Annotated in this window: 47 protein-coding genes (1 of these 47 running past the window's edge); 33 read left to right on the forward strand and 14 right to left on the reverse strand. The window is 40.3% G+C overall.

Annotated elements, in window-relative coordinates; all coding sequences use genetic code 11:
* Window positions 1–130, reverse strand: partial view of an NUDIX hydrolase gene (locus J4N25_RS11910; RefSeq protein ID WP_207422422.1) — the beginning only. It extends 578 nt beyond the left edge of the window; 130 of the gene's 708 nt are visible here — the first part of the coding sequence; it begins with the start codon at window positions 128–130; its stop codon lies beyond the left edge, outside the window.
* 361 nt (window positions 131–491) lie between these two features.
* On the opposite strand from J4N25_RS11910, the gene J4N25_RS11915 reads away from it, so the two are divergent.
* On the forward strand, window positions 492–1109 hold the full coding sequence (locus tag J4N25_RS11915) for an RNA polymerase sigma factor (protein WP_207422423.1): 618 nt from the start codon (window positions 492–494) through the stop codon (window positions 1107–1109).
* A 2-nt stretch (window positions 1110–1111) separates the two neighbouring features.
* Here the strand turns inward: J4N25_RS11915 and J4N25_RS11920 are convergent, their stop codons facing one another.
* Complete coding sequence (locus J4N25_RS11920; RefSeq protein ID WP_207422424.1) at window positions 1112–2833, reverse strand: APC family permease; 1722 nt, start codon at window positions 2831–2833, stop codon at window positions 1112–1114.
* 78 nt (window positions 2834–2911) lie between these two features.
* Here J4N25_RS11920 and J4N25_RS11925 point away from each other — a divergent pair, with 78 nt between their 5' ends.
* Together J4N25_RS11925 and J4N25_RS11930 are read left to right on the forward strand one after the other, a co-directional pair.
* Window positions 2912–3637 (forward strand): phosphatase PAP2 family protein, encoded by a 726-nt coding sequence (locus J4N25_RS11925; protein WP_207422425.1) that lies wholly within the window; start codon window positions 2912–2914, stop codon window positions 3635–3637.
* Window positions 3624–5210, forward strand: a complete 1587-nt coding sequence (locus tag J4N25_RS11930; protein WP_207422426.1) for an ArnT family glycosyltransferase — start codon at window positions 3624–3626, stop codon at window positions 5208–5210. The genes J4N25_RS11925 and J4N25_RS11930 overlap by 14 nt, the downstream gene beginning before the upstream one ends.
* On the opposite strand, the gene J4N25_RS11935 is transcribed toward J4N25_RS11930, so the two are convergent.
* From J4N25_RS11935 to yihA, 6 genes are all read right to left on the reverse strand, one after another.
* A complete protein-coding gene (locus J4N25_RS11935) occupies window positions 5176–5841 on the reverse strand; it encodes a hypothetical protein (RefSeq protein ID WP_207422427.1) in 666 nt (221 codons plus the stop codon). The genes J4N25_RS11930 and J4N25_RS11935 overlap by 35 nt on opposite strands.
* Before the next feature lie 212 nt (window positions 5842–6053).
* Window positions 6054–7760 carry a M3 family oligoendopeptidase gene (locus tag J4N25_RS11940; protein WP_207422428.1) on the reverse strand — a complete coding sequence of 569 codons (1707 nt, stop codon included), beginning with the start codon at window positions 7758–7760 and terminating at the stop codon, window positions 6054–6056.
* Window positions 7761–7814: 54 nt separating this feature from the next.
* Entirely contained in the window at window positions 7815–8750 is a 936-nt protein-coding gene (locus J4N25_RS11945) for an NAD-dependent epimerase/dehydratase family protein (protein WP_207422429.1), read from the reverse strand.
* 81 nt (window positions 8751–8831) lie between these two features.
* Window positions 8832–9464 carry a Crp/Fnr family transcriptional regulator gene (locus tag J4N25_RS11950; RefSeq protein WP_207422430.1) on the reverse strand — a complete coding sequence of 211 codons (633 nt, stop codon included), beginning with the start codon at window positions 9462–9464 and terminating at the stop codon, window positions 8832–8834.
* Between the two features lie 36 nt (window positions 9465–9500).
* The gene (locus J4N25_RS11955; protein WP_207422431.1) at window positions 9501–10355 is read right to left on the reverse strand and encodes a UbiA-like polyprenyltransferase; all 855 of its coding nucleotides are present in this window, start codon (window positions 10353–10355) and stop codon (window positions 9501–9503) included.
* Window positions 10356–10367: 12 nt separating this feature from the next.
* Window positions 10368–10976 carry a ribosome biogenesis GTP-binding protein YihA/YsxC gene (yihA, locus tag J4N25_RS11960; protein ID WP_207422432.1) on the reverse strand — a complete coding sequence of 203 codons (609 nt, stop codon included), beginning with the start codon at window positions 10974–10976 and terminating at the stop codon, window positions 10368–10370.
* 111 nt (window positions 10977–11087) lie between these two features.
* On the opposite strand from yihA, the gene ubiE reads away from it, so the two are divergent.
* From ubiE to J4N25_RS12060, 20 genes are all read left to right on the forward strand, one after another.
* Window positions 11088–11819, forward strand: a complete 732-nt coding sequence (gene ubiE, locus J4N25_RS11965; RefSeq protein WP_207422433.1) for a bifunctional demethylmenaquinone methyltransferase/2-methoxy-6-polyprenyl-1,4-benzoquinol methylase UbiE — start codon at window positions 11088–11090, stop codon at window positions 11817–11819.
* On the forward strand, window positions 11816–12562 hold the full coding sequence (porT, locus tag J4N25_RS11970) for a type IX secretion/gliding motility protein PorT/SprT (RefSeq protein WP_207422434.1): 747 nt from the start codon (window positions 11816–11818) through the stop codon (window positions 12560–12562). The genes ubiE and porT overlap by 4 nt, the downstream gene beginning before the upstream one ends.
* A gap of 69 nt (window positions 12563–12631) precedes the next feature.
* Entirely contained in the window at window positions 12632–13396 is a 765-nt protein-coding gene (locus J4N25_RS11975) for an SDR family oxidoreductase (protein WP_207422435.1), read from the forward strand.
* A gap of 88 nt (window positions 13397–13484) precedes the next feature.
* Window positions 13485–13931, forward strand: coding sequence for a GatB/YqeY domain-containing protein (locus tag J4N25_RS11980; protein ID WP_207422436.1), 447 nt, complete (start codon window positions 13485–13487; stop codon window positions 13929–13931).
* Between the two features lie 94 nt (window positions 13932–14025).
* Window positions 14026–14790, forward strand: a complete 765-nt coding sequence (locus J4N25_RS11985) for an alpha/beta fold hydrolase (protein WP_207422437.1) — start codon at window positions 14026–14028, stop codon at window positions 14788–14790.
* 4 nt (window positions 14791–14794) lie between these two features.
* The gene (locus J4N25_RS11990) at window positions 14795–15457 is read left to right on the forward strand and encodes a CBS domain-containing protein (protein ID WP_207422438.1); all 663 of its coding nucleotides are present in this window, start codon (window positions 14795–14797) and stop codon (window positions 15455–15457) included.
* A gap of 48 nt (window positions 15458–15505) precedes the next feature.
* Entirely contained in the window at window positions 15506–16387 is an 882-nt protein-coding gene (locus tag J4N25_RS11995; protein WP_207422439.1) for an NAD kinase, read from the forward strand.
* A gap of 81 nt (window positions 16388–16468) precedes the next feature.
* Window positions 16469–17269 carry a type IX secretion system protein PorG gene (gene porG / locus J4N25_RS12000; RefSeq protein ID WP_369410854.1) on the forward strand — a complete coding sequence of 267 codons (801 nt, stop codon included), beginning with the start codon at window positions 16469–16471 and terminating at the stop codon, window positions 17267–17269.
* A gap of 115 nt (window positions 17270–17384) precedes the next feature.
* Window positions 17385–18125, forward strand: coding sequence for an undecaprenyl pyrophosphate synthase (gene uppS / locus J4N25_RS12005; RefSeq protein WP_207422441.1), 741 nt, complete (start codon window positions 17385–17387; stop codon window positions 18123–18125).
* A 61-nt stretch (window positions 18126–18186) separates the two neighbouring features.
* On the forward strand, window positions 18187–20739 hold the full coding sequence (gene bamA, locus J4N25_RS12010) for an outer membrane protein assembly factor BamA (RefSeq protein ID WP_207422442.1): 2553 nt from the start codon (window positions 18187–18189) through the stop codon (window positions 20737–20739).
* An 83-nt stretch (window positions 20740–20822) separates the two neighbouring features.
* Complete coding sequence (locus J4N25_RS12015) at window positions 20823–21353, forward strand: OmpH/Skp family outer membrane protein (RefSeq protein ID WP_207422443.1); 531 nt, start codon at window positions 20823–20825, stop codon at window positions 21351–21353.
* Window positions 21354–21389: 36 nt separating this feature from the next.
* A complete protein-coding gene (locus tag J4N25_RS12020) occupies window positions 21390–21950 on the forward strand; it encodes an OmpH/Skp family outer membrane protein (protein WP_207422444.1) in 561 nt (186 codons plus the stop codon).
* A 152-nt stretch (window positions 21951–22102) separates the two neighbouring features.
* Window positions 22103–23173 carry an NADH-quinone oxidoreductase subunit NuoH gene (gene nuoH, locus J4N25_RS12025; RefSeq protein WP_207422445.1) on the forward strand — a complete coding sequence of 357 codons (1071 nt, stop codon included), beginning with the start codon at window positions 22103–22105 and terminating at the stop codon, window positions 23171–23173.
* 22 nt (window positions 23174–23195) lie between these two features.
* Window positions 23196–23783 (forward strand): 4Fe-4S binding protein, encoded by a 588-nt coding sequence (locus tag J4N25_RS12030; RefSeq protein WP_207422446.1) that lies wholly within the window; start codon window positions 23196–23198, stop codon window positions 23781–23783.
* A 7-nt stretch (window positions 23784–23790) separates the two neighbouring features.
* On the forward strand, window positions 23791–24333 hold the full coding sequence (locus J4N25_RS12035) for an NADH-quinone oxidoreductase subunit J family protein (RefSeq protein ID WP_207422447.1): 543 nt from the start codon (window positions 23791–23793) through the stop codon (window positions 24331–24333).
* Complete coding sequence (gene nuoK, locus J4N25_RS12040) at window positions 24330–24635, forward strand: NADH-quinone oxidoreductase subunit NuoK (protein WP_207422448.1); 306 nt, start codon at window positions 24330–24332, stop codon at window positions 24633–24635. Before J4N25_RS12035 ends, nuoK begins: the two co-directional genes overlap by 4 nt.
* Before the next feature lies 1 nt (window position 24636).
* Window positions 24637–26694, forward strand: a complete 2058-nt coding sequence (gene nuoL / locus J4N25_RS12045; protein ID WP_207422449.1) for an NADH-quinone oxidoreductase subunit L — start codon at window positions 24637–24639, stop codon at window positions 26692–26694.
* Window positions 26691–28289: a complex I subunit 4 family protein gene (locus tag J4N25_RS12050; RefSeq protein ID WP_207422450.1), complete on the forward strand. Its 1599-nt coding sequence runs from the start codon at window positions 26691–26693 to the stop codon at window positions 28287–28289. The genes nuoL and J4N25_RS12050 overlap by 4 nt, the downstream gene beginning before the upstream one ends.
* Complete coding sequence (locus J4N25_RS12055; RefSeq protein ID WP_207422451.1) at window positions 28290–29786, forward strand: NADH-quinone oxidoreductase subunit N; 1497 nt, start codon at window positions 28290–28292, stop codon at window positions 29784–29786.
* Between the two features lie 74 nt (window positions 29787–29860).
* Window positions 29861–31756: an amidophosphoribosyltransferase gene (locus tag J4N25_RS12060; protein WP_207422452.1), complete on the forward strand. Its 1896-nt coding sequence runs from the start codon at window positions 29861–29863 to the stop codon at window positions 31754–31756.
* A 122-nt stretch (window positions 31757–31878) separates the two neighbouring features.
* Here the strand turns inward: J4N25_RS12060 and J4N25_RS12065 are convergent, their stop codons facing one another.
* On the reverse strand, window positions 31879–32493 hold the full coding sequence (locus J4N25_RS12065; protein ID WP_207422453.1) for a LysE family translocator: 615 nt from the start codon (window positions 32491–32493) through the stop codon (window positions 31879–31881).
* A 198-nt stretch (window positions 32494–32691) separates the two neighbouring features.
* Between J4N25_RS12065 and J4N25_RS12070 the strand changes: the two genes are divergently transcribed.
* The gene (locus J4N25_RS12070) at window positions 32692–33987 is read left to right on the forward strand and encodes a sugar MFS transporter (RefSeq protein WP_207422454.1); all 1296 of its coding nucleotides are present in this window, start codon (window positions 32692–32694) and stop codon (window positions 33985–33987) included.
* A gap of 54 nt (window positions 33988–34041) precedes the next feature.
* Window positions 34042–34476, forward strand: a complete 435-nt coding sequence (locus J4N25_RS12075; RefSeq protein WP_207422483.1) for a deoxycytidylate deaminase — start codon at window positions 34042–34044, stop codon at window positions 34474–34476.
* Here the strand turns inward: J4N25_RS12075 and J4N25_RS12080 are convergent.
* Window positions 34473–35291 carry an SDR family NAD(P)-dependent oxidoreductase gene (locus J4N25_RS12080; RefSeq protein WP_207422455.1) on the reverse strand — a complete coding sequence of 273 codons (819 nt, stop codon included), beginning with the start codon at window positions 35289–35291 and terminating at the stop codon, window positions 34473–34475. The genes J4N25_RS12075 and J4N25_RS12080 overlap by 4 nt on opposite strands.
* A gap of 75 nt (window positions 35292–35366) precedes the next feature.
* On the opposite strand from J4N25_RS12080, the gene J4N25_RS12085 reads away from it, so the two are divergent.
* On the forward strand, window positions 35367–35561 hold the full coding sequence (locus J4N25_RS12085; RefSeq protein WP_207422456.1) for a hypothetical protein: 195 nt from the start codon (window positions 35367–35369) through the stop codon (window positions 35559–35561).
* 91 nt (window positions 35562–35652) lie between these two features.
* Here the strand turns inward: J4N25_RS12085 and J4N25_RS12090 are convergent, their stop codons facing one another.
* Window positions 35653–36138 (reverse strand): CinA family protein, encoded by a 486-nt coding sequence (locus J4N25_RS12090; protein WP_207422457.1) that lies wholly within the window; start codon window positions 36136–36138, stop codon window positions 35653–35655.
* A gap of 61 nt (window positions 36139–36199) precedes the next feature.
* Window positions 36200–36451, reverse strand: a complete 252-nt coding sequence (locus tag J4N25_RS12095) for a hypothetical protein (RefSeq protein WP_207422458.1) — start codon at window positions 36449–36451, stop codon at window positions 36200–36202.
* A 71-nt stretch (window positions 36452–36522) separates the two neighbouring features.
* On the opposite strand from J4N25_RS12095, the gene J4N25_RS12100 reads away from it, so the two are divergent.
* From J4N25_RS12100 to J4N25_RS12115, 4 genes are all read left to right on the forward strand, one after another.
* Entirely contained in the window at window positions 36523–37905 is a 1383-nt protein-coding gene (locus J4N25_RS12100) for a M16 family metallopeptidase (protein WP_207422459.1), read from the forward strand.
* 23 nt (window positions 37906–37928) lie between these two features.
* Entirely contained in the window at window positions 37929–39227 is a 1299-nt protein-coding gene (locus J4N25_RS12105; RefSeq protein ID WP_207422460.1) for a M16 family metallopeptidase, read from the forward strand.
* Between the two features lie 205 nt (window positions 39228–39432).
* Window positions 39433–40365: a 1-phosphofructokinase family hexose kinase gene (locus J4N25_RS12110; RefSeq protein ID WP_207422461.1), complete on the forward strand. Its 933-nt coding sequence runs from the start codon at window positions 39433–39435 to the stop codon at window positions 40363–40365.
* Between the two features lie 59 nt (window positions 40366–40424).
* A complete protein-coding gene (locus tag J4N25_RS12115; protein WP_207422462.1) occupies window positions 40425–41042 on the forward strand; it encodes a hypothetical protein in 618 nt (205 codons plus the stop codon).
* A 51-nt stretch (window positions 41043–41093) separates the two neighbouring features.
* Here the strand turns inward: J4N25_RS12115 and J4N25_RS12120 are convergent, their stop codons facing one another.
* Entirely contained in the window at window positions 41094–41630 is a 537-nt protein-coding gene (locus tag J4N25_RS12120) for a pyridoxamine 5'-phosphate oxidase family protein (protein ID WP_207422463.1), read from the reverse strand.
* 110 nt (window positions 41631–41740) lie between these two features.
* Window positions 41741–43717 carry an ATP-binding protein gene (locus J4N25_RS12125; RefSeq protein WP_207422464.1) on the reverse strand — a complete coding sequence of 659 codons (1977 nt, stop codon included), beginning with the start codon at window positions 43715–43717 and terminating at the stop codon, window positions 41741–41743.
* Window positions 43718–43853: 136 nt separating this feature from the next.
* Here J4N25_RS12125 and J4N25_RS12130 point away from each other — a divergent pair, with 136 nt between their 5' ends.
* From J4N25_RS12130 to J4N25_RS12140, 3 genes are all read left to right on the forward strand, one after another.
* A complete protein-coding gene (locus J4N25_RS12130; protein WP_207422465.1) occupies window positions 43854–44216 on the forward strand; it encodes a DUF4180 domain-containing protein in 363 nt (120 codons plus the stop codon).
* A 33-nt stretch (window positions 44217–44249) separates the two neighbouring features.
* Window positions 44250–45476, forward strand: coding sequence for a TCR/Tet family MFS transporter (locus J4N25_RS12135; RefSeq protein WP_207422466.1), 1227 nt, complete (start codon window positions 44250–44252; stop codon window positions 45474–45476).
* 691 nt (window positions 45477–46167) lie between these two features.
* Entirely contained in the window at window positions 46168–46368 is a 201-nt protein-coding gene (locus J4N25_RS12140) for a hypothetical protein (RefSeq protein ID WP_207422467.1), read from the forward strand.
* Window positions 46369–46778: the final 410 nt, after the last annotated feature.

The raw sequence follows: 46778 nt of genomic DNA on the forward strand, positions 1-46778 counted from the left end.
AACTCCACTTATTTTTTTCAGGTTCAAATCCCCTTTGAATAAGCAGGAGCTTTAATAATTCGCCATCAAAACCGAATATAATGCAGTCGACAGCAACGAGAATACGAGTTTGTTTTGAATACCTGGTCATCGCAATTGTGGTACAATTATATAGATATTAAATGTATATAAAGCACCAATTAAGCTTTTTATCTTTTCTGCCTACTAGTTTGTTTAATGATTCTACAAATGAGAAGATGGAAAATTAAGTGTTCTATTGACGCTTATAAAAATCTTCCTTACATTGTGCTATCAATAGCCAATTAGAGGAGGTTATTCATAGACCTTCACTTATATTAGTTAATAAAGAATTTACGATTTCTAAATCTGTTTTTATTTCGTTATAATTGAGTAGCCAATTATTCAAACGTTTCTCAATCAATATCGTATAAAGTACCGCAGAGGTTCGAAAAATAGACAGCAATATTTTTATTGCTAAATATGTGAGTGAAATGAGGAGCAAACCAATTGTAAAGGAGCCAGTAAATGAGGATGTCAAAGATGAGGCTTTGTTGTGGAAAGATTTTAAACAAGGAGATAAGGATGCCTATGCTAGTCTTTATTCAAAGTATTCCTCTTTACTATTTCGTTATGGATGTAAAATTTCTCCTGATAGAGAGGTAGTTAAAGATTGCATGCATGATCTGTTTACCGAGTTGTGGAAAAATAAAGCCACTCTTGGTTCTCCAGCATCAGTTAAAAACTATTTGGTAAAATCTTTGCGAAATAAACTTGTCAGGGAAATTGCCAAGCAGGCTAAATTTGTAAGTGAAGATGGATTACCCGACACCAATCTGGGTATTGTATCCTCTCATGAACTACAGCTTATTTACAGTCAAGCGAAGTCTGAGCAGGAGCGACAGCTTATTTCGGCTATGCGAAAGCTCACCAATCGGCAAAAAGAGATTATTTTCCTATTGTATTATAATAACCTCAGTCCTGCAGAAGTTGCTTCTATAATGTCCATTTCGGTCAGAACTATTTACAACACAACATTTTCCGCAATACAGCTTCTTAAAGGCGAATTAACAGCGATTGTTATTTTAGCCATCTGTAAGGATCTACTCTAAATTTAATCTTTAGATGCATTGAGTTTGCTGTTTCTGAAGCTATAACTAAAATACACTACCAATCCAATGGCCAGCCATATCAGGAACCTCACCCAATTCGTGTAACCCAATTCCGTCATCAAATAAAAGCAGCTTAGAAGTCCCGCTACCGGGATCAGCGACAATTCTTTTGTGAATGATAGGAAAGCTAGCGTAATTGCAGTGATAAGGAATAATATGTATGGTAGTTTTTCCCGGAACTCTTCCCAATTACCATAGCTATTGAACATTTCGAGTAGCGGCTTATGAAAAACTGCTAATCCGGCAATAAGAACACCAGGAACTACATATTTTGAATTGATATAGGGAATCCTGAAGCGCCCTGGTTGTACCTCCTTATCCTCTTCCAGCAGTAATACTCCTCCACATACTAGAACAAAGGCAAATAGTGTTCCTATGCTCGTAAGGTCGGTTACCTCTGTAAGGTTCATGAACAGCGCTGGAATTGCTACCACCAAACCAGTTATTATAGTTGAGAAATAGGGGGTTTTGTATTTAGGGTGAATCTTTGAAAATGCTTTAGGTAACAACCCGTCTCTGCTCATTGCCATCCAGATCCTTGGCTGTCCCATTTGAAAAATTAGGAGCACACTGGCTGTGGCGATAACAGCACTTACCGAGATAATGTAGCTGATCTTATTTAAACCAATGCGTTCAAATACGAAAGCAAGGGGGTCTCCTACTTGTAATTCTTTGTAGTTTACCATTCCCGTTAATACCAATGCTATCAGTATGTAAAGCACGGTACAAATAATCAGGGAGTAGATCATGCCTTTAGGAAGATCCTTCTGCGGGTTTTTGCATTCTTCCGCTGTAGTAGAGATCGCATCAAAACCGATGTAGGCAAAAAATACCCCTGAAACACTTTTCATTACACCTCCGAATCCATTTGGAAAAAATGGTGTCCAGTTAGCAGGGCTTATATAAAAGAACCCAAGGATAATAACAAAGATGACAACCGCTATTTTAAGTAAAACCATAGCATTGGTAACTCTTTTGGTTTCCCTTATTCCTATATAAACCAGCCATGTTATAAGTGCCACAATAATCAATGCGGGTATATCGGCAATTAGCCTTAATCCTCCCAGCTGTGGCGCTGAAAGCCAGGCTGTCGACTGGTCTTTCATTGTATCGGTTATCTCAGCCAACTTTCCCTGCAGGGTGAATTGTTGAATTTTTTCATGCCCCCGGTATGCAGAAAGATAATCCATGGTAAGGTAAGAGGGGATATGAATATTAAAACCGCGAAGAAGATTTGTAAAATATTCACTCCAGGAAATTGCTACAGCAATATTTCCTATAGCATATTCCATTAGCAGGTCCCATCCAATGATCCATGCAATTAACTCGCCAAAAGAGGCATATGCATAAGTATATGCACTTCCCGAAACAGGTATCCTCGATGCGAATTCGGCATAACACATTGCTGAGAAGCCACAAGTAATAGCAGTAATTATAAAGAGTAAGGTAACACCGGGACCTCCGTTGAATGACGCTTCTCCAATAGTAGAAAAAATACCGGCACCAATCACCGCGGCTATTCCCATAAACGTTAGATCCTTTACCCCAAGTACTTTATTTAAATGAGACATGCCCTGCTCTGGATTTTCTCCATCTCCATAGCCGGAAGAAACGTCAGAAAGTATGGTGTTTAATGGTTTTTTACGGAAATAGTTATTTGACATGTAAATAGTATGAAGATGTTAACTTAACATAGACCAAACATAGGAAAAATAGCTTTGCTGCAGAAAAAAGCTCTGAATATGAAAAAGAGATTCATCCGTTTTTTCTATGAACAGCAGTCATTCTTTTTTGCTTTTGCTACTTTTTGCATTCTCGGGATAATTTTACAGTTATCATTTAATCAGGAGCAAATATTCCTGTATATAAACCGGCACCACTGCGCTTTTTTTGATCGTTTCTTTCTTTTTTATACCTGGCTGGGCGATGGACTTTTTGTTGTTTTTATATCCTTACTACTATCCTTCTACAAATTCAGGTACAGTATATTGTCGCTGATGGCCTATCTTTACAGCTCTCTCATCGCCCAGCTACTGAAATACCAGTTTAGTTTTCCCAGGCCCCTTAAGTATTTTGAAGGTAAGGAAAGTCTACACCTGATCAGCGGCCTTGATGTACATTCATATAAAAGTTTTCCTTCCGGACACAGTGTATCAGCTCTGGCACTTGCTATTATTTTAGCATATATTTCTCCAAATAAAAGGCTGGGGGGCCTTATTTTTATTGTTTATTTAATCGCTGCCTTTTCAAGGGTCTACCTGGCAGAGCATTTCTTTATGGATATTTTCGCCGGCGCATTCCTGGGAGTTGTATTAGCTATTCAAATGATTTTTTGGCTGGAAGGTCGAAAGTGGTATAATTCCAGCCATTTAGACTTTGGATGGAACAAAAGGATTGCCAGGAAGGGCATTAAGAAAAGGGATTTTGATATTACACTTATAGAAAGGTCATTATTTGAAAAACGCTAGCTACACATCCTTACTGGTATTCCTCTTTAGCCTTGCACTTTTATTATTTAATTTAGGAAAACCAGAAATTTACATTCTTGATGAGGCAAAAAATGCCGAGTGCGCAAGAGAGATGTTTATTTCAGGCGATTATCTGGTACCAAGATTTAACGGGCAGTTAAGGACAGACAAGCCTCCGCTCCATTATTTTTTCATGACTTTGTCCTATAAGTTATTTGGAGTATCCTCTTTTAGTGCCCGATTCTTCTCTGCTGTGTTTGGGGCTTGTACTGTGCTTATTACCTATTTGTTCACCAGAAGGTTTTTGGGTGGGGCAAGAGCATTACTGGCGTCGATCATTTTAATATCCTCGCTGCATTTTAATTTCCAAATGCGTCTGGCTGTTCCTGATCCCTACCTTATCTTTTTTATTGCAGCGACGATTTTCTGTTTTTATCTCTTCTACGATACCGGGCAGAGAAACTGGCTTTGGATAATGTACATCTGCCTTGGATTAGGAACACTAACCAAAGGTCCGGTAGCTATTGGTCTTCCCGCTATAGCGATATTTCTATACTTACTGCTAACCAGGAATATTAACTGGACAATCATTAACAAATACAAGGTATTTCCTGGACTTGCTATTGTTACAGCAATAGCCTTACCGTGGTTTTTTCTTAATTACGTTAAAACTAATGGTGAGTGGACTCAGGGTTTTTTTCTAAAACACAATCTGGAACGTTTTACGAATACGATGGAGGGACATGGTGGCTTTTTTTTACTTCCGGAAATCATGGTCGTGCTTGGAATGATACCATTTGGCGTATTTACGGTCAGGGCATTCATCAAATGCATCAGAGGGAAAAAGAGAGACGCACTTCTCCTCTCCCTTCTAGTGGTGACGGTTGTGATCGCTTTCTTCTCATTTTCTCGAACAAAATTACCCAATTATACAGCTCCAGCTTATCCTTTTGCTGCTATTCTTATTGCAAATCTCTTGTTCGGGCTAAAAAAAGCAGACAGAGTGTATAAACCAGAGCTTATCGTTTATACTTTAATTGCATTTGCCATTCCTGCAGGTGTGTATATAGCTTTGAGAAATGATCAAAATTATTCCCAGTTTTCATCACTTGCAGTTTATTTTTTGCCCTTGCCTATAGGAGCAGGGGTTGCCTGGATTGGATATGTTCGGAGTAACAGTCAAATCTCCCTTGCGGCGCTGTCTGTTTCCTTTATCCTTACTAATATATTATTTTTTACGATTGCCTATCCGTTTGTGTACAGTTTAAATCCAGTAAATGTGTCTCTTGGTCGCTTAGAAGGCGAGAGAGAAGTAGTGTATTACAAAAAACTTAATCCAGCTTATATATTTCAGCTGAAAAGAATGATTCCGGGGATAGACTCACCGGAATCATTAAGGAATTATATGGAAGCACACCCTCGTGCGCTGATTGTAAGCAGACTTGAGTTTGCAGAAGAAATACAATCTGCAGTTGCCGCAGATACCATATTCCAGAGTAGGGATACTTTTGAAAGCCCTGTTACCGCGATATTTCAAGTTAAGTCTGGATATGTCCCCGCCTACGTAAAATAAAATAAGGAGCCAGCAGGACAAGCACTCCCAGTATTATCCATAAAGGCAGGTATTTAATGCTTCCTGGTGTTCTGCCGGTTGTATTTTCCGGGTTAGTGAACTGCGAGGCAAGATCTGCCTGCGGTGTTATCTTTATGGAGTTGAAAAATGTAGTTAGCTCAGGTGCTGCGTAAACTCTATGGATATCCCGGTAAAGAAATTGGAACGTATAAGTAGCACTGTTGACATGCATAACTCTTATATTTCTAAATTGCTTACCACTCCCGCTGTCTACTGCTAAAGTGAGATCTTTCACCATTAGATTACCAAGGGTTGTATCTCTCTCTTCTGAAATTGTGCCCTCTTTGGCCGACGATCTTATCTTCTTTACAAAGTCATCGTAGTACTTCTGTAAATGCTTTTCCTTCTCAATATCAGGTGTGCTTTTTGGATTATCAGACAATTTCGTAACTAGTATATTCCCAAATGAACCCTGTGCATTGATTAGAACTTGACCTTCCGCTTCTTTCCGGGTAAAGCCCTCAGGTAATGAAACCTGTACAGAATCATCAATTTTATAGGGCTTCCAATTTTGGGCGTAACCAGTGGCCGTGAGGAACAGTATTATTAATATCAGCTGTATTCTTTTCATAGTAGGAAAATTTAAATACTATTACTGTAAGTAAATAGCATGCTTGAGTAATCAAGGGTTGTGCCATTTTCCTGCTGACGTGCATAGAAGTTACCTGATATTTCTGTTAAATGGTCTTGTAAGTTTCTCGAATCTAAAGTTTTATAAATAAAAAGGCTTCTTTCAATCGGGGTGCGGATTCAAAGAAGCCTCCAAGTACAACCTTGCACTGATTAGTCTAACTTGTCCAATTCTTTGTTTACAAACTTTGCCAGCTCGTGAACATACTCTTGTCCGAAATCAAATTTTATTCCTGCTGCCTGATAAATTTCCTTTATTGTTTTGGTATATCCCAGTTGTAGGGCTGCCAAATAATTTTTTAGCCCCTGTTGAGGATTCTCCTTATAGTTTTTCCAAACAGCTATCGCTCCTAACTGGGCAATGGCATATTCGATATAATAAAAAGGTACTTCAAATATATGTAGTTGCTTTTGCCACATATTTTCCAATGCTGCTTCGTAACCCTCCCAATTGGCGAAGTTATTTCCGAAAGGAGCAAATATTTGTTTCCATGCCTCTTTTCGTTCCGCTGTAGTATGTTTTGGGTTTGTATAAATCCAATGCTGAAACTGATCGACAACAGCAACCCATGGAAGGGTTTTAAGAACGTCACGCAGCTGATCTTTCTTGGCGCGTTTAAGATCTTCTTCGTTGTCGAAGAATACTTCCCATTTATCCATAGAAATAAGTTCCATACTCATAGAAGCTAATTCTGCAACTTCGGATGGGAGGTGTTTGAAGTCGTTTAACTCCAGGTCAGAAGTTATGAAAGTGTGAACAGCATGGCCTCCTTCATGCACCATAGTGGTAAGATCACGAAAGGTATTGGCAGAGTTCATGAAGATAAACGGTGCACCCGTTTCAGCAAGAGGATAATTGTAACCTCCCGGTGCTTTCCCTTTCCGGCTTTCTACGTCAAAAAGATTGTTAGCTTTCATAATTTTCAATCTTTCCCCGATGTATGGATCAAGGGCTTCAAAGCAAGCAATCGACTTATCAATAAGATCCTGACCATTTTGAAATGGCTTCAAAGCTGGTTTTCCTGATATGTCAACGTCCATGTCCCAAGGCCGTAATGTATCAACTCCCAAAGCTTCTTGTCTTTTCTTTGCTTGTTTGGCTAAGATCGGAACAATCTCCTTTTCGATTGCCGCATGAAATTTATAACAATCTTTGGGAGTATAGTCAAAACGGCCTAAAGCCTGGAACATGTAATCCCGGAAATTTTCAAAGCCTGCATTAACCGCAACCTGATGACGTAATTGTAGCAGCTCATTAAATAATTCATCCAATTGCTCTTTGTCTTGAAGTCGGCGTGCTGAAATCGCTTCCCATGCTCGCTGTCTGACAGAGCGATCCGTGTCTTTTAGGAAAACTGAAGCTTGTTCCAAGGTATATTCCTTCTCGTCAATAATTACACTCATAGCACCTGTAATGGCTTGATACTTCTGTTGTGTAACTTGTATTTGAGTTAACAAAGGCACGTTTTCTTCACGGAATAGCTCCAGGGCTTTTTTTACTGAACGAATGAAAACGAAGTATTTAGTTTTATCAAGTTGCGCTGTATAGGCACAGCTAATAAATTTTTTATTTAATTCGTTAGCTATTGGTGCTATTTTGGGTTCAATTTCAGTTGCAAAGTATTGAAAGTCTTTGAGATGTTGTTCATTTGCAGTATCGCAAGTCATTTTAATATAGCGCCATGCAAAATCTTCCTCAAGTACAGCCTCCAGCTCACTGCGATGCTTAAGCCAAACCTCTACATCAGCAACAGAATCCAGGGGCCTGCTCTGAAGTTCTTCAAACAAGGGTTCGAGGGTTTCCCATTTTATTTCGAGGTTTTCAGGTACAAAAACTCTTGGTTTTTTTTCAATGATCATGATGATTCAAAATTTAGACTCACGAAGTTAAACCAAAAAAAGCTCATCTTGTTGTCAATCTCTTTCCGCTTTGTAATAAGTTGAAAAAAGGTGCTCAATGCCTTCCTTGTAGGTGGTTGGGTGGAATGAGAAGTGGTTTTCGAATTTAGATGAGTCGAAATGGTAGTTGTGCTGATACTGGTAATACATCTCCACAGTGCCTTCTATCGCTTTATTGAAAAGGCCGAGGGCCCTTAACATAAGTTTGTTCACTTTCATGTAAGAAGGTTTTACCTTAAAAATACCAGCAGCGGTATTTATAAACTCTTTTCCTGTTATTGCTCTTGCTGTAGGTAAATGCCAGATCTGATTGTCACTTGTTGATTCCTGTCCTAGTAGAAACATCGCCTTTCCTGCATCCGGAACATAAGTAAAGGAGTGTAGCGTTTCCGGGTTTCCTAACCACATTGCCTTCTCCTTTTTAGAATATTTATCAAGTACCATCATATCGAAGAAACTATTCATTGTATCAGTAGCACCATAAAAATCGGCTGACCTCGCGATGCTTGCCAGTAAATGCCCTGCTTTTACTTCCTCCATGAGTCTGGTAGCTATTTTGGCTCTTACTTCGCCTTTTTCACTACATGGATTGTAGGGAGTACTTTCAAGCATCGGTCCATCTACTTTTCCGTACATATAGACATTGTCGAAAAAAATAAGCCGGGCTTGGGCGGCTTTGCTTGCCGTAATAACGTTTTGCATTACCACGGGCCATTGCTCTCTCCATATCCTTTTGTCGTATACCAACCCTGCACATAAATAAATAACCTCTGATCCTTTGGTTGCATTAAGAACATCCTTCTCATTCAATAGGTCTGTCCTGATCCAGGTTTCGCTCGGACGTGTCTTAATTTCTCTTCTTGATGCAAGATTTGCTTTAATTCCTGATTGTGCCAGCTCCTTTGCCAGAGCCTTGCTTATTGGGCCACCAGCTCCTAAAATAGTATGCATTGCTTTGTGTTCTAGTTCGATACAAAGCTAGTGTGACTAAAGGATGCGAAACGTTAACAAAAGATAATAAAACTGGTAGCTTTAATTGAAGGCTACTTTGAGCTCCTTATGGGGGTTCGAAACTCGTTTACGTATCCGTGAAAGCGATACCGCAGTTATACCAAGGTAATTAGCAATATAATGCTGAGGAATCCGTGTTAGTATCCTGCTGCCACTTTCAAGCAGATTCAGGTATCTTTCTTCGGGGCTTTCAATAATAAAGGCAGTTAGCCGATCATCATAACAACAAAAAAGCGTTTCTGCTACTATACGTCCAAATCGCTCCATCTTCAAATTTATTTGCTCGTTGTTCAGCAGTTTCTCAAGTGATTTTTTATTGAAAATGATCACTTGAGTGTTTTCAATGGCTTCGATATAAATTGCAGAAGGTTTTTGAGTTAAAAAACTTTTATAAGCACTTACCATTTCGTTTTCCATGCTGAAATAATTAGTGATCTCTTCTCCGTCTTTAACATGATAGTATCTTACTGCACCTCGTAAAATAAAGGCCACCTCATTGCATACTTTTCCAGCTTCCAACAGAAAGTCTTTCTTTTTTATTTTCCTAAGTTGCAATTCTTCGCTGAAAATCTCCCATTGTTCATCTGTGTAAACGACAAATTGTTCAAGGTACTTTCTATAAACTAGTAGCTGAAGCTGACTTGGTCTTTGCATAAGAAGAAGATTAATTACTCTAAGTTAAAAAAGATCTTACTTCCTGAAGTAAATATCCAAAAGGAAAAATGCTGCGAAAATTACGGATGCTATACCATTGGTAGTTCCAAATGCCAGTCCGACTTTACTTAAATCATCAGGCTTAACCAACCTGTGCTGGTAAATTAGAAGCCCGATGAAAAAGGCAATTCCTGCAATGTAGAACCCTCCCAAATCGGCCGCAAAAAGGGGGATTGTTATGAAAATCACGCAAAGGACATGAAGTGCCGAGGAAACCATCAATGCTTTCTTTCGGCCCAGGACAGCGGGAATGGAATAAAGATTGACACTCTTGTCGAATTCATCATCCTGCAAGGAATAGATAATATCAAAACCGCTCACCCAGCAAATTACAGCTAGTGAGAAAAAAATAGGAAGTATAGCAAATTCGCCGGTAATAGATAAGTAAGCACCAAGGGGGGCTAGTCCCAGGCCTACTCCAAGAATCAGGTGGCAAAGCGAAGTAAATCTTTTTGTGTAGCTATATCCTAATACGACAGCAAGGGCAACTGGCGAAAGAAAAAAACAAAGAGTGTTGATAAAGTAAGTGGTGAAGATAAATAGTACACAGTTCGACAACGTAAAAAACAATGCACTTTTAGCGGCTATGCGGCCAGCAGGGATGTCTCTTACAGCGGTCCTCGGATTTCTTGCGTCAAAATCCCGGTCTAAATAACGGTTAAAAGCCATGGCTGCGTTCCTTGCACAAACCATGCAAAGGATCATAAGCCCTAATTTAATCCAGCTGAAAGTATAATCTGTTGTGCTCAAAGCCAGAAAAAATCCAATAAAAGCAAAAGGCATTGCAAATATGGTATGGGCAAAAAGAACAAGACTAAGATATTTCTTCATTGTTTACTGGTGTTAAATAGGAGATACGAACCGGGAGTTAACGTCTTCAATAAATGCAAGAAGTTCCTCTCTTCCGGTTTTTTCTTCAGAAGAAGTAGTAAATTCCTGGGGTACTTCTTCAAAGTATTGAAGCATAGCTTTTTTGAACGCACTTACCGTTTGTTCTGTTTTTAACTTACTTTGCTTGTCTGCTTTCGTGAAAACAAGGACAAAGGGAATTCCTTGCTCGCCCAACCAGGAGCAGAAGTCAAGGTCGACTTTCTGAGGCTCCAACCTGCTATCTATCAGGACAAATACACATTGCAAATTTTCTCTATTTTTTAAATAATAGCGAATAAAGCGCTCCCATTCACCGCGGTTGGTTCGTGATGTCTTAGCAAATCCATAGCCCGGAAGGTCCACCAAATACCATTTCTCATTAATCAGGAAGTGATTTATAAGTTGGGTTTTACCCGGAGTCTGGGACGTTTTAGCTAATCCTTTTCTCTGAGTAAGCATGTTGATCAGAGAGGACTTGCCAACATTGGATCGCCCAATGAAAGCATATTCTGGTAGTGCCGGTGCAGGAAGTTTATCCGTCCGGGTATTACTACATTTAAATTCAGCTGTACGTATCTGCATTGTTGCAAAGGTAGGTATTTTAATAGGAGCCATCAATTTTCATAATTAGGGCTAACTTTCCAACAGGCTAGCTTTCTCACTTCATTAGCAAAAGCCTATCTTTGCAGCAGTATGCCCCAAACAGTTACGCCATATAACGACGATAAAGCCACAAAGAAAGAGCAGGTAGCCACGATGTTCAATAACATCTCCAAAACCTACGATTTCCTCAATCATTTCCTATCCCTTGGAATTGATATCATTTGGAGAAAAAAGGCGATAGGGGAGTTGAAGAAGGATCAGCCCCAGAACATTCTTGACGTAGCCACAGGTACTGGAGACTTTGCCTTTGAAGCTTTACAGATCTTGAAACCAGAGAAGATAACAGGGGTGGATATCTCGCAGGGAATGCTTGATATTGCCCAGCAGAAGATCCTTAAAAGGGGACTTCAGCACAAGTTCGAAGTGAGATTGGGCGATTCGGAGAAGCTACTGTTCGATGATAGTTCTTTCGATGCGGTAACGGTAGCATATGGTGTAAGAAACTTCGAAAATTTAGAGAAAGGTTTATCAGATATGTTAAGGGTGCTGAAGCCTGGAGGTAAAGCTGTTATTCTGGAGTTTTCAAAGCCTCGTACCTTTCCGATCAAACAGCTCTACAGTTTTTATTTTCACTATGTTACCCCCGCTGTTGGTAAGATCTTCTCTAAAGACAATAGTGCTTACAAATACCTCCCTGAATCAGTAGAGGCCTTTCCTGACGGGAAGCGATTCACTGAGCTGATGGAAAAAGTTGGCTATAGGGAAACTAAAAACCGTCCTCTGGCGTTTGGAATTTGTTCCATATACACCGGTATTAAATGACGAAATTTACCAGCTTCCTCACTATATTCTTGTTTTTGTCTCTAATTTCCCGGGCACAAAATAACGGAGGAGGTGTGGACGATGAACCTTTGCATTTCGGATTCACCTTTCAATACGTTAGTGCAGAGTATAAGATCTATAAGAAACCTGATTGGTATACACTTTACACATCTCCCGATACGCCGCAACCGATTCCTGCAGGGACAGATGAACGTTTAATGAGTGTCAGCTCACCAAAAACTCCCGGCTTTGGTTTAGGTTTCGTTTCAGATTTAAAGATAGCCAGTCATGCCAATCTTCGTTTTACTCCTCTTTTGGTATTCACAGATCGAATGTTAAACTATGAGTACCGAGACCCTAAGAATTTTCAGCAGAAAAAAGTTCAGTCAACATTGGTAGATTTTCCTTTAGGTATCAAACTGAAATCGGATCAGAGAGGGAACTTTCGTGCTTATATCCTTGGTGGTGCAAAATATTCCATGGATATCATTTCCAAGAAGAAGATTGACGACAGTGAGTTGACAGATATTAACAAATTGGTGAAAAATAAAGCCAATTTCTTATCCTGGGAGACAGGGATAGGTTTCGACCTATATTTCGAATATTTCAAAATGTCTCCCGAAATAAAGTTTTCTCAGTCGATCGGAAACGTCTTAAAGAACGATGAGAAGCCCAATCCTTATACAAAGCCCCTGGACAGGCTCTTTTTGCGGAGTTTTCAGTTCAGCTTGTACTTCGAATAAGTAAAACTTTCTAATTTTAGTGAACCTTTGCGGGGTTTATAGTAATTTCGGCCTTTCAATTTCTTGACAATGGCACAAATTGCGTTAGTTACAGGAGCAACTTCAGGCATTGGAGAAGCATGTGCAAGGATCTTCGCAGAGCAAAAGTTTGATCTGATCATCACAGGCAGACGTAGAGATCGCTTAGAAAAGCTATCTCACGAATTGAAAGCAGTTTACGGAGTGGATGTAGTAGCTTTAACCATGGATGTGAGAGATAGCAGTCAGGTTAAAGACCAGTTAGACGCCCTTAAGGAACATTGGAAGAAGGTCGATGTATTGGTAAATAATGCTGGATTGAGTCAGGGCTTAGAGCCCATACAAGATGGGGCATTCGGTGATTGGGACACAATGATAGACACGAATATCAAAGGTCTCCTATACGTTACCAAGGTTGTTTCAGGGTGGATGGTAGAAAGGATGAGCGGACACATCGTTAATCTTGGTTCAATCGCAGGCAAAGAGACATATGCAAATGGTAATGTGTATTGTGCTACAAAACACGCTGTTGATTCTTTAAACAAAGCAATGCGAATCGACTTACTACCCTATAATATACGGGTAACTGGAATTCATCCAGGAGCAGTAGAGACAGAGTTCTCAGAAGTTCGGTTTAAAGGAGATAAAGAACGGGCAAAAAAAGTATATCAGGGATTTGACCCTTTGACGGCCCGGGATATTGCTGAAACTATTTGGTTTGCTGTATCAAGACCAGCTCACGTTAATATTAGTGATCTATTAATTATGCCAACAGCTCAGGCTACGGCAGGAAATATTAAAAGAATAACAGAATGAGTGAAGGATAGGATGAGGGAATATTATGCGCTTAGGATTCCTTCTGTCATTCTATCTTTAATCCTTCACTCATTAATTATAAAAGAACATGTTAGAACAAATAATAAATCAGGAAATAAAAGCAGCGATGTTAGCAAAAAGCGAGGCCAGATTGCGTGGACTTCGTGCTATTAAAGCTGCTATATTACTGGCAAAAACTGAAAAAGGGGTATCTTCCGCTATCACAGAAGATGACGAAATTAAGGTTTTACAAAAGCTTGCAAAGCAACGTAAAGAATCTGCAGACATTTATAAAAGTAAAGACAGGCAGGATCTCTATAATATAGAAATTGAAGAATTAGAAGTTATTGAGGAATTTCTCCCTAAGCAACTAGGAAGAGAAGAATTAGTAGCTTTTATAAAAAATATCATTGCACAAACAGGAGCTTCGTCCGTGAAGGATATGGGTAAGGTAATGGGAACAGCCAACAAGGAACTGGCTGGAAAAGCAGACGGGAAGACAATATCTGAGGTCGTAAAAGAACTGCTTTCTTAATAATTGTGAAGTACATGCTTTAATGAAGTATGAAAAGCTTACTTTTATTTAAAAATAATCTATACATAATAAGACAAACGTTTGTTGAGAAACGATGAGTTTTGCTGTTAAAGAAGAAAACGGATTTAAGTACATAGAAGAGGGTGAAGGCGAAGTGCTTTTACTTCTTCACGGATTATTTGGTGCGCTAAGTAATTGGGAGGATGTTACAAACCAGTTTAGTGGAAAGTATAGGGTGGTAATTCCGCTCCTTCCCATTTATGAATTGCCTTTGCTTACTACTGGAGTAACTACTCTTGCAAAGCACGTACATAAGTTTGTGAAGTTTAAGAAGCTGCAGAATATCAATGTTTTAGGTAATTCTTTGGGTGGGCACGTAGGGTTGATCTTTACTTTAAGCCATCCTGAATTTGTAAAAACACTGGTGTTAACCGGTAGTTCAGGTTTATACGAAAACTCCTTTGGGGGTTCTTTCCCAAGAAGAGAAAGCTACGACTTTATTAGAGAAAAAGTTGCCTACACCTTCTACGACCCCAAGTTTGCCACAAAGGAATTGGTAGACGAAGTTTTTGGAGTTGTAAACGACCGTAATAGAGTGATCCGGATATTGGCGATGGCTAAATCAGCTATCAGACATAATATGGCAAAAGATTTGCACAAGATCACGATACCAACCTGCCTGATTTGGGGCAGAGACGACAGAGTAACTCCTCCAGAGGTTGCAGAGGAATTTCATCAATTGCTTCCTAATTCTGAGTTGAATTGGATTGATAAATGCGGACATGCACCTATGATGGAACAACCTGAGGAATTTATTGTTTATTTAAGAAAGTTTTTAGACAGGGTACTTTTAAAGTAATGGAATGATTGCACGAGAACTTATATCAGACGCTATACCACCAGTTAAAACTTCTGACAGTATTCAGAAGGTAATAGAACGTATGGCAGAGTTCCGTGTTAACCATATGCCTATTGTCGAGAACGATCTTTTTATTGGCTTAATCTCCGATAATGATCTGATCGAAGCTCACGATTACTCCGGATCTATCGCTGGTATTAATCTTTCATTGAACAATACTTCAGTTGGTCAAGAGCAGCATATTTACGACGTAATAAGGCTATTTGACGAGAAGCGCCTTAGTCTTGTTCCCGTTGTAGACGATAACCGAGCCTATTTGGGGGTGGTTTCTATCAATTCAATGGTGGAGTATTTTGCCTCCATAACTTCAGTAAAAGAACCCGGTGGCATTATCGTTTTAGAAATTAATAATCGAAATAATTCCCTGGCTCACATAGCTCAGATTGTGGAGTCAAACAATGCACGTATCTTAAGCTCATATCTTACCTCATTTGCTGATTCTACGCGCGTTGAAGTAACGGTAAAAGTTAACAGAACAGATATCTCCTCAATTGTTGCATCATTTATCAGATATGATTATAGCGTTATTGCTACGTACAACGATATAAAGGCTGATGATACAATTTCCGGGAGATATGATCAGCTGATGAATTATCTGAACTTGTAGTTTTGACCGTCAAATTATCATCCATCAATCTATAGTAAATATTAAAGCATGAAGATTGCAATCTACGGCAGAGAGTTCAGTAATACCACACTCCCTTACGTTCAGCAGGTATTTGATTGTCTGATGAGATTTGCAGTCGAACCTGTGGTTTACGACAAGTTTGCAGAATTTATTAAGGGTAAAGTTTTCTATCCCAAGCCACTCCAAACCTTTCAAAGCTACTTTGATATAAAAGGTAATGCTGATTTTATGATTAGCTTAGGTGGAGACGGGACCATGCTTGATACAGTAATATTACTTCGCGATTCAGGCATTCCTGTTATCGGAATAAACCTTGGCCGCCTCGGCTTTCTTGCCAGTATTAGTAAATCCAATATCAACTCCGCAATAGAATGTCTGATAAAGGGTGATTACAGTTTAGATAGTCGCGAGCTTCTCAGTCTTCATTCAGAAACAAATGTCTTCGGAGATGAAAATTTCGCTTTAAATGATATTACTATTCATCGTCGAGATAATTCTGCGATGATGATCATTCATACCTACTTAAATGGCGAGTTTCTAAACTCATACTGGGCGGATGGTCTGATCGTGGCAACGCCAACTGGCTCGACCGCTTACTCTCTTAGCTGCGGCGGCCCGATAATATTTCCGCAATCGGGAAATTTCGTCATTACCCCGGTTTCGCCTCACAATCTTAACGTGCGACCTGTTATTCTTTCTGATTCAAATGTCCTGTCTTTTGAGCTGGAGGGAAGAAGTTCAAAGTACCTTCTATCCTGCGATTCCAGAACTGAAGTAATAGACAGTACATTGAAGTTTAGTGTAAAACGCGCTAACTTCAGAATTAATTTGATCCGTCTGAATAATGAAAGTTACTTATCTACGTTAAGGAACAAATTGCTTTGGGGTATAGATACTCGTAATTATTAAGTTCCCGTATCTAAGTAGCAAACAATTTTGGGGCTAATCTGATTTAAAGAAGTATTGTTAACAATTCCCAAACTAGCGAGAGTGTTTAAAGCTTACCCTTTTGTCTTCCTGTTTTTAATTTTGTCGTTATTCTCTGTACGTTCCTTTGCCCAAAGTTGGGATCTGGGTGGATTTGTTGGAGGGGCAGCGTATATGGGAGACCTAAATCCGGTGAATCCTCTTAAAGTTAATAACCTGGCTTTTGGCGCTCAGATTAAACGGTGCTTTAACCCTTATTGGGCTCTCAAACTAGCGCTAACCCGCGGAAAGGTAGAAGCCTATGATGCAGATTCAAGTGATCCCTTTGCCAGACAAAGAAATCTGAACTTTTATTCTGCACTTACTGAAGTCAGCTTGCAAACCGAGTTCAATTTCTTCAATTATGTCCCTTCTAGCAGTAAGAAATTATATACCCCATTCCTTTTTGCCGGACTAGGTTTGGTTGGCTTTAATCCCAAAACAGAAATGAATGGTGAAACCTATGAGTTGCGAAATTATGGAACTGAGGGGCAGAATCCTTCAGTACCCTACCGGAATTACGCAGTAACATTACCGTTCGGCGCTGGTGTTAAATTCAACGTAAAAGGGAACTGGAGCCTAATCGCGGAAGCTGGATATAGGACGGCTTTTTCAGACTACCTGGATGATGTTAGCAAAACATACCCTGATCCTGCCAAATCATCTCCAATAACAATGGATTTAGCGGATCGCTCTGCACCAATAAAAATAGGCTTTCCTTATTCCCAGAGAGGAGATAACAGGAGCCGTGATTCTTATATGTTTGTTGGCCTTTCGCTTACTTATTCTATTTTTAAGAACGGCTGTCCTGTTGTAGCTTATTAGATGTCCATATCGTAAATATTTTTCTTGATCGAAAACTCACTAAGTTTCTTACCTTTACGCCCCAAATAAACAAATAATACTTTCACCAAAAAGGGTTTTTCTGCTTAATAACAAGATGGGTTTACTGGAACAATTAGATAAGAATAAGTTACCGAAACATATTGCGATTGTAATGGACGGTAATGGAAGATGGGCCAAAGGAAAAGGCAAGCTACGCGTTTTCGGCCATCATGAAGGTGTTGTTGCTGTACGGGATGTTATTGAGGGTGCAGTTGAAGCGGGGATACCTTATATAACCTTATATACATTTTCTACTGAGAACTGGAACCGTCCTAAGCTAGAGGTGATGGCGCTGATGGAGTTGCTTGTTGCTACAATAAACAAAGAGACGAAAACACTAATGAAGAATGGAGTTCGTTTAAATGCTATAGGAAATTTAAACTTATTACCGGAAAGATGTCGTCGGGAATTGATGGAAGCAATTGAAAAAACATCTGGGAATACAAGTTGTACCCTAACTCTTGCGTTAAGCTATAGCTCGAGGGCAGAAATTGTTGAGGCTACCAGAAAAATTGCAGAGCAAGTTAGATTAGGAGTGCTCGATCCGGCGGATATTAATGAAGAGGTGTTTTCAAATTCCTTGTCTACAGCAAATATTCCTGATCCTGAACTAATGATCCGCACTAGTGGTGAATATAGAATAAGTAATTACTTGTTATGGCAAATAGCCTATGCCGAGTTATATTTCACTCAAAAACTTTGGCCGGACTTCAGGCGCGAAGACTTGTATGAAGCAATTTTAGATTACCAAAAAAGAGAACGACGCTTCGGAATGACCAGCGAGCAAGTGAACTAAATTTTTCTTTTAACACCATTTAACATCTGTAAAAGTTATTTTAGCGACGTTGAAAATCCAAATGAATAGATACTTAATTACTTTATATCTTATCGTATTTAGCACTGTAGCTTTCGGTCAGATTGGAAGGCCAATGCAACAAGGGCCACGCAGACCTACTACAGGCAATGATGAAATAAGCTATTTGAACCCAAAGGAATATGTGATTGGGGGGATTAGCGTTACAGGGACACAGAACCTTGATAAAGACATTCTGATCCAAATATCGAAGTTAACTCCAGGCGACAGGATCGAAGTACCAGGCGATGCAACCGCAAATGCTGTAAAAAATCTTTGGGCCCAAGGTCTTTTTGATGATGTCAAGCTTAACGTTACCCAAATTAAGGATGATTCCATCTTTTTTGATATTGCAGTTGTTGAACGTCCTCGTTTAACAAGGATTGATCTGGTTGGTTTGAAAAAAGGTCAAGCAGACGATATTCGTGAAAAGTTAAATGATAAGAAGGGTAAGATCGTTAATGAAGCTCTTTTAAGCAACAGTACTGCTATTATTAAAAAGTACTTCAATGAGAAGGGTTATTTGTATGCTGAAGTGAGCTTTAACCAAAAGAAAGACCCAGCCGACCCTAATAATGTTATTCTTGAGATTAAGGTAGATAAGAAGTCAAAGACTAAGATCAGCGATATTAAATTCGCTGGAAATGATTCCTTCTCTTCCCGGGAACTGAAAAAGTTCATGAAAAAGACGAAGGAAAAGTCTCCAATAAATATTCTTCGTTCCAGCAAATTCCTTCAGGATAAGTATGAGGAGGATAAACGTAACCTGATTGCTAAAATGCAGGCCAAAGGTTACCGAGATGCTGAACTTTTAAGTGATACAGTGATCAAGAATAATAACGGAACTGTTAATCTGGCTCTAAAAGTTTATGAAGGGCCTAAGTACTATTTTGGCGACGTTACATTTGCCGGAAACGCTGTTTACACTGAAGAGTACCTGATGAATATGTTAGGTATTAAAAAAGGTGATGTATTTAGTGAAGAGAAGCTTGAAAAGAAACTTCGTGGAAGTCAGAACGGAGATGATGTTTCATCAGTATATCTTAACAACGGCTACCTAACCTTCAATGTGGATCCGGTTCAGACCAGAGTTCGTAAAGATACTATCGACCTTGAACTAAGGATTTTCGAAGGTCCTCAATATACGATCAACAAGGTTTCTTTGAAAGGTAACGATATCACGCACGACAAAGTAGTTATTCGCGAGATCCGTACTAAACCGGGTCAGAAGTTTTCCAAAGAAGCTGTAGTTCGTACAACACGTGAGATAGCACAACTTGGAAACTTTGATGAGCAGAAGACCGACGTTCGTCCAATACCCAACCCTGCAGATGGTACAGTAGATATCGAGTACACAGTGGCTGAAAAGCCTTCTGACCAGATAGAACTGTCCGGAGGTTTTGGTGGCGGTCGCATCATCGGTACCCTCGGTTTAACATTTAATAACTTTTCGGCGCGTAACTTATTCAATTTAAAAGAGTGGAAACCACTTCCAAAAGGAGATGGTCAGAAATTAAGTATACGCGGTCAGACAAACGGAAAATACTATCAATCGTACAGCTTCTCTTTTTCTGAGCCTTGGTTGGGAGGGAAAAAGCCTGTTTATTTCGGTATTAGTGCTTTTACATCCCTTAGTACTTACGGAACAAGTCTTTATTCTAATAATACAAGTCCTACTGATCCAAGAATACGTCTGAATGGTGTCACCTTCAGTCTGGGTCAGAGATTGAAATGGCCAGATGATTATTTTCAATTGAATTCTGCTGCTAACTTCGAACAGTATAAATTAAGAAATTATTCAGGGTTTCTCTTTAATACAGGTACTTCTTATAACTTTAATATAAGTCAGCAAATTAGCCGGAACTCTGTAGATGCACCTGTATATCCAACTTCAGGATCGCATATCCGTTTCACTGTTCAGGCTACCCCGCCTTATTCATTGTTCAATAACATCAATTATCAGGCTGCTGAGGCAAAAGACAGGTATAAGTTTACCGAGTACCATAAGTGGAAGTTTGAGTCGCAGTGGTATCAGCGTATGGCAGGTAAGTTAGTGCTTAAGGCGCAGGCACAATTTGGTTTCCTGGGAATGTATAACAAAGCTGTTGGTCCTTCTGCGTTTGAAAGGTTTAGATTAGGAGGTGACGGAATGCAAGGTTATAGCTTCCTTCAGGGATCGGAGATCATTGGCTTGCGTGGGTATCAGAATAACGCAGTTATACCTGAAGGTTCAAATCCTTCGATCGCCCAAAATTCAGGTAGCCCTATTTTCAATAAATATATTCTCGAACTTCGTTATCCGTTAACATTAAGTCAGCAGGCCCAGGTGTTCGGATTGATCTTCGCCGAGGGTGGTAATACCTGGGACCGTTTCAAAGATTTCACGCCATTTAATGTTCGTCGTTCCGTGGGTATAGGTGCAAGGATTTTCCTTCCAATCTTTGGTCTTCTTGGAATTGATTACGGGTATGGCTTTGATAAAATTCCTGGATTACCTGATGCTAACAAGGGGCAATTCCACTTCAGTATTGCTCAGCAGTTAAACGGCGGATTCTAATAAGAAATATAAGATTGCAATTAAACTATTCGATTCTAATTCAATCATAAGAAGAAATAAACCTAGTATAAAGGGAGAATTCGATGAAAAAGATTTTATTAATTTGTTGCTTTACACTAATTTCAGGGCTTTCAGCTTTTGCGCAGAGATTTGCTTATGTAGACAGCGAGTATATCCTTAAACACATACCCGAATATTTGTCGGCTCAAAAGCAGTTGGATGCCTTATCGCAGCAATGGCAAAAAGAAGTAGATGGCCGGTTCGCGGAAGTTGAAAAGATGTACAAAGCCTATCAGGCAGATCAGGTGCTCTTGACCGACGAGATGCGTAAACGACGTGAGAATGAAATTGTGGAAAGGGAAAAAGAAGCCAAAGAGTTTCAAAGACAGAAATTCGGCTTTGAGGGGGAGCTATATCAGCAGCGTGTAAAATTGGTAAAACCAATACAAGAAAGGGTAGCAAAAGCCGTAGAAGCTGTAGCGGAGAACGGCGGACTTGATATGGTTTTTGATAAAAACAGTAACGTGATAATGCTTTACGCAAGTTTACGTTTAGATAAGAGTAATGATGTTATTACGCGCCTGGGCTACAAGCCAGGTACTTTAGCGAAGTAAGAGTTTAGAACAACATAATTTATTTTTTAAGACAGAATGAAAAGATTATTTAAAGTAGCGGTAGTTGCAGTTGGATTATTTTTCGCGGGCACTTCAGTTAATGCACAAAAGTTAGGACATATCGATTCAGGTACTTTATTACAGTCAATGCCTGAAATGAAAGCAGCAGATGCAGCTTTTAAAACTTTCCAGGAGCAGAAAGAAAATGTGATCAAACAAATGGATGCGGAGCGTCAGAAAAAGATCACTACATACCAGGAAAAAGCTCGTAATCTAAGTGAGGCAAACAAAGAAACTTTGGGAAAAGAGCTGGAAGGGTTGGTTAAAGAAATCCAGGATATGGAAAAGCGTATCACTGAAGGCCAGCAAAAAGCTCAACAAGAGCTTCAAGCTAAAAATGGAGAGTTATACCAACCATTATACAAAAAGGCTGAAGACGCAGTTAGAGCAGTAGCAAAAGAAAAAGGTTACGCTTACGTATTTGACGTATCACAACCAGGTGTAGTATTTTTCGATGGCGGCGACGATATTCTTAAATTAGTACAGGCGAAATTAGGTATCTCTGCTAATTCTACAGCAGCTGCACCAAAGAAATAAGCAAGGTTAAAACTTTCGATAACAAAAGCAGCGGAGACGACATCTCCGCTGTTTTTGTTTGTAACCTATACCTTCTATCATCTTATTTTCAATAATCAATAAAGTTCAGGGTTTTTGCTGTCGATTCCGTAAGTTTGGCCCAAATTTCAGAATTGAACTTTTTCGTTACATATATCCTCGTAGCAATACTGCTTTTCTCTTTTACTGCGTTATTTGCCCTCTTTGCGGTATATGCAGAAAGAAAAGTTTCTGCTTTTATACAGGATAGACTGGGGCCAATGGAAACGGGAAAGTTTGGAAGCCTGCAAACTCTAGCTGACATCCTGAAGATGTTGCAGAAGGAATTTATCATTCCGGCTGCTGCAGACAAAGTACTATTTGTTGTCGCTCCTGTTATCATATTTATTTCCGTTTATATGGGATTTGCGAGTTTACCCTGGGCTCCTGATCTTATTCCAGCCAATATCAATCTCGGTGTTTTTTACGTTTTCGCAATCGTCTCAGTCGAGTCGGTTGGGATTCTTATGGCAGGTTGGGGGTCAAATAATAAGTATTCCTTACTTGGAGCTCTTCGTAGTGTGGCGCAAGTGGTATCTTATGAAATTCCCGCCGGAATAGCTATTATATCTGCTGTCATGATCTCTCAGAGTCTCGATTTGCAGGAAATATCAAGGCTTCAGGGAATACTGACAGATCAAACAACTAAGTTCTTTGGGTTTTGGGATGTAACAGAAATTGGTGGCATCTTTGCGTGGAATATTTTTCAGGCACCTCATCTGATAATAGCTTACGTTATTTACTTTATAGCATCCCTCGCAGAATGTAATCGCGCTCCCTTTGATATTCCGGAGGCTGAGTCGGAGCTGGTATCCGGTTTTCATACTGAATATACAGGTATTCGATTTGCCTTTGTATTCCTCGGCGAATACTCTATGATGTTCCTGGTGGGGATGTTTGGAGTTCTGTTATTCCTTGGTGGGTGGAATACTCCGCTGCCTAACATAGGCTCTGTAACGCTGGCTGATTGGACCACAGGGACTGCCTGGGGAATATTTTGGATAGTCGTCAAGGTTTTACTGGTGGTATTTGTTCAAATGTGGATACGCTGGACCTTACCACGCTTGCGTGTTGATCAGCTGATGGACCTTTGTTGGAAAGTTTTAACTCCACTTGCGTTTTTGTGTATGCTGATCTCTGGAGTTTGGAGATTGTTAGTGATGTAGATTAGAGATAAGGAATTTAGAATTGACTATTAAGAACACTATATCGTCTTTTGTTACTGCCTGGAAGGGCTTAGCACTTACCTTGAAGCATCTACTTGCCGCTGGAAAAAAGCGTCAGACTTTAGATGTTAAGAAGGATAATTATTTTTCTGAGCAAGAGGGAGTGGTTACGGTACAGTATCCTAAGGAGAAGATTCCTATACCAGAGGTGGGCCGATATCAGCTGCACGTAGAGATAGATGATTGCATAGTCTGTGATCTTTGTGCAAAGATCTGTCCCGTAGATTGTATAGAGATAGAAAGCATAAAAGGAACAGGACCACTTGGTCAGACCTCAGATGGAACAGTTAAGCGCCTGCATGCAGCTAAGTTCGACATTGATATGGCCAAATGTCTTTACTGCGGCTTATGTACTGTTGTTTGTCCAACTGAATGCATAACAATGACGAATCAGTACGACCGGACAGTAACGAATGTAGCTGAACTGACATATAAGTTCTCGGACATGACTCCTGAAGAAGCAGAGGAAAAAAGGCAGGAGCTGGCTAAACAGCAGGCAGAGAAACAGGCAGCTAAGGAAGCTGCGATGAAAGCAAAAAAAGGAGAATAATTAATTGATGAACTTAGAACAGATAGTTTTTTATGTGTTTGCTGCCGTAGTGTTGTTTTCAGCGTTACTCGTAGTGGCTTCACGAAATCTGGTTAGGTCTATCTTCCTCTTTTTTATCACCTTGTTTTCTATGGCAGGGATCTTTGTTTTTGCTCTGGCAGACTTTGTGGCTTTAACCCAACTGGTTATTTATGTAGGAGGAGTTCTTGTACTGATGATCTTTGCCTTCTTGCTGTCAAACAAAAGTATTCTTGATGATCCGGAGCAATTTAAAACCAAGTTGTTTGGAATTCATAATTTGCCAGCTATCCTTGCAGCCTTTTTATTCTTTGGGATATTGCTGTGGTGTATTTCGTTAGCTCAGGTTGATATTCTCGATTGGATACAAGGATCTGCTAATAATACCTTGCAGGTTTCTGATAATACAATTCATTATATTGGTATTACCTTAATGACAAAATACCTCCTTCCATTTGAGGTAGTATCTATATTTCTGTTAATGGCGCTAATTGGTGCAGCCCATCTTGCAAGAAAGGAGCGAAAAATATGATCCCGCTTTCACATTATATGCTCATTAGTGCTGCATTATTTAGTATTGGTATTTACGCTGTTCTTTCTAAGCGCAATGCAATTATGATCTTGATCGGGATTGAATTTATGCTTAACGCAGCAATTCTTAATTTTGTAGCCTTTAGCAAACACGATAAGTTCTCGGCGAGCGGTCAGGTGTTTGCGCTGTTCGCAATCGTATTGGCTGCTGCAGCTGTTGCCGTATCACTTGCTATCATTTTAAATGTTTACAAATACTATAAAACGATAGACCCAACTAAAATAGATAAGTTAAGAGATTAAATTGGATACGTTCACCAAGGAAACCATAAGTCTTCTGGCTCTGATAGCCACTTTATTACCGCTTTTTTCATTTGCGGGCATACTCTTGGTGCCTGGTAGCAGAGATCGCGGTTCTTTCTTTTCTATACTTAACATTGCAACTAGTCTTGTCATTTCGGTAGTTGTTTTCCTTAATGTTTGGAATAAGCAACCCGTTCATGAGCAATTCGACTGGTTTATTATTGGTGACTGGCGCTTTAAAATAGGTATTCTCATCAATAATCTCTCAGCATTAATGCTGTTGCTGATCTCATTCATTGCCACTCTTGTTCATGTTTACTCAACCAAGTATATGGAGGGCGACCCTTACATATTCCGCTATTGGGCATATTTGGGACTTTTCTGTTTTTCCATGTTTGGATTGGTGATCACCGACAATTTGCTAATGCTCTATATGTTTTGGGAGCTTGTTGGTTTTTCCTCTTACCTGCTGATTGGATTTTGGTTCACAAGGGAATCTGCAGTACAGGCCAATAAAAAAGCGTTTATCATGAATCGTCTTGGCGATTTGGGCTTTCTTATAGGTATTATGATCATTTTTTCGCAATTCCAGACCCTTGATATCAATTTGCTATTCGGTGATGGAGGATTTTTTAAAAGATCTTTAGTGCAGGGCGATGTATGGTATTTTAGTTCTACCAATATGCCTGCCGTTTGGCTTACTGTCGCTGGGCTGGCTTTTTTCTTTGGAGCTTCTGCCAAGTCGGCTCAATTTCCACTACATACATGGTTGCCTGATGCAATGGAGGGACCAACCTCTGTTTCCTCCCTGATTCACGCTGCCACGATGGTCGCCGCTGGGGTTTTCCTTATTGCCAGAATTTATCCAGTCTTTAACCCGACTGTTTTGACAGTAATAGCAGTAGTAGGGGGGGCGACCGCTTTTATGGCTGCTACTATTGCTCTTACACAAAACGATATAAAGCGAATTCTGGCATATTCCACCATTTCACAGCTTGGGTTTATGATGCTAGCAATGGGCGTAGGTGCCGTTGCCCCTGCGATTTTTCACCTTGTAACCCACGCTTTTTTTAAATGCCTTCTATTTCTGGCAGCAGGTGCAGTTATACATGAGATGCACCACCTTAAGGATAAAAAGGGCTTGGACTTTGACCATCAGGATATTCGAAACATGGGCGGCTTAAGGAAGTTTATGCCAATAACCTTTATCTCAATGCTGCTGGCCTCATTAGCTTTAATAGGTCTTCCATTTACTTCTGGTTATTTATCAAAGGATGCTATCCTGATTCAGTCGTTCGAGTGGGGCGAAGCAATGGGTGGATGGGCAAAGATAGTCCCTTATACAGCCTTATTAGCATCATGGATGACCGCCTTTTATGTGGCCCGACTTATATTCAAGGTTTTCTTTGGAGAGTTGCGTATTAATTCGCTTTTTAATCAAACATTTTCACTTCATGAGGCCCCGGTAGCAATGAAATCAGTACTGGTAGTCCTTGCGATATTTTGTCTATTCCCTCTATTTTCTTTAAACCCACTTCATGCAAGCCATGCCTGGATAGTAGAGGGACTTCCTTATTTATCATCTATACCTGCTATTGATACCTATCATATCATCGTTCCTGCAGTGGTTTCAGTTGCAGCAATCATACTTATAGCTGTGGCCTATAAATGGTATGGTAAGAACGGCAAGGCACCGGATTTTTCCAACACTGGACTATTCCGGTTTTCTCAAAACCAATGGTATCTCGACAAGTTATATAAAACTGCAATTGTAAATGGCGTATTGGGTCTTGCTCGCTCCAGTTTTTCCTTTGATAAGACGGTTGTTGATGGTATTGTAAACTCCTCCGGCAGGATTGCAATGATACTAGCTGTGATCGTTGAATGGTTTGATAGGAAAGTTGTTGATGGACTTGTAAACGGTGTGGCGTCTTTATCCAAAACCATAGGTAATTTTGTAAGACATTTTCAAACAGGGCGCCTTCAGCATTATCTCCTGTTTATGATATTAATACTACTCACTTTTTTTGTTATAAAATATTTTAGCCAGGCTATATGAGTTTGCTTTCTCTGTTGATTTTTCTTCCGATAGTGGCGGGTATACTTATTCTGTTGCTACCCTCCTCATGGCAGCAGCGATATAAGTACCTTGCTCTTGGAGCGGTATTGGTACAGTTAGTAATAAGCGCTTATATCTATATCAATTTCAATAACACCATGCCTGGCATTGCCGACCAGAGCCAGTATCAGCTAGTGGAACGGATCCCGTGGATTCGTTTGAACCTTGGCGCACTTGGAAACCTCGAAATAGATTACTTTCTTGGTATTGACGGACTATCGATGCCTTTTCTTGTGCTGACCTCCCTTGTGATGCTCGTAGCTCTTCTTGCTAGTTGGGACATCCAAAAGAACCTTAGAGGTTTCTTTGCTTTATTTCTTCTTCTTGACTGTGCGGTAATGGGCGTGTTTTCTGCCTTGGATTTCTTCTTATTCTATGTTTTCTACGAATTAATGCTACTGCCCTTGTATTTCCTGATTGGAATGTGGGGAGGTGTACGCCGGGAATACGCAGCAATCAAGTTTTTCTTATACACCTTACTAGGTTCGGTCTTTATGTTATTGGTTATTATCGGACTCTATTTTTCAGTGACAGATCCAGAGTCGGGCAACCATACATTCAACATGCTTCATATGATGAATCCAGCTAACTATGCTCCGGATTCCATCTTTTCAATAGTAGCAAACCAGGAAATATTTGGTGTATCGGCAAGGCTCCTTGCATTCATTGTGTTGTTTGTAGCTTTCGCGATCAAGGTTCCCATTGTTCCATTGCATACATGGCTTCCGGATGCACACGTAGAAGCACCAACACCGGTTTCTATTATTCTTGCCGGGGTATTGCTAAAAATAGGAGGCTATGGGATTTTAAGGGTGTGTATGAGCATGTTCCCTGATGCAGCAATTCAATCAGCATGGTGGCTTGGATTGATAGGAGTTGTTTCGATACTCTATGGTGCTTTGAATGCTCTTGCTCAAAGAGATTTAAAGAGGCTTATAGCGTATTCATCAGTATCTCATATGGGGTTTGTTCTTCTGGGCATTGCCTCTGCTACTTCAGAAGGGATTAGTGGCGCCATGATGCAAATGATCAGTCACGGATTCTTGTCATCAATGTTATTCTTCCTTGTCGGTGTTCTTTATGAACGCGTCCACAACCGGGAAATCCCAAATTTTCGTGGGTTGGCTTTAATTATGCCACGCTATACCGTTTTCATTATGATAGCGTTTTTTGCTTCACTCGGACTCCCTGGTTTTTCTGCATTTATCGCAGAGGCCTTCAGTCTTATTGGCGCCTTCAATTCCGAAAGTATAAACGGTTTAATTCCCCGGTGGATGGCGGTTGCAGGTTCAGTCGGCATTCTTTTAGGTGCTTCATATCTATTATGGACACTTCAGAGAATGTTCTTCGGAGAAACACGACTATGGGGAGGCGATGAATGGAAAGCTAAATTAAAGGATATTAATGGTAGAGAGATTTTCGCCTTAACCTCTCTGTCTCTGATGTCTCTGGCCTTAGGTATCTTACCTTCACTTGCTTTTGATAAAATGAATGCTTCCGTATTGGAGCTGATCCAGTTAATGAACATACGATAGATGAACGAATACCTGCCATACCTTTCCGAATTATTATCTGAAGCGTTATCAGGTATCTTTTTTATATTACCTGAGATTGCCTTGGTAATAGCCTTTCTTCTGGTTATCGTTGCTGATCTTTTCTTTCCCGGAAAGAGCTCCAAAAATTCTTACGGAATTGCTCTTACAGGTATTATCATTTCAGCTGTTACTAGTTACCAGCAATCCCTGTCAGTAGAAAAAGGAATGTCCCTATTCTCAGGAAGCATTGTTCTTGATAAGGTAGCAATAAGTTTCAAGCTAATTTTTGCGTTTGTTACTGTCCTTTTTGCCGTTTTTATTCGAGGGAATTCCTCCCTTAAAAAGCATAATAAAGGTGTAGGTGATTTGTATATGCTTCTTCCAGCGGTACTTATCGGGCTTAATATGATGTCAATGGCAAGTAACCTTCTGATGGTATACATTTCCATTGAGATGGTGTCTATCGCATCTTATCTGATGGTTGGCTACGTTTCGGGAGAAAATAAGCAGACTGAGGCTTCAATGAAGTATGCTTTATTTGGCTCGGCATGTTCTGCTATTATGCTTTATGGCATGTCTCTTCTTTACGGCTTTACAGGAACTATCAGTTTGTCTGATGGGAATATGATTGCCCAATTAAGTCATATCGCTGAACCTCCGACAGCACTTGCAATACTTTTAACTTTGGTAGGAATCGGCTTTAAACTTTCTTTCGTTCCATTGCATTTCTGGAGTCCAGATGTTTATCAGGGAGCACCAACCCCAGTAACTGCCTTTCTTTCTACCGCACCTAAGATCGCTGGTTTTGCTATTTTAATAAGATTTCTGGTTCCCTTTTACGGTTATAAGGCAGCAACGGGCGTTCAGGTTTTTGATTTCGAAACTACGATCACTGTCATAGCAATTGTTACCATGATCCTGGGTAATTTTGCCGCTATCTGGCAGAATAATATAAAGCGTATGCTCGCTTATTCATCAATAGCGCATACGGGTTTTGCGTTGATGGCCATTGTTGCAATTTATCAGAATGGAATAAGGTCTCTAATTTTCTATTTTACAGTTTATGCCCTTATGAATATGGCTGCTTTTATGATTGCAGACCAGGTAGAACAAAAGGCAGGGGTAGATGATGTGAGAAAGTATAAAGGACTGGGTAAATTTTTAAAGATCGAGATCCTTTGCTTTGTGGTAATATTAGTTTCTTTAACCGGCCTTCCACCTACCGGGGGGTTTATAGCAAAGCTTTTCATCTTTACTTCGGCTTTTGAAAAGTATCAATCCTCCGGCTCTACCTGGGTCTTGTCATTATTAATAACAGGTGCAATTACAACAGTAGTCTCCCTATTCTACTATTTCAAAATTCCATTGAATGCCTACTTGCGTGAATCAGACAGAGAACTCCCTGTTAGTGTTCCCATGAATTTCATCTCATATGTTATTTTAGCGCTTACAATTCTTGTTCTTATACTAGGATTGTTCCCGTCAATACTTGCATAAGTATGATTTTTTCCTTTCAATGTTATAACACTTTTGTCGTTTTAAACTGTAATTTTGCATACTCATAAGTAGTCATGAGTGAATCGATTAAACATGAGTGCGGCATCGCCCTCATCCGTCTCTTAAAACCCCTTTCATATTATCAGGAAAAATACGGAACGTCGCTTTATGGTTTGAATAAACTGTATTTGCTGATGGAAAAACAGCATAACCGTGGCCAGGATGGTGCAGGTATCGCTACCATCAAATTTGACGTAAACCCAGGTAACAGATATATCAGCAGGCACCGTGCGATGGGATCAACAGCTGTTTCCGAAATATTTGAGTATGTTCAGAAGAAGTTTGCAGATATTCCCGGAGATCTGCTGCAGGACGCTGAATGGTTAAAAGAGAATATTAGCTTTACCGGCGAGGTATTGATGGGGCATTTACGTTACGGCACACACGGTAAGAATAGCATAGAGAACTGCCATCCTTTCCTTCGTCAAAATAATTGGATGAGCCGTAACCTCGTAATTGCAGGTAACTTCAACATGACCAATGTTGATGAGTTATTGGAGCAACTATATGAGCTTGGCCAGCATCCAAAGGAAAAAGCAGACACCGTTACTGTTTTGGAGAAAATAGGGCATTTCTTGGATGACGAAAACCAAAGACTTTTTGATGAATTCAAGAAGCAGGGCTTTAGCAATAGAGAGATCAGCCATCTGATAGCAGATAATTTGGATGTTGCCAAGATCCTACGTCGTTCGGCTAAAACCTGGGATGGTGGTTATACCATTGAAGGGATCTTTGGTCATGGGGATGCTTTTGTTATGCGCGATCCTGCAGGAATTCGTCCTGCTTATTATTATATAGACGACGAAGTTGTTGTAGTAACTTCAGAGAGACCAGCAATTCAAACTGCCTTCAATGTGCCTTTCGATTCTGTAAAAGAAATTAAACCAGGGCATGCCCTGATTATTAAAAAGAACGGAGTGATCACTGAAGAGCAGTTCAGAGAGCCATTAGTTCAGAAGTCATGTTCGTTTGAACGTATTTATTTTTCTCGTGGAAGTGATGCCGCGATCTATAATGAGCGTAAACAACTTGGTCGTCTACTTTGTCCTCAAATTCTTGATTCAGTTAACAACGATCTTAAGAACACAGTTTTCTCATTCATCCCTAATACAGCAGAGGTGGCTTTTTATGGAATGGTTGATGGCTTACATAAATATATAAAGCGAGTTCAAAAAGATACCCTTCTTAAAAGAGCAGATAAGATCTCAGACGAAGAGCTGGAAGAAATGTTAAATATGGCTCCGAGAGTCGAAAAGATCGCCATCAAGGATGCCAAGTTACGGACTTTTATTACGCAGGACGCGGATCGTCAGGATATGGTATCCCATGTTTACGATACTACGTACGGACTTGTAAAAGCTGGTACTGATAATCTTGTGGTAATAGACGATTCAATAGTTCGCGGGACAACCTTAAAGCAAAGTATCCTGAAAATATTAGATCGTCTTGGTCCTAAAAAGATCATTATTGTATCATCGGCTCCCCAAATACGTTATCCTGATTGTTATGGTATCGATATGTCTAGAATGGGCGAGTTTGTTGCTTTTGAAGCTGCAATCAAGCTTTTAAAGGAAAGCGGCAGAGAGCATATTATTTGGGAAACGTACGAGAAGTGTAAGGCATCCCTTAAAATGGATAGAAATGATGTAGAGAACTACATAAAGGCTATTTATGCTCCATTTACGGATGAAGAGATCTCAGCTAAGATCACACAGATCATCTCTCCAAAAGCTATAAACGCAGAGGTGCAAGTGATCTATCAGACTCTTGATAATCTCCATGCAGCTTGTCCTTCACATCTTGGTGATTGGTATTTCTCCGGTGATTATCCTACACCAGGAGGAAACAGAGTTGTGAACCGGGCTTTCATGAACTGGGTAGAAGGTAAAAACCAGAGAGCCTACGTGTAGAAAATATCTGAATGAAAGAATGATGGAATGAGTGATTTATTCTATCATTCTATCATTCTCTCATTCATTCATTCTCTCATTCTTTCATTCTCTCATTCTTTCATTCACTCCTTCTTTCTATTCTACATCACAAGGCTCCAGATCAGCTTGAGCGCAAAGATCAGAATAAGGCACCCAGCCACCTTATTAAGAAGAATAATAGTCTTTTCTTTAATACGATACCTGAACTTATTAGCATAATAGGCTTTTAGTGTATCCATGCTGAATTGAGTAAGGAGGATACACCCGAAAAATGGGATAATTTCTTCAGACTCTAATTTCCCTTTAACGGAGATCAGGCTACTAGTAACACTTACCCAATAGAGAAGGAGAGACGGATTAAAGATGCACATTAAAAATCCCTTGAAGAAATAGCCTGTGTTCCGTTTAGTGGAAGTTGTATTTTGATAATTGATCTTCACCTTCTTAAACAAATAATAGCAGCCGATCCCAATAAGAACTACACTACCTGTAATCCCAATAGCTACGCGGTACTGGCTTTCAAACTTGATAAAGGAGGATCCATAAATTGCCAGTGCGACATAAATAAAATCGCTAAGAACCACTCCTGCTGCGAGCCACATTCCGGCATGAAAGCCCTTTTCTATGCTTGTTTTTAACAGTGCAAAGAAAACTGGTCCCGTTGCAAAAGACAGCACTATTCCAAGTCCAATACCAGATAAAATCGATTCAAGCATATATACTGGCCCGTTGCAAATCTGCGAATATCCGACTTTTAATGTAATTAACAAGGATCAGATAAATTTAGGCTATTATAAAACCTCCACAATAGTTTGAAAAGCCTATCCTATTCAACCTGCAGCCTCTACTTTTGTTGTTGCTTTTTACTCCATTATAATTATATTGCTTGTTGAATTTTAAACTAACTTAACTATATGCAAAATCAAAAGGCGCAAACAGGTGCGGGGTCTAATCCCATTATAATCATAGGAGCGCTGTTTTTTATTTTCGGATTTGTGACATGGTTAAATGGGACACTGATACCCTATCTTAAAATAGCTTGCGAGCTGAAGTCTGATACCGAATCGTACCTTGTTGCTACCGCCTTTTTTATAGCATATACGGTTATGGCCCTCCCCTCATCTTATGTACTGGGTAGAACCGGATACAAGAAGGGAATGGCATTAGGACTCGTAATTATGGCAGTTGGTGCGATACTTTTTGTTCCTGCAGCAAACGTTAGAAGTTTCCCCATGTTTCTGGTCGGCCTATTTATCATAGGAACTGGACTGGCATTATTACAAACTGCCTCCAATCCTTACGCAGCTATACTTGGGCCTCCCGAAAGTGCAGCCAGACGAATTAGCATCATGGGGATCTGTAATAAAGTAGCCGGTATTATTGCAGGCCTGATCTTTGGGTACATTGCTTTAAGCGACTCGGATGGAATAGAGAAACGTCTAGCCCAAATGACTGAAGCAGCGCGAGCTAGTGCTCTTGACGAATTGGCTTCCAGGGTTATCGTTCCCTATATCATAATGACTGCTGTATTACTATTTCTTGCCATTGCTATAATGAGGTCATCCCTTCCTGATATTAAAGATGAAGCAGAAGTGGAAGTATCCACAGAAGTTCGACAGAAGAGCAGCATATTTGACTTCCCACATTTATGGCTGGGGGTACTTGCATTGTTTCTTTACGTCGGCGTAGAAGTAATGGCAGGAGATACAATTATCAGTTACGGCAAGGCAATTGGCATTCCGTTATCAATTTCCCGTTTCTTTACCCAGGGAACTCTCGCATTTATGTTATTAGGGTATGTAATTGGGATTGCAACCATGCCCAAGTACTTGTCGCAGCAAAAGGCGCTTCAAATATGTGCCATCAGTGGGGTAGTATTTAGTGTGGCTACTATTTACACCAGCGGTTATGCCTCTGTTTTCTTTCTGGCCCTTCTAGGATTATCAAATTCCCTGATGTGGCCAGCAATCTTTCCCTTAGCTATAAATGGTCTGGGGCGATTTACTAAAACAGGGTCGGCACTTTTGATTATGGCTATTGCCGGAGGTGCTATTTTACCTCTTTTTTACGGGAAATTCTCTGAATATTTAACTACGCATTTTGGCCAGGCAGTAGCAGTTTCAAAAGCCTATTGGATTATGGTTCCTTGTTATTTGTATATTTATTATTTTGCTGCCAAAGGTTACAAAGTGGGCTTGCCGAGAAATTAATACCTTTGTTTAAATTCAAAAGTGAAAAGTAAGCCTTCCTTCAACTCGATATTCATGAACCTGGCATCTGATCTGGCTTTGCGATCTCATTGCGTAAAGGCTCAGGTAGGAGCGGTTCTTACGAAAGATACACGCATAATTTCTATCGGATATAATGGTCCACCCGCCGGAACGCATAACTGCGACGAGGAATGGCCGGATGCGGGCTGTCCCAGGGATGCCCGTGGTAGTTGTTCCTTAGCTTTACATGCCGAGGAGAATGCAATTCTGTACGCAAGTAAGAATGGATCAGATCTACAAGGCTGTACCTTGTATGTTACGCTTTCACCATGTTTACCTTGTGCTCGACTTATCTTCTCTTCAGGTATAAAAAAGGTAATTTATAAAAACTCCTATGCAGAGTATAAGGGACTACCTTCGGATGAGGGGGTAGACTTTCTAAATAAGTTTGGGGTAGAGGCCATTAAAGCCGAGCCTGCAAGTCCTTAGATTTTCACCCATTCCCTGCTAAGTCTGTAAAGTTTGTCTCTTGCCATCAGGTCATTGGCCTGGGCACGTGCTTCAGCAATCTCTTTTTTGTCGAAGTAAGCACCAGTAATATTTTCTATTTCAGGAGATGTACTCACGTGGAGAACTACTTCTGTACCTTGTTCAACTGATGTTTCTGCTGAGCCAAAAACCTCAAGAACCATTTTAGTGTTCATAAGGTTTTCGGGATGTAAGGCGTTCACTCTTATTTTTGTATCCTTCAACTGTCCGGCAAGTGTGAATGTAAACATGATCAGAGCTAACTTACTCTGCGCATAAGCTTTTCGGGAGTTGTAGTTGATATCAAGCATTACATTGTCGAAATCAAGTTCGTGCTGCGCTCCCGAAGAAATGTTTATAATTTTTGTCACTTCTTTCTGTTGAAGAGCGGGTATCAGCAGGTGGGTAAGAAGGAAGGGTGCCAGGTAATTAACAGCAAAGTTTAGTTCAAATTTATCCTGGCTATAACGCCTCACATCATCCTTTAGATAAATGCCTGCATTATTGATCAGCATGTCTATATTTTGATACTCTTTTAGTATTGCTGCTCCTAAATCCCGTACACTTTGCAGTGATGAAAAGTCTGAATTGTAGTACTTTATCTTTTCGTTCCCTGATAGTTTGATAATTTCTTCTAAAGTTTTTTCACCTTTCTTCGGGTCTCTTCCATGCAAAATTATTCTTGAACCTTGCTCCGCAAGCTTTAAAGCCACATTTTTACCTAAGCCGTCGGTTGAACCTGTAATTAAAACTGTCTGTTCAGCAATTGCTTTCATTTGGAGATTGGTTTATTGGAATAACTTTTGTTTATGTAGACTTGTTTTAATAAGAATTTAACTAAACAATAGACTATGAGAAATTTTGTGCCAGCGTCGTTAGAGGAGAGTTTAATGAAATTTAATGCTTCATCGTCAGAAGTAACTCGTCCTGTTCCCGAAACTAAATATACTGCACATGGTGGTTGGTTTGGCGTAGAGTGTTCTGATAGTCAGGCTTCAGCTAAAAAAGTAACAAAGAAAAGATTTGTAAAAGGAGCCAGGGCATAACCGGCTAAAACATACTTTTAAGTAAAATTACAACTGAAGTTGAAAGGGTTTCCTTTCAACTTCTTTTTTTTTACAATGGTTTGGTTGTCTCTTAGCTATTTGACCCAAGCTCTTCCAGTAGAATAGTTCCTACTGCATCTATGGTCTGAGCTACAATTTCGTCAGGTGTACCTTCAAAATGTAAACGTGTTTTCCAGGCCTTATCTTTCACATAACCGTGCACGAACATTGTTCCTACGGGTTTTTCCGGACTTTCGGATCCTCCCTCTGAAGCAAGTCCTGTAACTGCTACAATAACATCAGCAGGAATAAGTCTTTTAACCGATTCGGCTAATAGCTGTGTTACCTCCGGAGATTCTGCAGTATACCGATCTATAACCTCGGGAGGGATATTCAGTAGGTGCTCTTTCACACTTCTATCATAACAAACGATACTTCCTTTTACTACCTGTCCGCATTCAGGAACTGATGTAAAATCGTATATCAGGCGTCCGGTGCTTGCACTTTCTGCAAATGCTATGGTTAATTCCTGTGCAAGCAATGCATGACATACTGCAATAACTGATTTCGAAGGCATATGTTAATCTTAATTTCTCAATGAGAACGGTTTTCAAGGGGGATGGTTTGAATAAAAGTGCTTATGTTGCTTTTCCCTTCAGTTCCCAATGGTCTTTAATTATTTTTCCTTGTGCATCCTTTGCCAGTCGTCGAGCGTATCGTTCCCCCTTGATCTGGCCCTTATCATCCAGCTTTCCAATAAAAAGTAATATCGGAAGCCCTTCTTCGTTGGTTTTAAATGCTAGATCATTTCCTTTGAATTCAGAATTAACCATCGCCAACGGCTCATATGTTTTATTTAATATTTTTATTAGTCCTTCGCTTAATGCCATAATTCTTTAACTAATTTGAATAGTTTAGCGTTTTAATTTTTCTAATATATTTACTGAAAACAAGAGAATCTATGATAAAAAGCCTATCGAGCCTGTTTGTTGCCGCCTTAATTGGAATAAGCGTCCAGGCCCAGACTACTACCAGCGCGTCGAAGCTGCCGCCAAATATGTTTCAGCGGAAGCTCGCTAATGGATTGGATATACTGGTAGTAGAAGATAATACTGTTCCCCTTGCTACAATAGAACTTGCTGTAAAGAATGGTTCCTATACAGAAACACCTGAGTACAATGGATTAAGTCACCTGTACGAACACATGTTTTTTAAGGCTAATAAAGATTATCCTAGTCAGGAAGACTTTTTAAATCGTGTAAGTGAATTAGGAATTCAATTCAATGGAACCACCAGCTACGAATTAGTTAACTATTATTTCACCTTACCAAAGTATAACCTTGTGGAGGGGTTGAAATTCATGAACTCAGCAATCAGGTACCCCAAATTCGACGCAGCGGAGATGGCTAAGGAGAATGTAGTTGTAGACGGAGAGTTCCAGCGAAATGAGTCTAATCCCTACTTTGCATTGAACGACGAGATGAACCGGCGTCTTTGGGGTGATCTTTATAGTCGAAAGAATACAATTGGAGACCACCAGGTAATTCGCTCTGCTACACCAGCAAAAATGGATACGATTAAAAACAGATATTACTGGCCAAATAACTCCTTGATTACGATCGCAGGCGATGTGAAACACGATGAGGTGTTTAAGCATGTAGATGCTATATTCAGCAGTTGGGCTCCTTCTGGTTTTGATCCTGCAAAAAGATGGCCTGTACCAGAGTTTAAACCTCTTCAAAAAACAGATTATTTCATAGTCGAATCAAACTTGTCCAGGGTTCCCTTGGTAATGATGAACTGGCATGGTCCGGATACTAGAAAAGATCTTCCGGCCACTTATGCTGCCGACGTTTTTTCTTACATCATGAATCAAAATTCATCTAAGTTCAGCAAGGCCTTAGTCGATGCCGGATTGGCTCTGCAAGTCAATATTGGATACCTTACTCTAGCCCATACTGGCCCTATTAGCGTATTTGTTGTCCCTAATCCAAACAGGATACAGGAGTGTATGGCTGAAGTTAGGAAACAGATCGCGATGTGGGACTCCGACGATTACATCACAGATGAGCAAATTGAAACAGCCAAAAGGCAACTGGAGATCAGTCAGGTGAAGGGGGAGGAAATCACCTCCGAATTTACTCACACCATATCGTTTTGGTGGGCAGCAGCATCAATAGATTACCTAAGTACCTATGTAGATAATCTGCGAAAAGTGAATAGGGACGACTTGAAACAATACGTAAGAAAGTATATCAAAAACAAGCCACATGCAGCTGGAATGTTGATCAGTGCCGAGGCAAGACAACAGTTAAAACCAGACACCTACTTTAAAGCAGACTAAGTTCTACCATTAAAACTAAATAAATGAAGAAGACATTTGTCAATATACTACTCCTTTTCATCACCGTTAACCTTTTCGCCCAGAGCAAGACTACTTCTTTTACCGTTGCTGGTATCAAGGTGATTCTCAAACCTACCATTAAAGAGGTAATAGATGTAAATATGTATTACAGGGGAGGGGTGGCTAACTACCCAACTAGTAAAGCTGGATTGGAAAACCTTGTTCTTGCCGCTACAACTGAGGCTGGGACAAAAAAATACAATGCAAATGCATTTCGTGACAGGGCAGATATGTATGGGATCGACCTTGGTGGTTCGTCTGGTTATGATAACGGTATGATCAGTATGACATGTATCTCCCGTTTTTTTAACGAGGGATGGGAGCTGTTTGCAAGTGCAGTAGCAAACCCGGTGTTTGAGCCACGGGAAATTGATATGCTTAAGGAAAAGATCATATCTGGAGTAAAGCAATCTGAATCTGATCCAGACGACCGCATAGAGCAGCTTACCATGCAAAATGCTTTTGCGGGAACCCCCTATGCAACCAACCCCACAGGAGAAGAAGCTACATTAAGCAAGCTAACTGCTTTGGATTTGAAAAACTACTATTACAACACCTTGCTGAATAAAAACCGCATGTTCATTGTAATAGTCGGAAAAATAACGAAGGAAGAAGTAACAAAAAAGATCTTGGCTTCATTTGCTGCTTTACCAGCTAAGCCTTACAAACCTGCGGTATTACCAGGTCCGAAAGAAAATGGTAAATTATTAGTAGAGCAAAGACAGCTGGCTACTAATTATATTACCGCTAGCATCGATGCGCCTAAATTAAACAGCCCCGACTACCTCCCTTTTCGTTTAGCTATCTCACATTTAAGTAACAGGCTTTTCAGAGAGATCCGGACAAAGCGTAATTTGTCTTATGCCCCTTATGCTTATACAACTACCCGGCTGATGCCTTATGCAGTGATGTATGTAAGTACTACAGAGCCTAAGGCTTCCGTAGAAGTAATGCTCGAGCAACTGAAAGATTTAAGGGATAATGGTTTTGCAGAAGAAGAACTTCTTTCCGGAAAGAGCAATTTCATTACAAGTAATTATATGAAGGAAGAAAGCAGCAGCGCTATTGCTTCAGCTCTTGGTAATGCAGAGGTAATGGGCGACTGGCGGATCGCGGATGAGGCAGCAGAGAGGATTAATAAGGTAACTCTGACTCAGATGAACGCCGTTTTGAAGAAATATATAAACACCATCAGGTGGAGCTACCTTGGAGATCAAAAGCTTGCAAATGAAAATGCAGCGGTCTTCAAAAGTAAGATCTGAGTCATAAAGGTTCTTTGAGGGATGGTTCCACAAAGAACCTTTTTCATTTCAACAAAACCAGTCTCCTGCTGTTCTGACCTTTGTTAAGCAAGCATGGTAATTGCTCGCTGTGATTTTATGAAACCATCGTGTACCTTCAGCATAAAACGAAATGAGTTAGAATGTACATTTGATAGCTTCATTACTATTATAAAACATATTTTTTATGAAGATCTTAACCATTACACTCAACCCAACCGTAGATAAAAGTACCTCTATCGATAAATTAGTTCCTGAAAAAAAACTAAGATGTGATCAGCCGAAATTTGAACCAGGGGGAGGGGGGATTAATGTGTCAAGGGGACTAAGACGGCTAGGCCTTGAGTCTTTAGCATTTTTTCCTTCTGGTGGAAGAACAGGGAAATTACTGGAATCATTACTGGAAAAAGAAAATGTGCAATCTCTTGCCGTATCTGTATCGGGAGAAACAAGGGAAAATTTCATTGTTGTTGAAACTTCAACAAACCAGCAGTTCAGGTTTGGAATGCCTGGAACTGAGGTGACAGGAGAAGAACAGGAACATATCCTGAATTCCCTGAACAGTCTTTCTCCTTTTCCTGAATTTATAATTGTTAGCGGTAGCCTGCCTCCCGGCATAGAAGCATCATTCTTGAGAGACATCGTAAAAGTGGCCAAGGAAAAAGGAGCGAAAATCATTGCCGATACCTCCGGGGATGCTTTATCGCAAATGGTAGAGGAAGGTGTTTTCCTCCTAAAACCGAATCTCGGCGAGCTTGCCAACCTTACTGGTATTGAATCACTTGATAATGATTCGGCTGATGAGGCTGCTCAGCAGTTGATAGCTCAGGGGAAAACGGAAGCGATAGTGGTTTCATTGGGACCACAGGGTGCTTACCTGGTTACTAAGGATATAACCAAACTTATTCCTGCCCCTACTGTGAAAAAATTAAGTACAGTTGGCGCGGGTGATAGTATGGTAGCCGGAATGGTATCAGTACTGGCGCGCGGAGGTGATTTTATTGAAATGGTGAGGAGGGGTGTTGCTTGTGGTAGTGCCGCTACTATGAACTCTGGAACCCAGCTTTTCAAGAAGGAGGATGCAGATCGTTTGTTTGAATTTTTAAGCAGGGAAAATTAGGGACTCCTTTAAGCGTAATTCCCTCTATCCCTCTATATTTGCATCCATTTCTTTTTAAAATGGAACTACAGAAGGTAATTAATAAAATAGTAAGGGATATAGATTTGCACAGCCGGTGGCTTAACACGCTTTCTTTAATGGAAAATACGGGTGCCAGAAAGATTTCGGCTTGCGAACACAAAACGGATGTTACTTTGATCATTCTAAAGCATGCAGCAGAAGAACACCGTCATGCTTACTATTTAAAAAAGCAGATATCAAAACTGTCTGAAGGATATTTAACTTATGCAGATCCTTTTCTGATTGCTCCAGCTCAAAGTCGCTTATATTTGAACAAGCTGGATTTGGAAGTATGTAAATATCTTAAATCTGAGCTAGGTTTGTCAGGGCAGGACTTAAAATTTGGGGCGTATTTATTAGTGACCTATGCAATAGAAGTGAGAGCAGATGAGCTCTACCCTATTTATCAGGCAGCACTCGATGATGTAAAAAGTAAGGTTAATGTGAAATCAATTATTTTGGAAGAGGAGGGACATTTGGAAGAAATGCTGGCAGAGCTGAAAAATTTTTCTGAAAACTGGGAACTATATGCTACAAAGGCAGTGGAGATAGAAAGTGCCCTGTTCAATTCCTGGATTGAAGCATTAGCAAAAGAAATGCAAGCAGAAACGGTATAAGGTAATCAGGCAGAATGCATATTGCTACCCTGCCTGATCATATTTTCTTTCTTATACTTTCAGATCACCTTCAATAGAATCGTCCATCGTTTTTCCAGACACTACCGAAGCAGCCATTTTAAGAAACGAAACAGCCTCTCCATGTTTAGTATCCCAATAATAAGATTGTGATGGAATTACTTTAATCACGCTGATTCTTGGATCATCCTTTCCTCCCTGAAACCAGGTTTTCATAATTGGATCCCATAACTCATCAATCTTCGATCTGTCCTCGCTGATCTCAGAGATGCCATACACACTTAAAAAAGCCGAATGCTTGCTTCCTTGAAAGAGCGCTTGTACATACGGATCCAGATTTATTTCCGCATTTTTATTGCTGTCATTGCTGCTAAGAAACCAAATGTTCCCGTCTGCATCTACTTTTTGAGCAGCCATGGGGCGGGTAGAAAAGGGTAAACCGGTTTTAATATCAGAACAGAAAAAGCACGTTTCAGCTTTTTCTACTAATTCTTTCAGCTTCTCAATCGCTTCTTTTCCTTCCAGGTTTTTAAAATTGTCTTCAGCCTGTTGTTGATTTATACTGTCCATAGGTATTTCAGTTTGAACTAATAACTGGAAACCTATAGACCTGTTTGCATTTGCAATTAAAATTCTGTGTGCAGAAGTATAAGAACAATTGGAATTAATTGATGTGATTTCTACGAATCTTGCTCCTGCAGGGGTAATTTAAACCAGAAAGAGCTGCCTCTCCCTTCCAGGCTATCTACTCCTATTTCCCCTTTATGGTATTTTACTATTTCGGCGCATAGGTACAAGCCGATGCCAAAACCAGATATATGTTTCACTTGCTTGTCTTCCACCCGGTAGAATCGATGGAATATTTTTTCCAAATTTTGAGAGTTAATCCCGATGCCTTCATCTCGTATGCTTACTGTAACTGTACGGCTATCATCTAATTGGCACGTTATGGTCACTGTGCTGCCTTTGGGCGAATACTTCACCGCATTGCTAAGCAGATTATTAACCACCTGTCCCAATTTATCTCTGTCCGCGAGCACTCGGATCTCGCCTATAGGCTCAAAACTCAATTTATGAGTATTATCCAGTAAATAAAAATCTTCAAGGCTTTCTGTTATTAAGTCAGAAAGGTCAAAGCTGCTCATATTCAGATGTATTTTCCCTTCTTCAAGCCGGCCCACGTCAAGAAATCCTTGAATTAATTTTTTCATCCGCTCCACTTGGGAAAGCGATTTTCTTACCGAAGTTTCTATTTGATCGTCTTGTAGTTTTCTTGCTCTTCGTTCAGAAAGTTGTAAATGGGCCTTTAGGGTAGTCAAGGGCGTTTTAAGCTCGTGGCTAACCATGCTTATAAAATCATTCTTAAGTTGCTCTTGTTGTTTTCTTTCAGTGATATCATCAAATACAAGCGCAACTTGCCTGCTAGAACTTTCACCAACCCTAGATGCGTAAACGTTAAACCATTTATTGAAAACTCGTGAATAATTTTCAAAACGTACTGGTTTCCCTGTTTCCGCTACCTTACTGTAGGTATCGATCCAAAATTGTTCGGCATTACTGACTACACCTTTTAAGGTTTTCCCTTCGGCAGATTTAATCCCCGTAAGATGTTCGAAAGCTTCATTCGTTAAGTGATAAAGAAGATCTACAGGCTCATTTTGATCATTATACAATACCTCCAGTATACAAAAACCTTCATCAATGGTATTAAATAGCGTACGAAATTTATCTTCAGATTCCCTTAATGTTTGTTCTGCCATTGCCCGTTGCACAGCAGACCATGTCCGGTCGGCTACTTCATAGGTCAGGTTGATTTCCTCCTCAGTCCACTGTCTCGCTTCTCTGTTGTGCACGTACATAGCTGCGACTAGCCGTTGATCCTTAATGAGGGAAACTGTCAATGCTGCTCTGAATTGCAGAGCTGTAAAGGCTGCCTGAAGTCCTGGATCCGCTGTTCTCGGATCCTTAAGCATATCTTCGATAACAAGGCTTTCACCTGTGCGTAGTGCCTCCAGAACGCCAGGTCCAAAGGCCGCCAAATCATGAACACCATGGTGATGCGGGACCGATCCATCAGTCCAGTTATTCTCTGTTCTAAACCACCGTTGTTCTTGCTTGTCTACATCTCCGTATCCAACTCTTGAAGTTTTCAAATATTCTCCAAGTATTCTTGCGGCTTCCTTCTGAATGCGTGCCGGATCAGCCAGAGGACGTAAAGTATCGCTCAGTCTAAGTAGAAATGCTTGCCGGTGCTCAGCCTGAAGCAGTTTTTTTTCACTTAATATATGATTAGTAATGTCAATAACGGTAACCAGAACACATTGATCCGTCCCTTGATTATTAAATTTCGACTTCAAGGAATAACTTAGATAAAGTGGCCCGTTATCCCTTTCGTTTATATTAATAGTACTCTCTCCCGTAAAATTTTTTTCTGGAGATTTATATGCTTCTTCAAGATGTCTTACAAAGTCCTGCTTAACTAGCGTAGGAAAGATCTCCGAAATTGGCTTACTGATAATTGAATGGGGTCTGTTCAATAGCTTCAATAATACTGCATTTGCGGCTACTAGTACCTGATTGGGGCCCGCAATTACAAACGCTCCCACGGGTAGATTGTCAACAAGAAATTGCTCCTCTTTATAAAACTCCTTCATCATCTTAAAACCTCATAAAGTTATCCGATTTTACAGCTCTATAAAGTATTTTTAACGAATTTGTTTAATAATTGAAAAGCGAACACTATTGAATGCGAAGTAACTGTTACAAATTGGAAGTGCTACTCGTTATTTGGAGATGGAATTAAAGATTGTAACTATCGATAAAAGCGAAATCGCCGAACTTGAAACAAGCGAGCGGGTTATAAACACAGTAGATGATGCTCTGGATTTGATCGGCAATAGTGGATATCTGGGAGTGCAGAAGGTTATCGCTAAAGAACAGAATTTTTCGGAGGACTTCTTTAGATTGGAAACAAAGCTTGCTGGTGAAATCCTGCAAAAATTCTCCAATTATAGGATGCAGTTGGCAATAGTAGGTAATTTTGAAGCTTATAGTAGTAAAAGCTTGAGAGATTTTATTTTCGAAAGCAATAAGTCTGGGCGTATATTTTTTACTGATACAGTGGAGGAGGCAAGGAGGCTTTTGAGTAAGAAGTAAAGTGTGACTCGTATATCCTATCTTTGAATAGCTATGAAACACTCTAACCATGGAAATCGCTCATCAGCACTTGGGTTTATTTTCGTTACGCTCTTGGTAGACATTATTGGCCTGGCCATTATCATCCCGGTTTTACCAAGATTAATAGAAAAGTTAATAAACGGTAGCATCAGCGATGCCTCAAGAGTTTCCGGACTCCTTTTGGTTGCTTATGCTGTAATGCAATTTTTGTTCTCTCCGCTTATCGGGAACCTAAGTGATAAATACGGTAGGAGGCCAGTGTTGCTTTTTTCACTGCTCGGCTTAGGTGTTGATTATATATTCATGGCCTTTGCACCCACAATCACGTGGCTATTTATAGGCCGTATCATTGCAGGAATAGCAGGGGGAAGTTTCACCACGGCATCGGCATATATTGCTGACGTCAGTTCCCCTGAGAAGAGGGCGCAGAACTTTGGAATGATTGGAGTTGCTTTTGGCCTCGGGTTTATCATTGGACCGGTGATCGGTGGTGTACTTGGAAAAATGGATGTGCATTATCCTTTTTACGCTGCGGCCGCTCTTGCCTTGTTAAATGCTCTTTACGGTTTCTTTATCCTACCCGAGTCATTATCACCCGAGCTCAGGCGTCCCCTCGAGTTGAAGCGCTGTAACCCATTAGGCAGTCTTATTCAATTAAAGAAGTACCCCGCAGTAACCGGTCTGGCGGTATGTCTTTTTGTAGTTTACTTTGCTGGCCATGCTGTTCAATCGGTATGGACCTTTTATACCATGTATAAGTTTGGCTGGGATGAAGATTTAGTAGGCTATTCTCTGGGCTTTGTAGGGCTATGTTCTGCAGCAGTACAAGGGGGATTAATCAGGTTAGTTATTCCTAAAATTGGGGAGCAGAGAAGTATATGGATAGGACTTTTACTTTATGCCCTTGGTATGATTTTGTTTGGCATAGCATCACAGGGTTGGATGATGTTTGCTTTCTTAATACCGTACATGCTTGGAGGGATATGTGGTCCAGCTTTACAAGGAGTAATGACAAGTGAAGTTCCGCCGAACGGTCAGGGGGAACTGCAGGGGGGATTAACAAGTTTAATGGCCCTAAGCTCAATCTTCGGTCCATGGTTAATGACCTACGTTTTCTACTATTTCACCAATCCGAAAGCTCCAGTTCATCTTCCGGGAGCCCCTTATTTTATCGGTGGGTCCTTAATGCTAGTTAGTGTTTTTCTTGCAATAGGAAGTTTCAAAAAACATAAGGTTTAGGAGGGTCAGGATTGTAAATTTATAGGAACCTACTATTCCTTTATCTCATATCCTCTTATTAAAATTATAGAAATCTCATTTACTACTCAGTTTGTAATACAACGCTTAGTTAACAAAAGCTCTTCATGATTCTTGTGTTCTGTTGCCGATTATCTCTGCTGATAGGTAACGGCTAAAGCAAAGAGATTTCCAACAGCACAAATGTAAGGAAGTCAAGAAGCATTTTTACCAAAGGAACCAGTCCTTGCGGCGTTTTGCGGAGAATTGCGGGTATTTGCGACCAGATGCGGAAGGATGGGTACATTCTTCGGGGAGTGTTCGGGAAAAGGGGGTACTTTGTTCGGAAAATTGGGGGGCTTTCCCGAATCTGCCTCGAACCTGTCCCGAATCTGACCCCTTTCTGAATGACGGAAATTGACCAGCTGCCAGGATTTTTAAATTCCTGTTTAGGCTTCAAGGACTTTTTTGGTTGAGAACCTTCTTCCTACCTTCTTCCTACCCCCTTCGGATCTGGTGCGGTCTGCTTCCGTTCAGTTGCTTATCAGTTGCGGATAACGTGCGGTTTCAGCGCACGTTATCCGCAACTGATCGGAAGCTGATGGCTAGAGATCCGAAGCAGTACAAAAGCAGGTAGGGCGTTTGCTGCTAATTTTCCGTAAAAACCTCCCTGAACAGAAGCTCACAACGGCGGATGAAGGTTTTGAAGGTTCTTCTTAGCAAATGTAAAACAACCAGACGTTCAAGAAAATCGATGGCGGTATCTGGCGGCGAAATGGCGGCACTTGGCGGTGAAGTGATGACAAATGACTTTCTCAGTGAGCCATTTCTTCAGCTCTTGTTCAGTCCTTCTTCAGTTCTTGTTCAGTTCAAACCCCGTTTCCGGCCTGTTTAGCTGAAGAAAGGGTAACCAAGGTATGAGCGAGAACTGAACAAAGGGGGGGAGAATGTGCAGGTTAAGCTGGTCTTTGTCTAAAAGATTAGGCATTAAGTCCACCAAGTGGTGGATTTGATACCGCTTTGCCGCTAACAAGGTCCGGCAAAGACATATCTCATAGATATCGAAGGTATAGATAGAGCATAGATAGTGCATAGATGAAGCACAGATAAAGCATAGATAGTCCGATGGAGAGCACTAAAAAAGTAATAACGACAACAATGAGAAAAAATGAAGATCCATGATACTAAAGGACAAAATCCCCTCGTTTAGGAATAGGTTTTACAGGAATGGGAGATCTGCTGAGGGGAAAACCAACACTAACACGCAGATCATCAACTTGTTTTAAACTATTTTAAAAAACAGCT

It is taken from the genome of Desertivirga brevis (genome assembly GCF_017355835.1).

Bases quoted from the DNA above. Each gene is read 5' to 3' on its own strand.
- J4N25_RS11915 (WP_207422423.1), top strand. From the start codon at position 492: ATGAGGAGCAAACCAATTGTAAAGGAGCCAGTAAATGAGGATGTCAAA.
- J4N25_RS11920 (WP_207422424.1), bottom strand. From the start codon at position 2,833: ATGTCAAATAACTATTTCCGTAAAAAACCATTAAACACCATACTTTCT.
- J4N25_RS11925 (WP_207422425.1), top strand. From the start codon at position 2,912: ATGAAAAAGAGATTCATCCGTTTTTTCTATGAACAGCAGTCATTCTTT.
- J4N25_RS11935 (WP_207422427.1), bottom strand. From the start codon at position 5,841: ATGAAAAGAATACAGCTGATATTAATAATACTGTTCCTCACGGCCACT.
- J4N25_RS11940 (WP_207422428.1), bottom strand. From the start codon at position 7,760: ATGATCATTGAAAAAAAACCAAGAGTTTTTGTACCTGAAAACCTCGAA.
- J4N25_RS11945 (WP_207422429.1), bottom strand. From the start codon at position 8,750: ATGCATACTATTTTAGGAGCTGGTGGCCCAATAAGCAAGGCTCTGGCA.
- J4N25_RS11950 (WP_207422430.1), bottom strand. From the start codon at position 9,464: ATGCAAAGACCAAGTCAGCTTCAGCTACTAGTTTATAGAAAGTACCTT.
- J4N25_RS11955 (WP_207422431.1), bottom strand. From the start codon at position 10,355: ATGAAGAAATATCTTAGTCTTGTTCTTTTTGCCCATACCATATTTGCA.
- yihA (WP_207422432.1), bottom strand. From the start codon at position 10,976: ATGCAGATACGTACAGCTGAATTTAAATGTAGTAATACCCGGACGGAT.
- ubiE (WP_207422433.1), top strand. From the start codon at position 11,088: ATGCCCCAAACAGTTACGCCATATAACGACGATAAAGCCACAAAGAAA.
- porT (WP_207422434.1), top strand. From the start codon at position 11,816: ATGACGAAATTTACCAGCTTCCTCACTATATTCTTGTTTTTGTCTCTA.
- J4N25_RS11975 (WP_207422435.1), top strand. From the start codon at position 12,632: ATGGCACAAATTGCGTTAGTTACAGGAGCAACTTCAGGCATTGGAGAA.
- J4N25_RS11980 (WP_207422436.1), top strand. From the start codon at position 13,485: ATGTTAGAACAAATAATAAATCAGGAAATAAAAGCAGCGATGTTAGCA.
- J4N25_RS11985 (WP_207422437.1), top strand. From the start codon at position 14,026: ATGAGTTTTGCTGTTAAAGAAGAAAACGGATTTAAGTACATAGAAGAG.
- J4N25_RS11990 (WP_207422438.1), top strand. From the start codon at position 14,795: ATGATTGCACGAGAACTTATATCAGACGCTATACCACCAGTTAAAACT.
- J4N25_RS11995 (WP_207422439.1), top strand. From the start codon at position 15,506: ATGAAGATTGCAATCTACGGCAGAGAGTTCAGTAATACCACACTCCCT.
- uppS (WP_207422441.1), top strand. From the start codon at position 17,385: ATGGGTTTACTGGAACAATTAGATAAGAATAAGTTACCGAAACATATT.
- bamA (WP_207422442.1), top strand. From the start codon at position 18,187: ATGAATAGATACTTAATTACTTTATATCTTATCGTATTTAGCACTGTA.
- J4N25_RS12015 (WP_207422443.1), top strand. From the start codon at position 20,823: ATGAAAAAGATTTTATTAATTTGTTGCTTTACACTAATTTCAGGGCTT.
- J4N25_RS12020 (WP_207422444.1), top strand. From the start codon at position 21,390: ATGAAAAGATTATTTAAAGTAGCGGTAGTTGCAGTTGGATTATTTTTC.
- J4N25_RS12035 (WP_207422447.1), top strand. From the start codon at position 23,791: ATGAACTTAGAACAGATAGTTTTTTATGTGTTTGCTGCCGTAGTGTTG.
- nuoK (WP_207422448.1), top strand. From the start codon at position 24,330: ATGATCCCGCTTTCACATTATATGCTCATTAGTGCTGCATTATTTAGT.
- J4N25_RS12050 (WP_207422450.1), top strand. From the start codon at position 26,691: ATGAGTTTGCTTTCTCTGTTGATTTTTCTTCCGATAGTGGCGGGTATA.
- J4N25_RS12055 (WP_207422451.1), top strand. From the start codon at position 28,290: ATGAACGAATACCTGCCATACCTTTCCGAATTATTATCTGAAGCGTTA.
- J4N25_RS12060 (WP_207422452.1), top strand. From the start codon at position 29,861: ATGAGTGAATCGATTAAACATGAGTGCGGCATCGCCCTCATCCGTCTC.
- J4N25_RS12065 (WP_207422453.1), bottom strand. From the start codon at position 32,493: ATGCTTGAATCGATTTTATCTGGTATTGGACTTGGAATAGTGCTGTCT.
- J4N25_RS12070 (WP_207422454.1), top strand. From the start codon at position 32,692: ATGCAAAATCAAAAGGCGCAAACAGGTGCGGGGTCTAATCCCATTATA.
- J4N25_RS12075 (WP_207422483.1), top strand. From the start codon at position 34,042: ATGAACCTGGCATCTGATCTGGCTTTGCGATCTCATTGCGTAAAGGCT.
- J4N25_RS12080 (WP_207422455.1), bottom strand. From the start codon at position 35,291: ATGAAAGCAATTGCTGAACAGACAGTTTTAATTACAGGTTCAACCGAC.
- J4N25_RS12085 (WP_207422456.1), top strand. From the start codon at position 35,367: ATGAGAAATTTTGTGCCAGCGTCGTTAGAGGAGAGTTTAATGAAATTT.
- J4N25_RS12090 (WP_207422457.1), bottom strand. From the start codon at position 36,138: ATGCCTTCGAAATCAGTTATTGCAGTATGTCATGCATTGCTTGCACAG.
- J4N25_RS12095 (WP_207422458.1), bottom strand. From the start codon at position 36,451: ATGGCATTAAGCGAAGGACTAATAAAAATATTAAATAAAACATATGAG.
- J4N25_RS12100 (WP_207422459.1), top strand. From the start codon at position 36,523: ATGATAAAAAGCCTATCGAGCCTGTTTGTTGCCGCCTTAATTGGAATA.
- J4N25_RS12105 (WP_207422460.1), top strand. From the start codon at position 37,929: ATGAAGAAGACATTTGTCAATATACTACTCCTTTTCATCACCGTTAAC.
- J4N25_RS12110 (WP_207422461.1), top strand. From the start codon at position 39,433: ATGAAGATCTTAACCATTACACTCAACCCAACCGTAGATAAAAGTACC.
- J4N25_RS12115 (WP_207422462.1), top strand. From the start codon at position 40,425: ATGGAACTACAGAAGGTAATTAATAAAATAGTAAGGGATATAGATTTG.
- J4N25_RS12120 (WP_207422463.1), bottom strand. From the start codon at position 41,630: ATGGACAGTATAAATCAACAACAGGCTGAAGACAATTTTAAAAACCTG.
- J4N25_RS12125 (WP_207422464.1), bottom strand. From the start codon at position 43,717: ATGATGAAGGAGTTTTATAAAGAGGAGCAATTTCTTGTTGACAATCTA.
- J4N25_RS12130 (WP_207422465.1), top strand. From the start codon at position 43,854: ATGGAATTAAAGATTGTAACTATCGATAAAAGCGAAATCGCCGAACTT.
- J4N25_RS12135 (WP_207422466.1), top strand. From the start codon at position 44,250: ATGAAACACTCTAACCATGGAAATCGCTCATCAGCACTTGGGTTTATT.
- J4N25_RS12140 (WP_207422467.1), top strand. From the start codon at position 46,168: ATGAAGGTTTTGAAGGTTCTTCTTAGCAAATGTAAAACAACCAGACGT.